This is a genomic window from Mesorhizobium mediterraneum (assembly GCF_002284565.1).
Lineage (GTDB): Bacteria > Pseudomonadota > Alphaproteobacteria > Rhizobiales > Rhizobiaceae > Mesorhizobium > Mesorhizobium mediterraneum.
In genome coordinates, this window is sequence record NZ_NPKI01000012.1 from 115,344 (window position 1) to 172,155 (window position 56,812).

Here is a 56,812-nt window from a genome sequence, read left to right on the forward strand (position 1 = left end):
GCCGGCTGCGTGAGCGTTTCGCGCCCGGCGGCTTCCTGCATTACGGTCAGGGCAAGTGGTATCCGGGCGAAAGTCTGCCGCGCTGGACATTCTCGCTCTACTGGCGCACCGACGGCGAGCCGGTGTGGAGCGACCCGTCGCTGATCGCACGGGAAAACAGCGAAGCAGATGTCGGACCGAAGCAGGCTGAAAGCCTGCTGACGACGATTGCCGATGAACTCGGCATCGACAAGACCATGGTCAGCGAAGCCTATGAGGACCCGGCCGAGTGGCTGCTCAAGGAAGGCAAGCTGCCCGACAATGTCGACCCGTCCAATTCGAAGCTGGAAGACCCGGAAGAGCGCAGCCGCCTGGCAAAAGTGTTCGAACGCGGCCTGACCAAGCCGTCGGGCTACGTGCTGCCGGTCCAGCGCTGGAACAGCCAGGCGTCGGGGCCGCGTTGGCGTTCGGAGAAATGGAAGACACGGCGCGGCAAGCTGTTCCTGGTGCCGGGCGATTCGCCGGTCGGCTACCGCCTGCCGCTCGGCACGCTGCCCCATGTACCGCCGGCGCAGTTCCCCTACATCGTGCCGGTCGATCCTTCGCTGCCGCGTGGACCACTGCCGGCGCGCCAGGCTATTTTGCCTGAGGCCGCTCCGTTGCCGGACGCTGCCCCGGCCGAATTGGAAGGCGCCGACGAAATGGCGCGCCGCCAGCATGCGGCGTCCTTCACCGCCGCGACCGGCCAGCAGGACCGTGTCGAACAGGAGATCACCGAGATCGGCGGCGCGGTGCGCACCGCGCTGTCGGTCGAGCCGCGCGACGGACGGCTTTGTGTGTTCATGCCGCCGGTCGAGGCGCTGGAAGATTATCTCGAACTGGTCGCGGCGGCCGAGAACGCGGCAAAGGCTATCGGCCTGCCGGTGCATATCGAGGGCTACGGCCCGCCGCACGATCCGCGCCTCAACGTCATCCGTGTGGCTCCGGATCCCGGTGTCATCGAGGTGAATATCCATCCGGCTGCGAACTGGCAGGACTGCGTGGCGACGACCACAGCGATCTACGAGGAGGCGCGGCAGACACGGCTTGGCGCCGACAAGTTCATGATCGACGGGCGCCACACCGGCACAGGCGGCGGCAACCATGTCGTCGTCGGCGGCGCGACGCCCAACGACAGCCCGTTCCTGCGCCGTCCGGATCTGCTGAAAAGCCTTGTCCTGCAATGGCAGCGCCGCCCGTCGCTGTCCTATCTGTTTTCGGGCCTGTTCATCGGCCCGACCAGCCAGGCGCCGCGCTTCGACGAGGCGCGCCACGATTCGCTCTACGAGCTCGAGATCGCGATGGCGCAGGTGCCGCATCCAGACAAGGGCAATGCGCCATTGCCGTGGTTGGTCGACCGGCTGTTCCGAAATCTTCTGACCGATGTGACGGGGAACACCCACCGTTCGGAAATTTGCATCGACAAGCTGTTTTCGCCCGACGGCCCGACCGGCCGGCTGGGGCTGGTCGAATTCCGCGGCTTCGAGATGCCGCCCAATGCGCGCATGAGCCTCGCGCAGCAATTGCTGGTGCGCGCCATCATCGCCCGCGCCTGGAAAAACCCGCTCGACGGCCGCTTCGTGCGCTGGGGCACGTCGCTGCATGACCGTTTCATGCTGCCGCACTATGTCTGGGCTGACTTTCTAGACGTGCTGGACGACCTCAAGCTGAACGGCTTTGAATTCCGCCCCGAATGGTTTGACGCGCAGCTCGAATTCCGCTTTCCGTTCTGCGGCGAGGTCCAGTATGCCGGTGTCAAGCTGGAGCTGCGGCAAGCGCTGGAGCCGTGGCATGTCATGGGCGAGCAGGGCGCCATCGGCGGGACCGTGCGCTTTGTCGATTCTTCGGTCGAGCGGCTGCAGGTGAAGACGGAAGGGCTCAACCCGGAGCGTCATGCCGTCGTCTGCAACGGCCGTATCGTGCCAATGAAGGTGACCGACACCAGAGAGATCGCGGTGGCGGGCGTCCGCTTCAAGGCATGGCAGCCGGCATCGGGCCTGCATCCAGCGCTGCCAGTCAACACGCCGCTGGTCTTCGACATCTACGATCGGTGGTCGGGCCGGGCGGTCGGCGGCTGCGTCTACCATGTCGCGCATCCCGGCGGGCGCAGCTACGACACCTTCCCGGTCAACGGCAACGAAGCGGAGGCGCGGCGGCTCGCCCGCTTCGAGCCGCGCGGCCATACGCCGTCCGGCTACGTGCTGCGCGACGAACAAGCCTCTGAGGATTTCCCGATGACCCTTGACCTGCGGCGGCCTGCAAGACTCTGATCAGCCATGGCAAAGGGGAATCACAGGAAAATACGCGGCAGACCGCATAACCTGCTGGAGCACTACCAGCCGATCGACGGTGTCGTCGACGAGATGGTCGACGCATCAGGCAATCCTCGTCCGGTCTGGAAGGACTTCATCGAGGCACTGGAAGAGCTGGGGCCTGAAAAGCTCGCCCAGCGCTTCGCTCGCGCCGACCAGTATCTGCGCGACGCCGGTGTCTATTACCGCGTCTACGACAAGGCCGGCGCCAATGAGCGCGAATGGCCGTTGGCGCATGTGCCCCTGCTGATCGAGGAGCAGGAATGGGCTGCGATCAGTGCCGGCCTGGTTCAGCGGGCGGAGCTGTTCGAGGAAACGATCGCCGACATCTATGGGCCGAACCGGCTGGTCGAGAAAGGCATTTTGCCGGCGGGGCTGATCGCCGCCAGCCCGGAATATTTGCGGCCGGTCGTCGGCACCAGGCCGGCCAGCGGCCATTTCCTGCACTTCTGCGCCTTCGAGCTCGGCCGTGGACCGGACGGCCGCTGGTGGGTGCTCGGCGACCGCACGCAGGCGCCGTCGGGTGCCGGCTTTGCGCTGGAAAACCGCGTCGCCACCACGCGCGCGCTGTCCGACATCTATGGCGAGATGCATGTGCACCGTCTTGCCGGCTTCTTCCGCCGCTTTCGCGATGCGCTGAACGGCATGGCCAAGGTATCAGGCGGCCGTGTCGCCATCCTGACGCCGGGGCCGCTCAACGAAACCTATTACGAACATGCCTATATCGCCCGCTATCTCGGCATCATGCTGCTCGAAGGCGAGGATCTGACCGTCTCCGGCGGCCGGCTCATGGTACGCACCGTTTCGGGACTGATGCCGGTCAGCGTGCTCTGGCGACGGCTCGACGCCGCCTTCGCCGATCCGCTGGAGTTGCGGCCGGAGTCGCAGATCGGCACGCCAGGGCTGGTCGAGGCGATCCGCCGGGGAGCCGTTTCGGCCGTCAACGCGCTCGGCTCCGGGCTGATGGAAACGCGGGCGATGTCCGCCTTCCTGCCGAAGATTTCGCGCGAATTGCGCAACGAGGAGCTTCTGCTGCCGAGCGTCGCGACATGGTGGTGCGGCCGGGACACGGACCGTGACCATGTGCTGGCTAACCTCGACCACATGGTGATCGGTCCGGCGCTGTCGACGCGGCTTGCCTTCGAGGATGACGATTGCACCAGGCTGGGCTCGGCGCTGGTTGCCGGGGAGCGGGCCGAGCTGATAGCCCAGATCGAACGCGGCGGTGGCGACTTCGTCGGACAGGAAGCGGTAACGCTTTCGACCACGCCGGTCTATGTCGGCGGCTGGCTGGAGCCGCGGCCAGCAAGCCTGCGCGTCTATCTGGCGCGAACGCCCGAAGGCTGGACGGTGATGCCCGGTGGTTTTGCCCGTGTCGGCTTTTCGCTCGACCCGACGGCAATCGCCATGCAGCGCGGCGGCCAGGCGGCGGATGTGTGGGTGGTCAGCGACAGACCGGTTGAGCGCGAGACGCTGCTGCCGCAGGAGCACGACAGCTTCACCCGCACCTTGCCGGGCAGCCTGCCCAGCCGCGCGGCGGAAAACCTGACATGGCTCGGCCGCTACATCGAGCGATCGGAAGACACGGTGCGCATCCTGCGCGCCTATCACGTGCGGCTGGCCGAGGCCTCCGACCCGGACATGCCGCTGCTTGCCGATATCAGAGACTATCTCGAACCGTTCGGCATCGACGTCGCGACGGCGATCCCGCCGGGGCTGATCGGCACGCTGGACAGCGCCGTCTACAGCGCCGGACAGATCCGCGACCGCTTCTCGCCCGATGGCTGGCTGGCGCTGAAGGATCTGTCGAAGACCATTCATCAATTCGCGACAACGGTGGCGCCGGGCGATGACGCGACGCGGGCGATGACGGTCATCCTGCGCAAGCTCGCCGGGTTTTCGGGCCTGCTGCATGAGAATATGTACCGCTTCACCGGCTGGCGCTTCCTGGAGATCGGCCGGCGGTTGGAACGCGGCATCCAGATCGCCCGCACGCTCGCCCGATTGACCAGGGCTGCGGCGCCGGATGGCGCGCTCGACATGATGCTGGAGATCGGCGACAGCGTCATGACCCACCGGCGGCAGTATCCGGTGCAGGCCGGCCGGCGCACGGTGATCGATCTCCTGGTGCTCGATCCGCTCAACCCGCGCTCCATCCTGTTCCAGCTCGAGCGGCTGAAGGCCGAAATCGCGCTGTTGCCTGCTGTCGGTGAGGGGCATATGTCGCCAGCGGCGAAGGAGATCCTGCAACTCAACACGGCAATCGCCATCAAGGAGCCCTCGGACATGACGGCCAAGGCCCTGGACGATCTCGCCACCGAGATCGGCGGCCTCTACAACAGCCTCGCCAAAGCCTATTTCGGGTGAGCATGCTCTACGACATCAGGCTCAATCTGCGTTACGACTATGATGCGGCGGCTGGCGGCGGCCGCCATCAGGTGCGCGTGCTGCCGCCGACGATTTCGGGCGTGCAGCGCGTGATCGCCGCTTCGCTGTCCTTCGCGCCGGCGCCGAGCGAACGCTCCGACTTTTCCGATTTCTTTGGCAACAATGTCACGTCGATCGCCTTTCGCGATGCCCATGATGCGCTCGACATCAGGATGAGCGCGCGCGTCGCCGTCTCGCGGCCGGAGCCTGGGCTTGATGTGTCGCCCGACATTCGCCGGCTGCGCGAGGAACTCGACGCGGTGCGGTCGCTGTCGCCCGGATCGCCGCATCATTTCCTGGCCGCCAGCGATCACGCGGGCATCGACGCTGCGATCACGGCCTACGCGCGCGGCAGTGCCGGCAGCTCGGCTGTCAGCACTGCGGTGGACCTGTGCAACCGCGTTCATCGCGATTTCACCTATGATGGCGAGGCGACCACGGTGCAGACCCGGGCGAGCGATGCCTTCGACCTGAGGCGGGGCGTCTGCCAGGATTTTTCGCACATCATGATCGCCGGCCTACGCGGCCTCGGTATTCCCGCCGGTTATGTCAGCGGGTTCCTGCGCACCATTCCGCCGCGTGGCAAACCGCGGCTCGAAGGGGCCGACGCCATGCATGCCTGGGTCAAGGTGTGGTGTGGGCGCGACACCGGATGGCAGGAATTCGATCCGACCAACGGCATGCGGGCAAGCAACGACCATATCACCGTCGGCCATGGCCGCGACTATTCGGATGTAGCGCCGATCGTCGGCGTCCTGAAGACGACGGGAGGGCAGGTCGGCGAGCAAGCAGTCGACGTCATTCCGGTCGTGCTTGAAAAGGCATGACGGCAAGCGAGGCCACACTCGATCTTGAACATCGGCAGAAGGCTGCTTCTCGAACGCGGATGTGGTGAGCCTGGTATCTTTGTGGAAGCCATGGCGGAACCAGCGGCCGATCCGTCGCTTATCTACGGGAAATTCCGTGGAGAGGACATGCTGGACAAATCCGGGTCGTCGCCTGGCCGGTCGGCTAGCAGGAAGGTTGCTCCAGGGGCGCCGACAAATGGGTCGCAAGCCTCTGCCGATCGAGCCTCACTCACCTACATCACTGACGCCGAGCCCGGTATCCGCCGTCTGAGGGTTGGCAAGGGATTTTCATACAAAGGGCCTGACGGGCAGGGCGTCGACGAGGACACTTTGGCCCGCATCAAGGCGCTCGCCATTCCACCGGCGTGGACAGATGTGTGGATTTCGCCCGTTGCTGACGGTCACATACAGGCGACCGGCCGGGACCAGCGCGGACGCAAGCAATATCGCTACCATGCGCTATGGGCGGAGGAGCGTGACGGCGTCAAATATTCGAGCCTGGTTGCCTTTGCAGAAATCCTGCCCGAGCTGCGACGCCAGATCGATGCCGATCTGCGCCGTCACGGCCTGCCGCTGGAGCGGGTTGTCGCCGCTGTGGTCTGGCTGCTCGACAATACGATGATCCGCGTCGGCAATTCCGCCTACGCTCGCGACAACAACAGCTTTGGGCTGACCACGCTGCGCGACCGTCATGTCGACATCAATGGCTCGAGCCTGCGTTTCGCTTTCAAAGGCAAGTCCGGCAAGGAATGGAAGCTAAAGCTCGCCGATCGCCGGATCGCCAGGATCGTGCGCGGGGCCCAGGATCTGCCGGGCCAGAAGCTGTTCCAGTATCTCGACGAGGACGGAAGCAGGCGACCGATCCGCTCCGACGACGTCAACCGCTACATCAGGGAGATGGCAGGGGCCGATTTCAGCTCCAAGCATTTCCGAACCTGGGGCGGCACCATCCATGCTGCGTCGCTGTTTGCGCAAACCGAACGACCCGAAAGCCAGGCACAACAGAAGCGGGTGATGAACGGCCTCATCGACAAGGTCGCCGAGCGGCTGGGCAACACGCGCGCCATCTGCCGCAGATGCTATATCCACCCGCAAGTTTTCGATGCCTGGTCCGAAGGACGGCTGCTCACCGAAATAGCGGATGCGAACAAGCGGAAACGATCGATACCCGGTCTCGATGACGAAGAGGCTCTCGTACTGAGATGGCTGAAGGCGCAGGAAAGCTGAACCGGACAGAGCAGCCGCAGTTTCGTGATCCGTGCAGGGCGTAATTTTTTGTCGACGTCATGTCGGGATAGGTCCTAGTGTTTCGTCCTTTGACAGAGAAAAGGACCACCCATGCTCTACGCGATCCTCTGCTATGCCTCCGAAGACGTCGTCTGCTCCTGGAGCAAGGAACAAGATGACGCTGTCATGGAAAAACTCCTGGGCGTGCAGGAAAAATACGCTCAGGCGGGCCGGCTTGGCCCGGTGGCGCGGCTGCTGCCGACGACCGCTGCGACAACGCTGCGGAAGGTCAAGGGCGAAGCGGTCGTCATCGACGGCCCGTTTGCCGAAACCAAGGAACAATTCCTCGGCTTCTACACGCTCGAATGCGCCGATCTCGACGAGGCCGTCGACTTTGCGCGCGAGCTTTCCGAGGTCAACCCGAGCGGCGGCTCTTACGAGATACGGCCGGTTTCGCTCTTCAATCCCGCCAAGGTTTCCGCATGACCGACCTTACCTGGATCAGCACGGCGATCAGCACCGCCCGCCCACAGGCGATGGGCGCGCTGCTGCGCTACTTCCGCGATCTCGATGCGGCGGAGGAAGCTTTCCAGGACGCTTGCCTGCGAGCTCTGAAGAACTGGCCGACAAACGGCCCGCCGCGCGATCCGGCAGCCTGGCTGATCTTTGTCGGGCGCAACAGCGGCATCGACGCGGTGCGCAAGCGCGCCAAGCAGGCGCCGCTGCCAGAGGAAGACCAGATCTCCGATCTGGAGGATGCCGAGACCGACATCGCCGAACGGCTCGACGGCGCGCACTACCGCGACGACATCTTGCGGTTGCTGTTCATCTGCTGTCATCCCGACCTGCCGGCGACGCAGCAGATCGCTGTGGCATTGCGCATCGTCTCCGGCCTGAGCGTCAAGCAGATCGCCCGCGCCTTCCTCGTCGGCGAAAGCGCCATGGAGCAGCGCATCACCCGCGCCAAGGCGCGTATTGCGGATGCCGGCGTGCCATTCGAGACGCCCGGTGCGGTCGAGCGCTCGGAACGGCTCGCCGCCGTCGCCGCCATGGTCTATCTGATCTTCAACGAAGGCTATTCGACCAACAGCGGTGAGGCTCCCGCCCGCGCCCCGCTTTGCGAAGAGGCGATCCGGCTGGCCAGGCTGCTGCTGCGGCTGTTCCAGACCGAGCCGGAGATCATGGGCCTGACGGCGCTGCTGCTGCTCCAGCATGCGCGTGCGCCGGCGCGCTTCGACGAGAGCGGCGAGATCGTGCTGCTCGAGGACCAGGACCGCAGCCTGTGGAGCCGCAAGATGATCGACGAGGGGCTAGCGCTGGTCGACAAGGCATTGCGCCACCAGAAGCCCGGTCCCTACCAGGTGCAGGCGGCGATCGCTGCCCTGCATGCGCGGGCGGCAAGGCCAGAGGATACGGACTGGAACGAGATCGACCTGCTCTATAGCCTGCTTGAACAGATGCAGCCGTCGCCGGTGGTGACGCTCAATCGCGCCGTCGCGGTCGCCAAGGTGCGCGGGCCGGAAGCGGCACTTGCCATGATCGAGCCGCTGGAACAGAGGCTTTCCGGCTATTTCCATTTCTTCGGCCTCAAGGGCGGCCTGTTGATGCAGCTTGGTCGTGGCGAGGAGGCGCGCATCGCCTTCGACCGTGCCATCGCGCTTGCCAACACGGCAGCCGAGGCCGCGCATATCCGCATGCATATCGACCGGTTGATGAAGGAAGGCGCCGCGCGGGGAACCGCGCAGACAGCGCGCTGAACGACTCGCTGGTTCAACGGTCCGACCTTGGCTTAGACCATGCCGGGGTGGAGATTTTTCCCTGAAACGAGTAATGCCACGCCTTGACAGCGCCTGATGTGCCGATCGGCACAGGGACGGCATGGCACAAGGCTTTAACCGACGCCACATGAGCGACGGCATCTGGAAAGGGACAGAGAATGACGATTGCGAAGGAAACAGCCGGGCTACTGGCGAAACTGGGTGTTGCCGAGGCCGCGCTTTCGGGCGGTGATCTAATCGTGCGCAGCCCGGTCACGGGCGAGCAGATTGCCGCGCTGAAGACGATCTCGCCGGCCGATGCGGCAAAGACCATCGACAAGGCCCATATGGCCTTCCAGGCGTGGCGTCTGGTGCCAGGGCCGAAACGCGGCGAACTGGTGCGGCTGCTCGGCGAGGAACTGCGCGCACACAAGGCCGAGCTTGGCCGGCTGGTGTCGATCGAGGTCGGCAAGATCCCGTCCGAAGGGCTCGGCGAAGTGCAGGAGATGATCGACATCTGCGATTTCGCCGTCGGCCTCTCCCGGCAATTGTACGGCTTGACCATCGCCACCGAGCGTCCGGGTCATCGCATGATGGAGACCTGGCATCCGCTGGGCGTCGTCGGCGTCATCTCCGCTTTCAATTTCCCGGTCGCGGTGTGGTCGTGGAACGCAGCGCTGGCGCTGGTTTGCGGCGACGCGGTGGTGTGGAAGCCGTCGGAAAAGACGCCGCTGACGGCGCTCGCCTGCGAGGCGATCTTCAAGCGTGCGGCAGAACGTTTCGGCGATGCTCCGGAAGGCCTGACGTCGGTGCTGATCGGCGACCGCGCTGTCGGCGAAATCCTGGTCGATCATCCCAAGGTGCCGCTGGTTTCGGCCACCGGCTCGACCCGCATGGGCAGGGATGTCGGTCCGCGGCTGGCGAAGCGCTTTGCCCGCGCCGTGCTGGAGCTCGGCGGCAACAATGCCGGCATCGTCTGCCCGACGGCCGATCTCGACATGGCCTTGCGCGCCATCGCCTTCGGCGCCATGGGCACGGCCGGCCAGCGCTGCACGACGCTGCGGCGCCTGTTCGTGCATGAAAGCATCTATGATGCCTTGGTTCCGCGCCTGAAGAAGGCCTATGAAAGCGTCTCGGTCGGCAATCCGCTGGAGACATCAGCGCTGGTCGGACCGTTGATCGACAAGGCAGCATATGATGCCATGCAGAAGGCATTGCAGGAGGCGGCTTCGCAAGGCGGCAAGGTGACCGGCGGCACACGGGTGGAGAACGGCCATCCCGACGCCTATTACGTGCATCCGGCGCTGGTCGAGATGCCCAAGCAGGTCTCACCGGTTACCGAAGAAACCTTCGCGCCGATCCTCTATGTGATGAAGTACTCGGATTTCGACGCCGTGCTCGACGAGCACAATGCGGTCGGCGCGGGGCTGTCGTCGTCGATCTTCACCCGCGACTTGCAGGAATCCGAGCGCTTCCTCGGCGTCGACGGGTCCGACTGCGGTATCGCCAACGTCAACATAGGCACATCGGGGGCTGAGATCGGTGGTGCCTTCGGTGGCGAGAAGGAGACCGGCGGCGGCCGCGAGAGCGGCTCAGATGCTTGGAAGGCTTACATGCGGCGCGCCACCAACACGGTGAACTATTCGAAAGCGCTGCCGCTGGCCCAAGGCGTATCCTTCGACATCGACTGAGAACTCCGATCGTGGCGGTCGCAATGGCCGCCACGATCGCCATGTTGCTCTCTATTCCGGGGTTCCTGGATTGTGAAAGCAATTCTGGAAGGCCGCATCGATGATCGCGAGCTTCACGGCCTGGGCGGTCATGTATTCCTGATAGAAATGGTTCGACACCCACATGACCGAATGGCCCCGCTGACCCAGCCAGCCGATGCTGCCGAGGTTTTCGGCGTCGCGCAATTTGCGTGAAAGATGGGTGCGGGAAAGCTTGAGCCAGTTTGCGAAGTCTCCGATCGAGACAATGCCGGTCGGAATTCGGTCGAGGCCGGCATGGTCGGGATCGACGCCGGACATCAGCCAATCCATGACGACGCCGCCGTTGTTAAGCCAGGTGAACAGGGAAAAGGTCTGTTTCGGCTCGCGCACGGCGTGGGACGAAAGCAGGCCATCCGCCACCAGCGGCTGCAATCTGGCAAGCGCGTCCGGTCTCGCGGCGAATGTGGTCAGTCGACTTCCGCCGTCGAGACTATCCAGCGTTCTCAGATGGGCAAAGACCCATCCGGCGAGCGTTTCCAGAGTGGTCGCAGCCGGCTGCAGGGGGCGGACCCTTCTGTCTCTATTCGTCGACAGATCACGAATGAAATTGTAGTGCAGCATCTCCTTTATGAAAGCGTCGGCGGTGTTGCGGCTGGCCACCGAACAGCGGTGTATCATGTCGATAAAACGTGTGGTCGTCAGTCCGGTGCGATCGTCATGTGGTTGCCGTCTGAAGTGCAAGGCAAGACCGATGTGAGCCATCAGCCAGCGCTGCTGCGTAGCGAACACGGAAGCGAGCCGCGGGTTGGCTTCGTAGGCCTGGAGCAGCATCTGCGACTGAGCCCGAACTGACCGACGAAATGCCGGACGGCAGGCAATATCTTCCAAGTTTAGCGCCATCCTCGCCGAGCCCAATCAAGCCTTCCAATGGCGAACACCGATCACGGCTTCAGCCTTCACGGCTATGTCCAGAGGCTGGCGGATAACTGCCATATAGCGCAAAAAGTTGCCAACCGTTATGGCTGTCACGCTAAAACTGATACGCGGGCCGTGAGCACTTTTAATCGGCGCTGGTGGCTCTATGCAGCGGCTGACGTGGCCCACAGTATGTCGTTGAAACGTCACCTGTGCCGACCCATATACCGATTGCGTCGGATGTTTTCCTCCCATTGCGTCCGGCGCGTTCCCCTCTGGAGGTTTTAAACCTTCATGCTTGGCCGGACTTTTACAGTCCGGCCTTTTTTCTATTGGTCCTGTGAAGCCAGCGCGCACGGGCGCCCAATCAGCATAATGAGCTCGAAGAGCGAGAAAATGGCCGGGCCATTTTCGTCACACTCGACAGCGACGTAGGTGCGGCAACGGAAGCTGCCATTTTGTCAGGAAATCCACTAGGCTCGGCTGGTTTGCGAGACGGCGAGAGATGCCCGACCTGAAACAAATGCCCGATATGAAACAGATGAGATTGCTCGGCATCGTATCTGCGACGGCGATCGGTCTGTATGTCTGCTATCTCTTGGCGTTGCCTTTTTTGCCCGCATTGACCTGGGCGCTGGTGTTGGCAATCATCCTGTATCCGGCTCATCGGCGGGTCGGGGAAAGGCTCAGGAATCAAAACCTGGCTGCACTGGTATCGGTGAGCGTCGCGGCGATTGCCGTCGGCCTGCCGCTCATCTTCGTGGCACAGCAGCTTGTTCGCGAGGCGGTAAACGGCGCTACCTATCTGGAGGAGGTCATCCGGGGTTGGAACGCAGACGGCTTCATGTCGAACTATCCCAGGCTTTCGGCCGTTGCCCAGTGGATCGAGAACCAAGTCGATCCGGCCGGTACGGTCGCCGCATTGGTACAATGGCTGACGGGACAAAGCACATCGCTTTTGCGCGGCTCGATCAATCAGGCCGTGATGTTCGTGCTGACATTCTATCTGCTGTTCTATTTTCTGCGGGACCGCGAACCCGCTCTGCGCGGGATCGAGGGTCTCTCGCCCCTGCGTGCACCGGAGACGGCATACATACTGTCCCGCCTTGCCGAGACGGTACATGCGATCCTGATAGGCACCGTGTTTGTCGCCGCTGTGCAGGGAACGCTGGGCGGCCTGATGTTCTGGTGGCTGGGCCTGCCAACTCCGGTCTTCTGGGGTCTGGTAATGGGACTTCTTGCCATCGTGCCAGTGCTCGGCGCATTCGTGATCTGGGTGCCGGCAGCGATCTATCTCGCGCTGGAAGGGGCTTGGGCGAGCGCGGCGATACTGACCATCTGGGGCGGCGTCATCGTCGCCGGCATCGACAATCTGCTCTATCCGATGCTTGTCGGGAGCCGGCTGCGGCTCCACACGGTGGTGGCCTTTATCGGCGCGGTCGGTGGCATCGTTCTCTTTGGAGCATCCGGGCTCGTCCTTGGCCCTGCGGTGATCGCGGTCACCATCAGCCTCATTGACATCCTCAAGAAACGATTGAACGACCAACCCGAGGCGGAACCGGGGCCAAGGCGCGACACAAAGCCATCACGTCAGTCCGGAGCCGCGCCCAGCCGTGAGTAGGCACCGCCACGCGCGACCAGTTCATCATGCGGACCTTGTTCGACGATGCCCGTTTCGGCGACCACCACGATGCGATCGGCATTGCGAATCGTCGCCAGCCGATGCGCGATCACCAGTGTCGTTCGGCCCTGCGCAAGCTCTGCCAGCGACTGCTGGATCTCCCGCTCGGTCTGCGTGTCGAGTGCCGACGTCGCCTCGTCCAGGATGAGGATTGTCGGGTTCTTCAGGAACATACGCGCGATCGCCAGGCGCTGCTTCTGACCGCCCGACAGTTTTACGCCACGCTCGCCAATGATCGTATCGAGGCCTTCCGGCAGAGAAGCGATGAGTTCGTTGAGGCGCGCGCGGCGCGCGGCCTCGACGATCTCGCTTTCGATCGCGTCCAGCCGGCCGTAGGCGATGTTCTCGCGGATCGTGCCGCCAAACAGGAACACGTCCTGCTGCACGATGCCGATCTGGCCGCGCAACGAAGCCAGCGTCATGTCGCGGATATCCAAACCGTCGATCGTGATGGCGCCGCTGTCGACCTCGTAAAAACGCGGCAGCAGCGAGCACAGGGTCGTCTTGCCGGCGCCTGACGGCCCGACGAAGGCGATGGTCTGTCCCGCTGTTATGTCAAGATTGATGTTCTTCAAAACCGCCCGTTCGCCGCTATAGCCGAAGGTGACATCCCGGTAGCTGATGTCACCTCGGAGCGTCGGTGCATCAACCGCGCCAGGCCGATCCGCGATGTCGGGCTCGGTGTCGAGGAGAGCCGCATAGCGGCGGAATCCGGCGATGCCTTTCGGATAGGTTTCAATCACCGAATTGATCTTGTCGATCGGCCGGAAGAACACGTTGACCAGGAGCAGGAAACCAACGAAACCGCCACCGGAAAGTTCGCCGCGCAGCACGAGGTAGCTTCCGGCGATCATTACCACCAGCTGGATCAGCCGCATGCTCATGTAGCTCAGCGACGTGCTGGCCGCCATGATGCGATAAGCATCGAGCTTGGTCTTGCGGTAGCTGGCATTGTCACGCGCGAAAAGATTGCGCTCGTGGTCTTCATTGGCGAAAGCCTGCACCACCCGCATGCCGCCGACGTTCTCCTCGATGCGAACATTGAAATCGCCGACCCGCCCGTAAAGCGCCTGCCAGTTGCGCGTCATGCGCGCGCCGTAGCGGCTCGTCACCCAGGCGACCAGCGGAACAATTGCCGCCGTGATCAGTGCAAGCTGCGGATTGACCACGAACATCAGCGCGAAGGCGCCGAGGAAAGTCATGATCGCGATGAACAGGTCTTCCGGGCCATGATGGGCGACCTCGCCGATTTCCTCCAGATCCTTGGTGACGCGGGCGATGAGGTGGCCGGTCTTGTGGTTGTCATAGAAGCGGAACGAGAGCTTCTGCAGGTGATCGAAGCTCTTCCGGCGCATCTCGGTCTCGATGTTGATACCGAGCATATGACCCCAGTAAACCACGACCGCCATCAGCCCGGTGTTCAGCACATAGATGGCAAGCAGGCCGGCCGACGCAGCAAGGATCAGCAGCCATTGCTGGCTCGGCAGCAGTTCGTCCACGAACACCTTGACCGCCATCGGGAACCCGAGCTCCAGCATGCCAGACAGAACCGCACAGCAGAAATCCAGGATGAACAGACCCTTCCAGGGGCGGTAGTAGGAGAAAAATCTAAGAAGCATTGGAACCGCTTTTTCTGGCTCGAAGGTCTGGATTGCCAGGAGCATGCCTATGCGAGGGTGTCAATTCCGGCATTCTCGAAAGGGCGGGACATAACGGTGGAAGCGGCCGACACCGGCGCATCGACCGAGCCGGATGGCGCAGAGCATGATGTGACGATGGACGGTGATGACCTGTTCGCGCAGGCGAAAGTAGCGCCTGATGGCTTACGGCGCTCTCATCGGACGAACGGGATTGGGTTCTAGACCTAAAGACTTGGAAGACCGTATCGCTCGCGAAGGGTGCGGCTACCCCCAGCGTCGAAACCTTCCGAACGCTCCAGCAAAGGCATCACATCATCCATAAAGCTTTGCAGGTCGGCGGGCATGACGGGCGCCATGACATTGAAGCCGTCGGCCGCTCTGCCCTCGAACCATTGCTGCATCGTGTCGGCGATGTCGCGGCCATTTCCGACGGCAAGCAGATGACCGCGGCCAGCTGCGAGGCGCATGAGCAACTGGCCTAGTGTCAGCCTGTCCCGCCTTGCGATTCCGACCAGCACGCCGACCCGGCTCTGGCTGGACTGGTTCGGCCGTGCGCTCGACAGGGGCGGTAGCGGCGCGTCGAGCTCGGCATTGGCTAGATCCTCGCCGAGGAATTCGCCGAGTTTGGCAAGGACATGGTCGGTTACGGTAAAGCCATTCAGCGCGGCCAGCCGCTCTTCTGCTGCTTGCCTGGTATGAGCGACGATCGGCACGATCCCCGGAAAGACCAGGATCGTGTTCGGATCGCGCCCGACGGCGGCGGCTCGTGATTTGACGTCGCGATAGAAGTCCTGCGCTTCCGTCAGCGTCGCCTGTACGGTGAACACGATGTCGGCGTAACGAGCGGCGAAGGCGCGGCCAGCTTCCGACGAGCCGGCCTGCGCCAGGAGCGGCCGACCTTGGGGCGATCGCGGCACGTTGAGCGGGCCCGCGGTGCGCACGAACGGACCGGCGTGATCGACGGGCCGGACCTTGTCAGGATCGAAGTATCGCCCGGCGGCCTTGTCCGGCGTCCGCGCATCGGGAGCCCAACTTTGCCAGAGCGCTATGGCTGCGTCGACCACGTCGGCTGCGCGGGCATAGCGCTCGTCATGCTCCGGCATGGCGTCCAGTCCGAAGTTACGGGCCTCGAGCACGTTGGACGAGGTGACGATGTTCCAGCCCGCACGGCCTTTGCTGATGTGGTCGAGAGAGGCGAAGCGCCGAGCAAGGTGGAAAGGGTGATCGAAGCTGGTCGATGCAGTTCCGATCAGTCCGATCCGGCTGGTGACGGCGGCGAGCGCCGACAGAATGACCAGGGGATCCATGGCGTCGGAAAGATGCCGATCAGCGCCGCTCTGCAAGGCCAGCACGTCGCCGAGGAACAGGGCGTCGAAATCGGCAGCCTCCGCGCGGCGGGCAATATCGACCCAATAGTCGAGGCTGGTCGAGGCAAGCGGGTCGCTTTCGGGCAGGCGCCAACCGGCCTCGTGACTACCGAGGCCAAAAATCACGGCATTGAGATGCATGCGCCGCGGCGGGCTCATTTTTCGTCGGCCAGGTAGGCGTTGCTGTAATAGGCTGCGAAATCGGGTTGTTCGCCGACCGGGTTTCCATCGCCGTCGCGCAGGATTCCCGCCTTGAACAGGTAGTCGCCAATAGCCTCCATCTTTGCGGGATCGATCGTCCCGATCGCGCCGGTGGGGCTTTGCAAATAGTGGCCGTCGACCAGCGCCTTCAGTGACGCTTCGATCAGCGAACGGTCGGTCAGCACGTCGCTGTTTGCTGCGATCAGCATATCAGCCGCTTCTTGCGGATGTTCGACGGCGAAGGCATAGCCGCGCCTGGTCGCGGCGATGAACGCGGATGCCGTGTCCTTGTTCTTCTCGAGGTAGGCTCGGCTCGAGCCAATGAAATTGGTGTGTTGGTCGGGCACGCCGAAATCCGCGTAGCGGAAGGCGCGCTGTGCCTTGCCCTCAAGTTCCGCTTTGATCCCCTCCCAAGTATAGACTTCGAGGGTAAAATCGACTGCGCCATTGGCCAGGGCCTCATAGGCGGAGGTGCCCAGCGTCACTGTCTCGAATTTGCCGTCGCCGCCGTCATGGCGGATGATGGTGCCGATCAGCGCATTCTCCCAGGCGCTGCCGAAACCGCCATAGGTCAGGCCGTCCAGGTCCCTGGGGGATTGTATATCGGCGCGGTCCGCATTGAAGGCCAGCCTGCCGGTTTCCGTCTGCATGATGGCGTAGGTGGCGACGAGGTCGGCGCCGGCCGTGCGTTGGGTGAACAATCCTATGGATCCCAGTATACCGAAATCGGCCACGCGGTTGGCGATCAGCGTACCGGCCGCAGTGTCGGTATAGGGCAGGATCTGCACGTCGAGCCCGGCCTCAGCGTAGAAGCCTTTCTCCCGGGCGACATAGAGTCCGACATGGTTTGTGTTCGGCGTCCAGTCGAGAGCGACGGTGACAGTCTGCTGGGCACAGACGGATGTGACGGGTCCGAGCCCGGTGATCAATGCGGCAGCGATGAAGAGGCGTCTTGAAAGCATGGTCATGTCCTTTGGGCGGGCTGTGGATCGAGAAGCGTATGAAGGATGTCGGCTTCGATGGCGGTGGCTTCCGGAGAGGCAAGATCTTTGCGCGGGCGCGGAAGAGGTATGGCGACTTCGCGCAGCACGCGGGCAGGGCGGCCGCTCAGCACATAGATGCGGTCGGACAGGAAGACCGCCTCGCGGACATCGTGGGTGATCAGCAGGACGGTCCAGCGGTGTCGGTCCCACATCGTCTGAAGCCAGCGCTGCATGCCGGTGCGCGTGAGGGCGTCGAGTGCGCCGAACGGTTCGTCGAGCAACAGCATGGCGCGGTCCTGCACGACGGTACGCAACAGCGCGGCGCGCTGGCGCATTCCGCCCGAGAGCTGCGCCGGATACTTATGCTCGAAGCCCGCAAGGCCGAATTCGCCGAAGAGCGGCGCCACCTCGTCGCGCGCCGCCTTGCGGGACATGCCTTGCACTTCCAGGCCGAGCGCGGTGTTGTCGATAACCGTGCGCCAGGGCATCAGGGCATCGTGCTGCGGCATGAAGGCAAACGGTCGGCGCGCGTCGGCTAATGGCTGCCCGTCGAAGTCGACACCGCCGCCGTGACCTTCGAGACCGCCCGTCAGCAATCTGAAGATCGTGGATTTGCCGGCTCCGGAGGGGCCGAGGATTGAAACGAATTCGCCCGGCTCGACATGCAGGGTGATGCCGGCAAGCACGTCGATATCGCCAAAACTCTTGCTGACTTGGCGCAGTTCCAGCCGCCTGCTCATGATTTTCGTGCGGCATCGAGCCGCTCCCATGGCATGGCGGCGCGCTGGATCAGCACCGTAGCGGCAAACAGGGCCAGCGTGAGCAGGGCGCTGACCAGCACAGCCGCGAGCACGAGATCGGGCCGGAAATTGTTCTTGGCGTTGAGCATGTAGATGCCGAGCCCTTTGGCCGCGCCGGCATATTCCGCGAAGATGGCGCCGACCACAGCATAGGTGATCGAGATGCGCAGCCCGGCGAAGAAATAGGGCAGCGAGGAGGGCAGGCGGGCCAGCAGGAAAATGCGCATGCGGGAAGCGCCCATCGAACTCAGAAGCGCCGAGATGTCCCGATCCGTCGATTCATAACCCTGCACCAGCGCGACCAGCATGGGAAAGAAGGTCACGAGCGCGACCAGCATGATCTTCGGCGTCAGCCCGAAGCCGAACCAAAGAACGACCAGGGGGGCGATCGCCACCAGCGGCAGGGTCTGGCTGATGACGAACACCGGGAACAGAGCGAGGCGCAGCGGCTTGAAGAAGTCGATCAGCACCGAAAGGATGAAGGCAACGGCCAGCGAGCACGCGAAACCCGCCAATGTGGCGCTGATCGTCGGCACGGTGTTGTCGAACAGCGCCTGGCGCTGCAGGATGGCCTGGAAGAGGACTCGTGACGGCGCGGGCAACGTCGTGGGCGAGATGCCCGAGATGCGCGCATAGAGCTCCCAAGCCAAAACCAGCGTGCCGACCGACAACAAGGCCGGTCCGACCTTGGCGAACAAGGCTGCGATTCGCGGCGCGGCGGAGAAAGGCTGGGACATGCGTGACCTCTGGCGCGAAAGATCAGCGCGGGGTCGGGCCGTTGGCCGAGACCTTGAGGTTATGGCCATCGAGCGGGCCGACGAAATCGCCGGACATCGGAAAAAGAAAGATCTGTGCGCCAGAAAACATCGCCCGCCTCGCTCCGCTGGTATTATCCAGATCAGCTCTAGGGTTTACGGGCTTGCAGCCCATCTCTCAGCCCCGACGATACGGAGCACCCCTGTGGATGGCGGCAATTAAACAGATAAAGGGTGGAGCTGCAAGCCTGCGTCCGGCCAGTGAAACCTCACGTCAGAGGAGGTTGCGGTTCCAGCAGGGACATTTGAGCAAAACAGAAACCGGCATCCTGTCGGGATTGGGAAAGGCGTCGGTCGAGCGGATCGTTTTCCGTTCGTCGTCACCATTATCGATGCCACGCGTTTGATGAATTGTGGAAGCGTGAAGATATAATTGCATACGTTGTAGGCAGCGGGTTTCTCTATCGCCAATTGTGACCCCGCGCCTTATCGGAGAGTCAAATGCAAGAATTCATTCTTTTTGCGATTGTGGGGTTTGTAGCCCAAGCTGTGGACGGGGCTCTCGGCATGGCCTACGGCGTGGTTTCCTCGACTACACTATTGGGGTTTGGCGTGTCTCCTGCGCACGCTTCGGCGTCAGTTCACGCAGCTGAACTGTTTACCACCGCGGCCTCAGGTTCGGCTCACCTCTATCACCGCAACATTGACTGGAAGCTTTTCTGGCGGCTGATGCCATTTGGCGTGCTCGGCGGCGTTCTCGGCGCTTTTGTTCTCACCTCGTTCGAGGGAGCCATCATGAAACCATATGTGACCACATACCTTGCGCTTGTCGGAGCTTGGCTCCTGTTCCGTTCATTCCGGCGGATCCCAAGCAATCCGGTCCCTGCAGGCGTGGTACCTCCCCTTGGGCTTGGTGGCGGATTTCTCGATGCCGCAGGGGGCGGCGGATGGGGACCCATCGTAACGACGGGCCTTCTCGGTTTTGGCGGCACGCCCCGCTACGTTATTGGTACGGTCAATGCCAGCGAGTTCCTCATCACGTTGTCGGTGTCTCTGACCTTCTTGTTTGCGCTACTAACGGGCCATTGGGAGGAGGCAGGAGAGCTAACGGAAAATCTACTCTCCGTTGCCGGCTTGATCGTTGGCGGCGTAGTCGCAGCGCCGATGGCCGGATTGGTAGTGAAGTCAATCGCAGAAAAGACGCTTCTCAGACTCGTTGGCGTTGTCATCATGCTGCTGGCAGGTTGGCAAACCGCGGAACTCTTCGAATTGGTGTAATCACGTCGTGAAACTTCACTCCATGACACGGAGACTATCGAGTTCCACGCATCACCCCCGCTTCTCTGGCGGCCGCGCCGGAGACAAACTCCATTCCCAATGGAACGAAGAGGCCCCGTTGTTGTTTGGGGTCCTTGGACAACCGGAGGCTGAGTGGATGAAAAAATTGCTTGCAACAACAGGATTGGCGCTGGCGGTCGCGATGCCTGCAGCGGCTCAGGACACCGCGACCGCGAAAGCCGAATTCGTCAACATGGCTGGCGAGAAGAACGGAACGGCCACGCTGACCGAGACGGCGCAGGGTGTGCTGATAGCGTTGGACGTAACAGGACTGCCGGCGGGTGAATGGGTCGCGTTCCATGTTCATGAAACCGGAAAGTGCGACCATCAGACCGGCCATGACTCGGCAGGTGGGCACTTCAATCCGACGAATGCCGAACATGGATATCTCACTGGAAAAGGCCCGCACGCGGGCGACATGCCAAATCAGCGGGTCGGCGCCGACGGCGTTTTGCGTGCCCAGGCTTTCAACAGCATGGTCAAACTGGACGGTGGAGAAACGGCAATACGAGGCAAGGCATTGATGGTCCACGGCGGACAGGACGACTATAAAAGCCAGCCTGCCGGTGATGCCGGAAATCGTCAGGCCTGCGCCGTGATCGAATGAGAAACCCAGCGATGAGTAGAGATCCGTCCGACATATGATCTGACCGGCCCTTCAGCCTCGGCGGCCAAGTAGTGGTACATGGTCGGAGCCTCTGGCATGAGGACAAACCAGACGATAAGCTCGTGCGCCTGCCGAGGAATTGACGACAGCCATCGCGCCGAAATTGGCCTTTATTTTCGCGACTGCTGGATGATTGCATGAACGAAACCTCTCCTATGGGCTTGTCCTCCACGGGTCTTGCCCAGTCAGCCATTTCCGCCCGCGGCCTTGTCAAAACGTTCGGCAAGCTCGCGCCGTCGATGGTGTCGATCTGGATGTGCCGCGCGGCATGATTTTCGCCATCCTGGGCCCGAACGGCGCCGATCACCGCACCGGTTTTCGTGGCACCGGGTAAGATAATCGCGGCGCTGAACATCGCTGCCCCGGAAAACCGGGTGCCGGAAGAGCGCATAGGCGAACTGGGCGACATGGTGGCGCGGGCCGCCCATCGGATTTCCGCCGCCCTTGGCTTTCGCTCGCCGGCTGCCAATGAGATAGCGAGTTGAACTGGTGCCAAACATCACGCGACCTCCTCGGCAGATTGCGACGAGGGGTGTATCTCCGGAACGGTGAAAACCGGCACCTCGCCCTTGAAGCCTTGGAGTTCGAACGCACCCGCCTGCACAACCGGCATTGATGCTCCCTGCGCAAATCCGGGACCAAGCACCAGAGGAATCCTCAGCTTTTTGGTCGTTGACTCGAGCCGTGCCGCGCGGTTCACCGGCGAGCCGATCGCGGTGTAGTCGAAGCGCCGTTCGGAGCCGAAATTCCCTACGGAGCAGACGCCAGTCTCGATGGCGACGCCGATTTCGATAGGGGGGTGCCCGCGCGCGGTGAACGTGGCGTTTTCGCGCTCCACCCGTTCGATCAGGGCAAGCCCCGCCTCGAGCGCGCGCTCGCGATGATCTGGCTGATCAAGCGGCGCGTTCCAGAAAGCTAGCACGGCATCGCCCATGAACTTATCGATGGTCCCGTCGCGCTTGAGTATCTCATCGGTCGCAAGGCCGAGAAAGTGATTGACCACCTTTCCGATTTCTTGGGCACCGAGTTGTTCGCTCATCGTCGTGAAGCCGCGTATGTCACTCAGCAGGATTGTGATCTCGCGCTTCTCTCCGGACAGGATCGCTTCGGTATCCGAATTTGCGAGGCGCTGCACCACGGAGGGCGACAGATATTGGGAGAACTGCCGTGCCAGGGTGGACCGACGCTGCTCGCTGCGCCTGTAGAGGACATATCCTTCGAAGCCAGCTACAAGCATCGTCGCAAGCGCCGGCTGCAGTGGGTCATAGAGCGCACCCTGCAGGCTGTATTCGAGAGCGCCGAACGCGAAGGGCGTGGCAGCCAGGAGCGCCAGAGCGAGGGCGCCAAGCAAGACACGCTGGGCGAGAACTCCCGAAAGTCCGATGAAAACGATGCCACTGAGCACCAACCACAGCCGCTCCAGCGTACGCGCTTGCGTTGGCTCTACAAGATAGCGCCCGGCAAGCATCTGGCCGATTGCATCAGCGTGGATGTCCACGCCTGGTCGCGCCGGACGCGTCGGGGTGGGCAGATACTGGGTCAGTCCCACGGCCGACAGATCAACAATAGCGATGGCGTTCCGCAGCAGCGGGTCGCCGCGGCCCGAAAGGATATCACTGGCAGATATGCGCGGCGTATTGGTGTCGCTTTCCCAGAGGCGGATGCTGCCCTGCGGCTCGAGTGGCACAATGGTGCCGGCTATCCTGAGTGCGTCAAACCCGGCGGCATTCATCCTGGCCACGTAGCCGTTCTCTCCGGCGTAGAGGCGCAGGAGTTCGAGCGCGAAGGACGGCCAGAGCTGCACACCTTGAGCCGTATTTCGGAGCCAGAGCAGCGGCACATGGCGTAATACGCCGTCGGGATCGGGCAAAGTGCGAATTACGCCGAGGCCTGCAGCGGCGCTCGAGAAATCCGCAAGCGAGCCTGTCAGACCGGTGAAGCCAGGAAGCGTCTCGGGTACTTGCCCGACGATCGACCAGCCGGCTTTGGGCTCTGTTTCTGAAACCGTCGCCTCATTGCCCAGACTGACGGCGAGCGCCGTTCGATGTTTCGCCAGTGCGCTCGCGAGGCGCTTGTCTCCGGCGATGCCATCAGGAGAGATGTCAGCCTCGGGCAGCACCAGCGCAAGCCCGATCACCGCGGCACCAGACTCGGCGACACCATCGACCAGATCGGCCAAAAGGCCACGGTTCCAGGGCCATCGCCCATATGCCTTGAGGCTGGCATCGTCTATCGAGACGATCACGACGGGATTGCTAGTTGCCTGGCGCGGGGCGAGGAACTGGTAGAAGTCGTACGTACGCTCGCGGAGGCGCGACAGCGGCCCGTCGAAAGCCAAATGGCAAGCGACCAGCAAGAGCACGACCGCAAGGCCGGATATTTTGCGCCTGGCAGCTTGCCGCCAATCGAACAAGGGGCTCATGCCGGTCGGACGGGTCTACCTACAGTCTGGATAGCAGCAACCCTCACCCTCACACCCACCGTTATCCACGCCGCCGCCCACAGGTGGCGTTAGGCTGTCGGGGAACTCCATGACCACTCCTGGCAATGCCCCGTCGGTGGAGTCGCAGATTTTGAGCGAGCCGCCGAGTGCCGACGCACAAATCGCGCTTACGTCCAATCCCGGACCCGGTGCCCCTGGCAGGCCCGTGCCGGCTATCTGGTCGATGCTGTCCAATATCGGGAAGGTGTCGATTCCCCCGTAGCCGGTCAGCAGCTTGCCATTTTCTGACGTGCAGGCGAAGCCCGGGTTTGTGATGACCAGCCGTTTGCCATTCATCGTGCAGGTCATGCGGCCGGCGCGCAGTATGCCGACGGTCTGGCCAGCTGCCACCAGCACTTCGATGATGCCGCCTCTGGCCCCGAGCACCATGTGCGGCGTCGCAACCTGCATGACGCCGCCTTTCGAAACCTGGCCGCCATAAAAACGAGCGAGGCCGCTGTTCATCCCGATGTCGATCTTTCCAGATCCCGAGCCCGGATTGTATACGAATTCATCGATCGTCAGGCTAGTGTTCGGACCAATCTTGGCGCTCGACTCGTCCCGGAACACCAGCATTCCAAGACCAGTGGGATTGCTGCGCAGTTGGTCGCCGAGTTCGACGCCGGCGCCGACGTTCATTGTCCCGCCGTTGTTGCGGACGATGTTGGTCTGGTAGGCCGTCATCGACCCCACCGTTTCAGCAGCGGACGGTGCCGCGAAGGCAAGGCAGGCGACAAAAATGGCGATCTGACGATTCAGGGTCCTCATCGCGGCCTCTTTCAATTGAGCGTCAACGTGTAGCTCATCAGCATTTCGAACGATTTTCGGTCGCGGCTGGCGAGATCGAAGTTGGTTTCGCGATAGGCGAGATCGACGCTGATCTTCTGCGACTCCGTCAGCTGAAAATCGCTTTCCGAGGCAATGCGCCAGAAGTCGCTCTTGATATTTGTGCCAATGCCGATGGACAGATCGGGAGTGTCGCTATGGCCGGCCGAGAAGGCGACCTGGTGCGACCATGCGAAAAGATCCGGTACGTTCATCAACAGGCCGCCATAGCGGACCTCGCCCATGTAGCTGCGGCCGATTTCGCCGGATCCGGAGGCAAAGTCATTCGAGCCGACAAAGCGCAGTCCGAGCGCCTGGCCGTTGCGGAAGCGGTAGCTGCCGCCTGCCTCATAAAAACCCCTGCTATCGGCGAAAATGCCTTGCGAGGCGCTTAGATCGATGTAGCCGCCGCCGGCGAAAAGGGTCGTCTCGACCGTCGGGCGCACCAGGAAGCGTCCGCTGAGGCCGATGCCGGTTTCGTGGACATCGCTGTCGAAGCGATCCGTAACGGTGAACGCGGAAAGCAGCAGGCGCAGCGAATCGATCCCACTGTTGGGCAACCCCTTGTCCCAGGTGATCGCGGCGTTGCCGTGGATGAAAGTCTCCTTGCTACCCGGAACCGACAGGTCTGGCGTGAAAAAACGCTCTGTCGCCGTCAGCGCCCCCGAAAGGACGAGAGCGTCGGCACTTGGCGTGCCGAGGTCCCACCGGACAAAGCCTTCCGCCCGTCCGTAGGGCGAGACAAAGCTATTGTCGTCCTGAGCCCCGCCGGGCTCAAAATCGGTGAATGCGCTGAACGCGCCGCCGGTCAGAGCGAGTTCCCAGGTGATGCCACGCAACGCGCGCTCGATGCGGGCGAGCAGGCGAACGGCTTCCTGCTGCTCAGCTGTCGACAGGTCGCCGACTTCGATGCCGTACTGCACCTGCCGCCGGGCCAATTCGTAGGAGCCGACATGATAGTACAACCGGCTGGCCGCCAGCCGGGCGCGCGCATCGCGGGGATATTTGATGAGATACTGCTCGATCGACGAGATCGCCTGATCGTACTGCCCTGCGTTGACGGCAACTGTGACGAATTGAGCTAGCGTTCCGTTGTCGGTCGGATTGGCGATGCGGGCCGAAAACGCATCGTCATAGGCCGGATAGAGACCTTGGGCGCCGGCCGGCGATATGCCGGCACAGAGCAGTGCCGCGGCGAAGCCGAAGATCATTGAAAACGAGGAATGCATGCCGAGAACCCCACCCAACCCGACTAGTGCAGCGGATCTAGCACGCCTACACAAAAAAAACGACAGAACTGTCACGAGATCTCCGAGTCTTCAGCAGCTGTTGCAGCGGCGCAACAAACTATCGGGTTCATTCGCATTTCTCCTACGCTGGTTGACCAAACATCTTCTCGGCGTTGCTGGACTTCGAGCAAGTATTCGCTACAAACGGCAACTAAGCCAAATCATAGTGAGCCGTGGATTGCGCAGCCGACAAGATCAATATTGTTTGCGCGATTCTGCAAGTATCTGGTCGCGGCTTGACGCATCAGGGTCACATGCACCTCATCCGAAGGTCTTCCGCCGCGTTGCGCAAGCGCTCGGAGTGCTGGCGGGCGATGCTTCTCAGGACGGCCTGCGCAAATGTGGGCCACTACAGCACGAGCGTAGTGGCAAGCCCCAGCATCAGGCCCATGCCTACAATATCGGTAACCGTGGTAAGGAAGATCGCGGAAGCCACGGCCGGATCGGCGCCGACCCGCCGCAGGCCCAACGGGATCAGCACGCCGGAGATCCCGGACATGAGGCACGATCCGGACATTGCGAGCAGGATCACAAGCGCCAGCATGGGCGCCTGGGCTGCCGACTCCGGTTGCCGCGACGCGTAGAACCACATGGCCGCGGCCGCCACGAGACCGACGAGCACGCCGTTGGCGATCCCGAGCACCCCCTCCCTCAGCACCAGGTGCAGCTTTGGTCGTTTGTCCACATCCCCTAAGGCGAGACCACGCAACGTCATGGCCAGTGCCTGGCAGCCGGTGTTTCCGCTTTGCCCGGCCAGCACCGGGAGGAACGCCGCCAAAGCGACGATCTTCTCGATCGTGCCTGTGAACGACCCGACCACGAAAGCGGCTATGAAGGCCGTCAGCAGGTTGAGCTGCAGCCACGGATGACGTTTCAAGAAGGCTGAAACCAGGGGCGTGAAAGAACGCTCCTCCTTCTGGACACCCACCATCTGGCCAGGCTGGGCAGAAATCTCGATGATTTGCTGCTCGAACAGCCGCCAGCCGCGAACCTGCCCGAGCAGCCGGTTCTCCACGTTCACCACGGGATAGACGGGGTAGTGACGGCGTACCGCCGCCGTGCAGGCTTCACCCAAAGGCATATCGACGTGAAGGGCGAACGGTTTCGGCAGCATGATCTGATCGACCGTGGCGGCCGGTTCGCTCAGCATCAGATCGCGCAGGACCACCAGGCCAACGAGTTTGTCGCCCGCGTCCGTGATGTAGAGGTAAGTCAACTCGGTCGGCACCTGCGCGCGCCTGACGGCCTCGACCGCGGCGGCTACCGTCGTTCCGACAGGAACGCTGGCGGGGATCGGGTCCATCAGCTCGATGACAGACCCGGGGAACGCGATATCCTTGCCGTCGCCATAAGGCGTGACAGGCCTCATATGCGATGGCAAATGCTCCGCCACCTTCCGGGCGTGCCTATCCGGCAACAACTTCAATAGGTCCCGGATGAACTCGGGAGACTCTCGGGCAAGCAATTCGGCCGCGTCGTCAGGTGCTCGAGCACGCAGCGTGCGCACCCACTTCTCAACGTCGTTCTCTTGCCTCATCTGTGCCCCCAACCTCTAATGTTCCGCCTCTGAACGTGTAGACGGGAGCGGTTCGCCCGCTCTGCCGTGGCGCGCAGTGCCCCAGCGCCTCGATCCGGAAATCTTCGCCTTCTCAGGGCGCAGAGTAGACCGGACCCAAACAATCTGAGCCATTGCGTGGGTGCATACAAGCGGGCTGTAACGTCAGCGTGTCGCCAAGAGAATTTTCGGTTGCCGAACTCGCCCGTCGCTTCGTGGGCTCTGCGAGCAGGTTGCAACCCATCAACGAAGTAAGGTCGGCAATGGGCCGTGGTGGCCCTGCTCATTGGGGTGCGCTCAGCCCGACAATTCGCCGTGTGAACGGCCGTGATTCAACCTGGGAAGATTGTGAAACCGCCATCGACGCGGATGACCTGCCCGTTGATGAAGCGCGCGCGCGGACCGGCGAGGAAGGCCACCGCTTCGGCGATCTCTTCGGGCTCCGCATATCGGTTTAGCGATTTCTTGCTCGAATCCATGCGTTCCGGATCGACCACGCGGCTCGCTTGGAACCGTGCCGTCTTGGTGGCGCCGGGGCTCACCGCATTGATGCGCACGCCATCGTCGATCAATTCCTTGGCGAGGCAGCGCGTATAATGGACGACGGCCGCCTTAAGCGTGGAGTAGACCACCTCCGGCGAGCATCCGATATGCGCTGCCGCCGAGGCTATGTTGATCACCGAGCCAGAGCCGCGCTTGACCATAGGCGGAATGAACGCCTGGCAGACCAGCATCGTGCCGATGAGATTGTTCTCGGTCAGCACCTTGATGTCGTCATAGTCGATGTCGAGCGCGTTGTTGGGACTGGGCTTTACTCCCTTGGCGCCGATGTCGCCGCCGGCGCAGTTGACCAGAACGTGCACATCGCCGAGGTCCGCCTCGATCTTCCGCTTCATTTCGGCGACGGCTTGCTTGTCGCCGATGTTGCCCGTGACCGCGGTCACCCGTGTCCCATGCTTTTCCAAACCCCTTGCGGATTCGCCGAGGTCTGCGAATTCGCCATATTGGGATGGCCGTGTCCAATCGAGATCGTGGATCGCGACGTTTGCGCCAAGCTCGGCCAGGCGTTCGGCCATCACGCGGCCTAGGCCGCGTCCTGAGCCGGTCACGAAGGCAGTCAGGCCGCTGAGTTCTCGGGCAGTCATGCTGATTTCTCCATTGCAATGAAATCGAGCTTCTTCATGTTGGCGGCGCTGCGCCGGATCATGTCGAGCTCATACGAAACGAGCGCGCCGTCATCGCCGCGCTCCCATGGCGTCCGGTAGTCGGCATCGTCCGCAAGGCGGTTCACGTGCGCAGCACTCAGGCAGGCCGCGAACTCGCGCGCAGTCTTCGGCGGATATCCGTTCCACCAGTCGTCGGTAAGACAGCGAACGTGGCGGGCCTCCAGCGCGCCCGGCTCGAGCACGGCCGTCAGCGTGTCGTGGTGCTCGGCGAGGATGGCTGCCAGTTCGGCGAATGGCACGGCGCCGTCGCCGATCGCGCAGCGGACCAGACGGTAGCCCTCATCCGTGAACTGCACGCGATAGTCCTTGAGGTGGACATGGCGGACATGCGGCGCGATCCGCCGCGTGAAGGCAAGCGGTGCCTCGCCGACTGGGAACGTGTTGCCTGTATCGTAGGTGATGCCGACACCGGGCCCGCCGAGCTCGCAGAACGCGACCAGTTCATCGCTGCCGAAGTCCTGATGGTTCTCGATGCCGAGCACCCGGCCCTCAGCCGCCGCACGCGGCCCCCATTCCGTCAAGGCAGCGCGGATCGTCGCATTGAACTCGCTCCACTTCTGGCCGCATGCGTTGCGGTCGCCACACAGGACGGGGGTCAGCGCGATACGGATCGTTGTCGCCTCGAGCAGGCGCGCCGCCCGAAACGCATTATCCAGGGGACCGGCCACGATAAGACCGCCGCTCACCACCGGGACGATGTCACGCGCGGCCAGACGCCTGCGCAGATCGACGACCTCGGCGTCCGGCAAGTCGGTCAACCACGGTTCATAGATCTCGAGCGTGCGTGCGCCCAGTTCCTGCGCGAGCGCCATGAAGCCTTCCAGCCCCGCCCCATCCGGATTGTGCCGCGGCGTGCCGCGACCCTGTAGGCCGAGATAGTAGGTCAGTCCGTAAGGATTGAGGCCGAGACGAAGCATCAGCGTGACAGTCCCGTTGAAAGATGTGGAAGCGATCGCATCAGCGCAGACCCGCATCGACGGCGATGGACTGCTTGGTGATCATGCGGCTGTCATCCGCCGCAAGGAAGAGCACGGTCCGTGCAATCTCCTCGCCCAGGAGGACGCGGCGGATCAATTGTCGCTGCACGGTCTGGTCGATTGCGTCCTGCGTCTTGAACCACAGCTCACGCTGCCGCTCGGTGATGACAGCGCCCGGTTCGACTGCGTTGACGCGGATGTTGTCAGGTCCGAACGACCGCGCCAGTGCGCGGGTCAGGGCCACCACAGCGCCCTTGGCGGTGGCATAGGCCACCATCTGGTCCGCGCCGAAACGCCAAGCGATGGAAGAGAAGTTTATGATCGAGCCGAAGCCGAGTTCCTCCATATGCGGATGCACCGCTTGTGCGGCGAAGAAGTGATGCCGGAGATTGACGTCGAAGCTGCGGTCCCAATATTCTGACGTCACCGCATCAACGGGATGGCGCTGATCATCGGCAGCATTGTTCACCAGGACGGCGACCGGACCAAGCCGCGCGCGCACGCTTTCAACCGACGCCTGCAGCGCAGTGACGTCGGTCACATCGCAATGAAGGTACAACGGGGCCTGCCTGGCGGTACCACCAAGCTCACGCACCAACGCCTCCGCGGGTCCATCCTGCACATCGAGAAAGCCCACACGCGCGCCATTCGAGACGAAGGCGCGGACCATATCGGCCCCGATCCCGGAGGCGCCGCCGGAGATCAGCACGACGCGATCGGTCAAGCTCGGGTAAGTCGCGAATTGCATGGACATCAGATCACAGAAGCGCCTTGGTTGTTGGATCGAACAGACAGGCGCGCGACATGTCGATGCCAAGCGTTATCGTCTCGCCCATGACGGGAGCCTCATCCGGCTCGAAACGGCCAGTGATCTCCAGATCACCCAGCCTGAGGACGGCAAGCGTCTCGGCCCCGGTCGGCTCGACCAATTCGACCGGCGCCTGCATGGACTCCACAGCCGGTTTCCGCGCCTTCAGGTCCGTCGTGAAACGGTAGATGTGTTCGGGCCGAACACCGAGCACCACGTCTTTTGGCGCACCTGCAGGCAGCGGAGCGGCAAGGGTGAGAGTAGCGCCGCTGCCGTCAGCGGCGCGCACCGAGATGCTGGTCGAGCCCGTAAGCCGGGCGGGGACGAAATTCATCGCCGGCGATCCCATGAAACCGGCCACGAACATGTTGGTCGGCCGATCATAGATCCGCTTCGGCGTATCGAACTGCTGCACCGAGCCCTGGTTCATCACCGCAATGCGGGACGCCAGCGTCATCGCCTCGACCTGATCGTGGGTGACGTACACCGTCGTCTTGCCGACGCGGTGGTGAAGCTTCTTGATTTCGGTGCGCATGTCGACGCGCAGCTTGGCGTCGAGATTGGACAGGGGCTCATCGAACAGAAACAGCTTCGGGTCGCGGACTAGGGCGCGCCCCATCGCAACGCGCTGCCGCTGGCCGCCTGAAAGCTGGCCGGGCTTGCGTTTGAGCAACTGCTCGATCTGCAGGAGTGCGGCAACCCGCTTTACCGCTTCCTCTTGCGCCGCTTTGGGCACGCCCCGGCTTTCCATGCCGAAGGTGATGTTCTCGCGCACCGTCATCGTGGGATAGAGGGCGTATGACTGGAACACCATCGCTATGTCGCGGTCCTTGGGCTGCACGGAGTTCACCAGCCGGTCGCCGATCCAGATCTCGCCCGACGTGACGGTTTCCAAGCCGGCGATCATGGCGAGCAAGGTTGACTTGCCGCAGCCGGAGGGGCCGACGAGCGCGACGAATTCCCCGGTCTGCGCCTCGAGATTGATGCCGGCCAGAATCTCGAGCCCGCCATAGCTCTTGTGAAGGTTGCGGATGGTCAGTGTGGACACGGGCGACGCCTCATTTGAGGGCGCCCTGTGTCAGGCCGCGCACGAAGTATTTTCCACCGAACAGGTAGATCAGCAACGGTGGCAGCGCGCCGATCAGCACGGCTGCGCTCATCACGTCGTAAGCGCGGGCGGTCGTGCCGCCGGCAGTGAGCGCGACCAATGCCGCCGTGATCGGCTGCTGCTGGCCGGAGGTGAAGACAACGCCGAACAGATACTCGTTCCAGATACCGGTGAATTGCCAGATGACGGTGACAATCAAAATCGGCGGCGACAGCGGCAGGATGATCTTGCGGAAAATCCGCCAGAAGCCGGCGCCGTCGATGCGTGCCGCCTTGATAAGATCGTCCGGTATGCTGACGTAGAAGTTGCGGCAGAACAGGGTCGTGAACGAGATGCCCTGGACGACATGAATCAAGACCAGCCCGTATGTCGAATTGGTTAGGCCGAGTTTGCCGAGCAGGAACGCCCAGGGCATTAGCGAGATCTGGCCGGGCATGAAGACGCCGAGCAGCATCAGATTGAACAGAATTTCCGAGCCTTTGAAGCGCCATTTCGACAGCACATAGCCGTTCATGGCGCCGAGGAGCGTGGAGATGACCGTCGCGGGGATAGCCATCCAGAGCGAGTTGAAGAAATTGCGCTTCATGCCTTCGCAGGTGCCGCTGACGCAATACGTGCCCCAGGCCTCCGCCCACGCGTCGAGGCGGAAGCTGCGCGGCAGGGAGATGAGGCCGTTGCGGGCGATCTCGGACTGCTCCCGCAACGAGTTGAAGACCACGACCAGCAGCGGTGCAAGGTAGATGGCAGCGAAAAGCGTCAGCACCGCATAGATAAGAAAGCGGTTCCAGAAATATTGCCGCGTAGCTGCGGCCGCTTCGGGATCATGCCCTGCGTTGAGGGAAATTTCAGCCATTGCGGCCCTCCGCCCGCCTGCGCCAAACGATCCACAAGGAATAGGGCACCAGCACAACCGCAAGGGCCGCGAGCATCATCATCGCCGCAGCGGCACCCTCGCCGATTTGTCCGCGCTGGAACATCAGGTCGTAGACGTAGATCGCCGGGAAGGTGGTGGACACACCTGGCCCACCCCGCGTCAATGCCGCCACCAGATCGAACGTCTTGATGGCGAACTGGATCTGAATGACCGCCACCGCCAGAAAAATCGGCGCGATCGTCGGCAGGATGACCCTCCGATAGATCCGGGAAACCGACGCACCGTCGATCTGCGCCGCTTTGACGAGATCCGGATCGACGGAACGCAGACCAGCCAGGAAAAGGGCCATGGCGAAGCCGGACGACTGCCAGATACCGGTTATGATCACCGCATAGATCGCAGTGTTGCGGTTGGCTGTCAGGGCGAAGCTGAAGTCGGTCCAACCGAGCCCCCGCACGAAGGCTTGGATGCCGTCGACGGGATTATAGAGCCAGCTCCACACCGTGCCTGTGACGATGAAGGACACTGCCAGCGGGTAGAGGAAGATCGTGCGCCAAACCGCCTCGCCGCGAACGCGCTGGTCGATCAGGATCGCGAGAAGCAGTCCGATGGCCATCGAGCCGACAATATAGAAGCCGCTGAACAGGAAGAGGTTGGTATAGGCGATGTTCCAGCGCCGGTTCGCCCAGAGCGAAGCATAATTGTCCAGACCGACGAACCCATAGGTCGGCATCAGCGACGAATTGGAAAGCGAGAGATACAGCGTCCAGAGTGTGAACACGAAAACGTAGATGAAACTCGCCGCGAGCGACGGCGCCAGCACCAGAATGGGCACCATCGTGTCCAGGCGCTCCCGCCACGGGGTTGCGGGAGCCGCAACCGGTACAGTCAGGTCATGCGTGGACATCGGCTGCTCCGGCGAAGGTCAGGCCGGGCGACGCGCGCCAGGCCATCATCGGCAGCTTCTTCACATCTGCGCTTCGGCCGCATCAGCCATGGCACTAGCTGCGTCCTGCGCGGTCATGTCCGGCGTCGCTACGAATTCGGTGACGGTATCCATGATCGCGCCGCGCACCTTCTGCGGGATCGTCATGTTGTGCGCCATCGAACGGACAAGCGTGCCGGCATCGATCGACGCCTGCAGATCCTTCTGGGAGAGCTGCTGGCAGGGATTGAAGCCGCTCGAAAGATCGACGTCGAGACGGGCCGGGATCGAGCCCTTGGTCTGATTGAAAATCGTCTGGAACTCGGGCGACAGGATCGTGCTGGCGAGCAGTTTCTGCCCCTCGACGTAGTCCGGATCCTTCTGCTGGAAGAACACGACCGAGTCGGAATTCAGGATGAAGCCCGGCTTGCCCCAGTCAGTCGGCGCCTGGGCGCAGACATAGTCGGTGCCCTCCTTAAAGCCGCCGGCTGTGAGCAGGCCGAGCGTCCAGTCGCCCATGATGTGGAAGGCGGCCTCGCCGCGGCCGACCAGATGCGACATGGTATCCCAGTCGCGCCCGTTCATGCCGGGGTCCATGTACTTCGTCGTCATGGTGCGGAATTGCTCGAAAGCCTTGACCATGCCGTCGCTGCGCATTGCCTCGACGTCACCCTCGACGAAGGCCTTCTTGAAGAGATCGAGATCCATTCCGTAGACCACGACATCGAAGACCGTCGAATCGGTCCAGTCGGCAGTCGAGTGCGAGATGCAGATTTTGCCTGACGCCACGATCTTGTCGCAGGCGGCGTTGAAGTCTGCCCATGTCTTCGGCACCTCGGCGACGCCCGCGTCCTTCATGACCTTCGGCGATGCCCACAGCCAATTGATGCGGTGGATGTTCATCGGCGCCGCCACCCAGCTGCCGGTCGGCTTCATCACCGGCAGCAATTCGGGAGCGACGACCTTCTCCCAATTTTCCGCTGTCGCCAGTTCGTCGAGATTGGCTGTCATGCCGGTCTCGTTCCATTCGGCGATCTCGGGCCCCTTGAGCTGCACCGCGGGAGGTGCGTTGCCGGCGATCACGTCGGCGCGCAGTTTCGCCAGCGTGTTGGCCGTGTGGCCTGCGATGGAGGTTTGCTGCCAGGTGCCACCTTTCGCGGTAAACATCTCGCCGAGCTTGGCAATAGCCTGGGCGTCCGATCCGGTCGCCCATTGATGCAATAGATTGGTCTTGGGCTCTGCGAATGCGGCTCCCGCAACAAGGGTGTACGCCGTAGCGGCCGCAAGGGCCGTCCTCAGATATTGCATCGTTTCACTCCCATATGTGATGCACGGTTCGTATCGACCGCTTATGGCTGCGATTTGAGGTCGTGGCCGGTGAGATGCAGGTATCTCTGTTCTTTCCAAGATGACATATTTGAGCTATCAGTCAACGTCCTTTGTGCTCATCATGAACAAACCTTCGCTTAGAAATTGGCTGATCGACAAGCCCTCCGCATCGCCGGAGAGCCTGATCGTGCGATGCCTGCGTGAGCGCGGCGTGCTTTCCGCGTCGCAAATCGCGCATATCACCAGTTTGGCGCGGTCGACAGTTTCAACCGCGCTCAATGGCTTGAGAAAGTCCGGAATGGTGATCGAATCCTCGGCCCATCATGACGGGGTCAGGGGTATCGGCAGGCCTGCCGCGACCTTGACGCTCAATCCCGCTGCGGGCACCTGCGTTGGAATCCACCTGGCCCTAGACGAGATACGGTGCGTCGTCGCCGACGTGTCGCATTCTGTCATTTCCGAACAAACTATCCCTATGGGTCTGGACTACCAGCCGCAACAGGCGGCCCAGCTCGCCAAGTCAGCAATTGCCCAATGCTACGAAGAGAACGGTCTGCCGATGGCGGGGCTCCTGGGGGTTGGGGTTTCCGTCTCGGGCCCTGTCAGCCGCGAAGGAGTGGTGCTGCGTGCGAGTATTGTTCCGACCTGGGCCGGGGTCAACATCCGCGATGTGTTCGGGCCGGTTCTCGAACAGCCGATTTTCGCCGATAACGAGAGCAACTGCTCGGCCATCGCGGAGTTGATGTGGGGCGCGGCGGTCGGCCAAGACGATTTCGTGCTGTTCAAGATCGATCTGGGTGTCGGCGGGGCCATTGTCCAGCATGGCCGGCTGGTGACGGGTATCGCCGGCAGCGCTGGCGAATTCGGGCATATCAGCATCGATCCCGGCGGCGATCTTTGCCGGTGCGGCAATCGCGGATGCCTGGAGCTCTATGCGAGTTTTGCCCGGCCGCTCGAGCAGATTTCGCGCATCGTGCGGCGGCCGGTCACGATGGACGACGTGATCATGATGGCGGAACAGGGCGACGTCGGGGCGTTGCGGATGATCGAAGACACCGCCGAGTTCGCCGGCCGTGGTCTTGGCTTGATCGGCTCGGTGATCAATCCGCCGCTCATCATCATCGGGGGCCGCATGGCTTTGGCAGGCGACATTCTCCTGGCACCGCTGATCGCGTCATATGAACGCCACACGCTCATCAAGTCCCGCGATATCGCGCCCGCCCTGCGCACGCGGATAATTGTTGGTAAGCACACAGAGAACGACGCATTGCTCGGCGCGGTCGGCCTCGTGCTGCGATACAACAGCCGACTGCAATGATCTGCCCTTGCTCCCGATTTATCTGGAGTAGCGGGAGAGCGCCATATCAAGCATTATCGCAAGGAAATCGACTGATCGTGCTGATGTAACCGAGTACGCGGTCAGCAAGTCCCTATGCGACATGCACTGTGCGCTGCCTGGGCTTGATCGCGGTGGCGAGCAGCAGGCCGGCGACGATGAAGGCAGCGCCGGCGAGATCGTAGTCGTGCAAGCTTTCCCCGAGGAAAAGATAAGCGAGCACGGCGACGAAGACAGTCTGCAGATAGAGCAGCATGCTGGCGCGCCCGGCGCCAAGCGTCTCGACGCTGCGGTTGTAGAGGTAATACATCAGAGCGCCGCCCGGGCCAGCGACATAGGCGAGCGCCAGAAGGCCGTTCGCATGCAGCGCCGAGCGCTCCCCGGAAAACAGTTCCCAGAGATAGAGGGGCAGGGCGGCCAGCGCGCCGGCTGCTAGCAGCAGGACCACCATCGGCAGAAGCTCGATAGCGAATTTGGAGCGACGCAGCAGCACGGTGTAGAGGCCCCAGCAAAACGCGCTGCCGACGATCCACAATTCGCCGGGATTGAACTGGAGCCGCATCAGCGCGGTAAGGTCGCCGCGCGCCACGATCACCACCATCCCGACCAGAGCGAGCAGCGCGCCAAGCGCCTTCCAGACGCCGAGGGGCTCGCCGAGCACGAAGCGGGCAAGCACCATAGTCATGATCGGCGACAGGGCCATGATAATGCCGGCGGTCGTCGCGTCGGTGTAACTGAGGCCCGTGTAGATCATGCCCTGACAGAGGGTCAGCCCGATGGCGCCGATGGCCAGCACCTCGATCGCCCGGGATTGGATCAGCGCGAGCATCGCCCCATGATGGCGATGGACGATAGGCAGCAGGATCGCGCAGGCGAGTGCCAGCCGCCAGAAGCAGAGCGCCCAGGGCGGCATCTCGGGGGCAACCCATTTGGCTGCGATGTAGACGCCGGCGGACAAAAGCCAGCAGAGCGTCGCGGTGGAATAGGCGAGCGGAAGCGATGCGCCGGCTGTCGCCTTCGCTACGCCTGGATGTACTATCGGCAGCGATTGCATGTCCGTTTCCTCCCACCGCCGACTTTAGCAAGATTGCTGCGTCTTGCCGAGCAGCAACGCCACCTATTTCACCAATCCTTGTGCGACGTTTTTTTTGTTTTCCGTGTGGAACACAGGCCGGCGACGAAAGTTCGGCTTCTGCAGCATTCTTCCCGTAGGCAAATGCTGCGAGATCGGATCCTCCCGCCGATCAGAGCCCGCGTCCTTCTCCCTCGGGGCGCGGGCTTTCATCCACTTGACCGATGCGCTGATCATGGAAGGTATCCACATTACAGCTGGATCAGTCCCTCTGATCCCAACAGACCTTTGCCCGCGACCTCTCCCGGAGGCGCGGGCTTTTTCAATTCACAGGCTGCGGCCGTTGATGCTCCGCTGCGCATGATGAAGCACCTGGCCAGCTTCACGTTGCCGTCGTCGGCATCCACTGGACCGGACGGGACCAGGGCTGGCATGCGACGCCTGCCGATGACTCTGATCCAGCGCGGATCGGGCTCGTCTGAACGCCGCCGATAAAGACGCCTTTATAGGCGACGGCATCATCCAGATAGATGTCAGAGAAGCGTCCCGCTGCCTGTATGATGATGGCAGTATGGAGGGAAGCAACTTGCAACGATCGGGCGCCTGTCCAATCTGCCGGACCAATGCCGGTCCGGTGGCGTTGCGCGAAGGGGAGTATAGCGGCCGGCAGTGTGTGTGCGGGGTCATCTATATCGATCCGTTGCCGGCCCATCCGGTGGACGCGCCGATCGATCATCACCACCGCGTCTATTATTCCGCGCCGGCGCGCGCGCGGGTCGGCTGGGTGAAGGCATTCACGCAGCGTGGACGGCTGCTCGAGATCGGCTGCGGTGACGGCGAGTTCACCGCGGCGGCGATCCGGGCCGGTTTCACGGTCGAGGCGGTCGAGCCGTCCGACGAACGCGCCACGCGCGTCGAACGCACGCTGGGCATCACGGTGGAACGCGCTCTGATCGAGGACAGCCGTCTGCCCGAAGGGCGCTACGACACCAGCTTCCATGTCGATCTGCTGAGTCACTTCCCCGATCCGGTGGCGGCGCTAAGGGCGATCGCGGCGAAGGTGGCGCCTAGCGGCACGATCTGCTTCGAGGTCGGGCTGTTTTCCAACCTGTCGCCTTTCTGGCAACGGCTTGTCGGGCGGCCGAATATGCCGACGCATATGTGGTTCTTCGATGCGCTGGCGATCGAACGGTTGCTGGACGCAGCCGGGCTCAAGATGATCGCGATGCGGCGCTATCCGGTCGGGCTGTCGACCGCGCTCAGCACGGTGCTGGGCAGCCGGCGCGTCGCAGCGGCACCGGACAGCCACGCCCCTCTCGCGCAGGGCTGGGCGGCCGCGCCTTATTACCGGCTGCACATGTTCCTGCGCTACGGGATAGGCCGGTGGCTCCCGATGGGCGGCCCGCAGACCGCGTTCGTCGCCGCACGGCATAAGACCGACAGCGCGTGATGCGCAAGGGACGCCGCATCATCGTCGTCGTCACCGCGTTGCCGCGCTGGATTTCCGATTTCAACCATGTCAGCACCGCGTTGGCCGAGGCGGGCCACGCCGTGGAAGTGTGGTCGCCGGACGACAACGGGCTCGCCACCGCTGGCTGGGATTCCAGGCCGGCGATCGATGCCGCGCGCGATGCGCTGGCGCCGGACATCGCGACGCGGACGATGCCGTTCTCGCGCAATCGCGGGCGGCCGAGCCCATTGCGGCTGGCGCGCGCCAGCTTGATGGCGGCGCGAGCGGCGCTGTTCAGCCCGGGCAGTGTGTTCATCCTGTGGTCGGCGCTGTCGATCCTGCTGGCCGGACCGTGGGTCAGGCTCAGCAACCGGCATGCGATCTATCTGGTCACTGGACTCGGCGCGTCCTTCTCGGAGTCGCAGCGCGGCAGCCTAACGACCCGGCTGATCTGCATTGTCTATCGCTTCGCCTTCGCTAGCCGGCGGGCGATCGTCATCGTCCACAATCACGAGGACAAGGCCGAACTGATCAGGCGCACCGGCGTCGCAGCGGACCGCGTGATCGTCACCGGCGGCTGCGGCGTCATGCCGGAGGACTTCCCCTACAAGCAAGCGCGCACGGTCGGCGCGCGGCCGACGATACTCGTTCCCGGGCGACTGTTGCGCGACAAGGGCGTGCTGGACGCGGCTGCCGCATCGGGCATCCTGTCCGAACGCGGCGTGGCGCATCGCATGGTGTTCACCTCGAACCCGATGAGCGGCCGCGCCGACGCGCTGACGGAAGCGGAATTGGCGCGGGCACGCTCCTATCCCGATGTTGCGTTCATCGGGTACCAGCCGAGCATCACCGCGCTGTACGCCGGGGCGGACATCGCCTGCATCCCGTCGTGGTATCGCGAGGGATTGCAGACCGCCTTGCTCGAATCCGCGTCCTCGGGGTGCCCGATTGTCGCGTGCGACAATGTCGGGGTGCGCGATTTCCTGCGGCCCGAAATCGACGGACTGGTCGTGCCGCCGCACGCGCCGGCGCGGCTGGCCGATGCGCTGGAGCGGATGATCCGCGAACCCGGCCTCGCCGAGCGGCTGCGGACCGCAGCTTATGCCCGATTCCTGTCCGGCTTCACCCGGCAGCACATGGTGGAGACGACGCTGGCAGCGATGCGCGGCACCGGCATCGAGACGCCGCGATGAGCAGTGGCGCATGGACCGGTCTGATCATGGCCGGCGGGCAGGGCGAGCGCATGGCGCGCTCCGGCGTAGTCGGGCGCAAGCCGCTGGTCGAGGTCGGCGGGGTCAGCCTGCTCGAGCGCAACATCTGGATGATGGCGCGTGGCGGATGCCGGCGCATCTTCATCGCGCTGACCCGTGCCGATGCAGCGCGTGAGGCGGACAGGATCGCCGATTTCGCCGCACGCGCCGCCGGCATCGGCGTGGCATTAGCTCCCTTGATCGAGGAAGTACCGCAGGGCAATTTCGGCGCGGCGACAATGTTGTCGGGCGATCCCGGCGACGTGCTGGTGGTGTATGCCGACAATCTCACCACGCTCGATCTGGCGGCGCTGGCCGCTGCGCATCGTGCGTCCGGCGCGGCGATGACGCTGGCGGCGCATGACGAGCCATTCCGCATGCCCTACGGCGCGCTCGAAGTGGACGCGGGTGATCCTGATCTGCTCACCGCCTATCGCGAGAAGCCGGTCTATCCGATCCTGGTCGGCAGCGGGCTGGCGGTGGTGACCGCTGCCGCATTGAGCAGCCTGCCGCAGGGCACGCCGCTCGGCCTGGTCGATGCCGCCAATCTGTTGATAGCTGGTGGCGCGGTGGTGCGACTTTATCGCCACCAGGCTTCATGGATCGACGTCAATGACGCCGCCAAGCTGGCTGCCGCCGAAGCCTTGCTCTTGGGCGATGCCGTCTTCGAAGCATGGTGGCCGGGGGAGGTCGCGCGCGAGATCCGGGTCGCGGGCGGCAATGTAGACTATGTCTGCGACGCGATGACGGAAGCCGGCGTGCTGCGGGTCCATGTCGGCGCCGCGAGTACGCTCAGTAGCGACGAGCTGCCGGAGCCGGTGCGCCGTCGCCTCGCCGCACGGGGGTACGGGGCGTGATCGGCATCACCGGTGCGAACGGCTTTATCGGCCGGGCGGTGCTGCGCCGGATCGGCGAGGATGCATGCGTGGCGCATGTCGGCCCGATCGACGGGGAAGCGGGAGCGATCGACATTTGCGACCAGCCGGCGCTAGAGGCATTGTTCGCCGGGATCGACACCATCGTTCATCTTGCCGGGCCTAGTTCCGTTGCGGCTTCGTTCGACGCGCCGGCGGCATTCGCCCGCGCACATGTGCTGGGCACGGCGACGTTGCTCGCCGCCGCCGAGCGGATTGGCGTGCGCCGCTTCGTCCATGTGTCGTCGGCCGAGGTCTATGGTCGCCCGGACACCGCGTGCGTATCGGAGAGCGCGCCGCTCCTGCCACTCTCGCCTTATGGCGCGGCAAAGGCGGCGGCGGAGCAACTCGTCTCGGGTGCGGTGCGGCGAGGGACGCTGGGGTCGGCAATCATTGTTCGGCCCTTCTCGGTCTACGGCCCGGGGATGCGGGCGAACGGGCTGGTCGGCCGTCTGGCGGCACAGGCGCGCCTGCGACAGCCGATGCGCGTCTTCTCGGCCGATACGACGCGCGATTACCTGCATGTCGACGATCTGGCGCGGGGATTGCTGATGGCCGCCGCGCGCGACAAACCGGGCCTCTTGACGCTCAATATGGCCTCCGGCGCCGGGACCGACGTCGCCGCGCTCGCCGCAACCTTCGCGAGGATCGGCGGCGGTCCGGACGCGCTGATCGTCGAGGGGCAGGGCGACCGATCGCGCGTATTCGACATCGAGCATCTCGTCGCCGACGTCTCGCTGGCGCGCGAGACGCTAGGCTGGCGGGCGGAGATCGCGCTGGCCGACGGCGTGCGCGATTGCCTGGGTGATATGACGTGACGCGGACGATACTGGTCACCGGCGCACAAGGGTTCATCGGCCGCTATCTGGTGCGCGCTTTGTGCGATCGCGGCGATTGCCGGGTAATCGGCGCCGGCCGTTCGCCGGGCAATGCGACACGCTTCACGCACCACATCCATCCCGGCGGTGCCGAGCACGCTGCGCCGCTGCCAAATGCTCTGGTGCCCGACGGGCCGAATTATGCCTATGTCGCTACCGACCTGTCGCACGCGGCGGCAGCGGCGCGGCTGATCGCGGAAACCGCGCCTGATATCGTCTTCCATCTTGCCGGATCGTTGCGCGACGAACCATTCGATCGGCTGGTGACCAACAACATCGTCGTCACGCGCCATCTCTGCGATGCGCTGGCCGGGCGGGGCGCGGTGCTGGTGCTGGGATCCTCGGGCTCGATCTATGGCGAACTCGGCGGTGGGGGTTTGCCGCTGGTCGAAACCGGCGCGACAGAGCCGATTGACCTATACGCCGCGACCAAGCGCACCAGCGAGGACATCGTGCGGATCGCAACGCGCGCGGGAAGGATCGACGGCCGCGTGGCGCGCATCTTCAACGTCGTCGGGCCGGGCCAGGAGGAGCGCCATGTCGCCGGCCGCATCGCCAGCCAACTCACTGAGCTAAGGGTGGGGCGACGTGATGGCATCGCCCTCGGTCCGCTGACCGCGTGGCGCGACTTCATAGACGTGCGCGACGTGGCCAGTGCGCTGGTCGCGATCGGCTTCGCCGGCGCCGGCGATATTTTCTATAACGTCGCCTCAGGATGCGAGACGCAGATCGCCACAGTCTACGATCTGCTCGTCACCGCGGCTGGGATTGCCGATCCGGCGCTGGCGCAGTTGCCGGGACGGGCGGTGGATATCGGGCGGCAGGTGGTCGATGTCAGCCGGTTGCGCGCGCTCGGCTGGCAGCCCCGTGTCGATCTTCCGCAGAGCCTCGGCGACGTGATGCATTATTATCTCGAACTGGAGACCAAAGCGTGACCGTGGACACGGGTCCACGGATATCGGGCCTACCGCGAATGCGCCGTGTTGTGTGCCTTGAACGCCACGCGAAGGCTTAGTGCCTCTGGGCTGGTACTGCCCAGCTTGGTGTCCCCGTTCTGCGATCCCCACGCGTACGCAAAGTCAAACGCGGGATTGGGAGCGTAGGTTGCCCAGCGCGCGAATATCTGGTTCGCCTGGTCCGGTGTCGGCAGCTTATAAACGTCTCTGACCCCGCCGGTATAGGTCCTCCAATTGCCGCCGCCAAAGGCTTGGAACACAGGCACGATCTTGTTGAGCGGGATGCCCGCGGCGACGGCTGCCTCGACCGTCCTGTCGATGAAGTCCAAATCGAAAACCTTGCCGCGTACCGGATACGGATCGAGGCCGAAGAAATCGATCCCGGTGTTGGCGGGATTGAAGGTGTTCATGAAGTGGGGGGCTTCAAAAGACCCCATGTCCATCAGCGTGACGAACGTCACGGCCCCGGGCACATTGGCCTTGATCCAGTCAGCCTCGGCTTTGAGGGCTGCCGGGCTGACTGCCGGGGAGTGGTACTTGCCGGTGATGTCAGGCTCGTCACAGAGGCGAAAGCCGAACAGCTTCGGGTTGCCGATGAACGGCTTGACCTTGGCGATGAAACGCGGCGTGACGCCGCTGCTCTCGTCAAGCCAGATCAGCCCCTTCATCCCGGGAGGAAGCGCATTGAGTTGCTCGACATATTGCACGTCAGCGAGGTTGAAGCCCGCGGCCGCGATTGCAGCAGCCGAACCGCCAGAGGTGTAATGCAGGGTTATGCCATTCTCCTCTGCTGACAGTTTGGCTTGGCCATAAATCAATAGAATGAGCAGGGCTGAGACGCACAGGATGCCCATGCGAGCAATCATCGAGCCGCCGAAAAAAATCAGCCTGTAGGCGTTCGCAATGGCAGGTTTCATTATACAGCCACCCATCTATCGATACATTGAAGCAGAGACGTGCCGTCGCTCATCTGGGCAGTCCAGGCAGTTCGACAACATCGACCTTCTGATGAGTGTCTTCAGGCGAGCGAGGTCGCGACTGATGCGAGGTCCAGGATCGTCGCTGTAGTCGCCTTCGAGTGTGAAGGATGTAGGCGTCGGCTGGTGCGCGAATGCAATGAACGTAAGCTCTAGTTCGGCTACACCGTCGCCCAGCGGCACATCCCCCTCGACCGACAAAGCATCCTTAAGGTGGACGTCCGGCGAGGCGACGTCAGCAAGTCGCGCCCAATTGGAGGCCGCAGAATGCCCGTAGATAGCGGGATTTCCCGTGTCGAACTGTACGCAGATGCCCGGCTGGCCAACAGCTTGAAGAATCTGGAGGGTTCTTTCGGAGTCAAGCCCGCTTTCGTATGCCAAAGTAATCCCTGCGGCTTGGGCGGGACCAAGCGCGAAACGCAGCACTTCAGCCGTTCTAGCCATGTCCCGCGACGTCCGAACGAGGCTCTGGCGAAAACCCGGAATGATGATCCTGGGCACCCGCAGACGGTCCGCCACTCTAATTGCATGCAAGATACTTCGCCGGACTTCCAATGCTTCCTGGCTGCCCTTTGGCGCGGTCAGGCCGAGATCGTTGAGCCGATTGACTGCAAGGGCGGTGATCGGAAGCGCGAAACGGCGTGACGTTGTGTCGAACGCCGCCAGTATTCCGATATCTGTGAGATCGGGACCGCGGTTCGGGCCACCCAAGTCGACGTGAACGTGATCGAGATGCGCAGCGGCGGCGGTTTCAAAGCCGGTCAGGCCCCGATCGCCCACCTTCCACAGCGCAACCCCGATCTGTGGTCGATAGCTACTCTGTGAGACAGTCAAAGGCGCGTTACTCGTCAACGGACGTTCCCCTCAAGTTCGCCACCTCCGAAAGTCGATCCCAAGCTTGGTCCAGGATCTAACCGGCGGATAGCCGACAGCGTCGCGTAATGTATGGATAGCTTCCTCCGGGTTTGTCACGATCGTAAGAAGCGGCCGATAGGTATTGGGGCGGGCGCTGAGTTCGAGCATTGCCCGTGTCAGCATCGCGTTGGAAGAACCGCGGTGCCCCGTGATCGCCACCCGCTTGTGGCCGATAGTTGTCTGGCATTGCTCGGCAAGCGGCCAACCGACACGTCCGCCGGTATTTCGCGCGCGGATCTCGCTGAGATTGACCCCGGGCAGACGCGGGTCCCGACCCTCAGAGGGGAGACCTCCGAAGAGATGGAGGATGCCGCCGTCGCACAAGGAGTCTAGCCCGATACTGAGGGCGGCCGCTACATCCTGGCGCGAGGAACATAGGATCACAGTGTCGAATGCTCCGTTCTCAACACCGGCCGTCTCTTTCGTCCCTATGACGACTACGTCCCGAACCGACGCGCAGGCAGTTTTGAGCGCAATACGAAGCAGTTGGCCGATCGTACCTCGTCCCACCACCAATACACGGATCGGCTCCGCGACCCGCTTGAGAATGCCTCCGCAAGTTAGGACGGATGCGAGCGGCTCAGCGAGAATAGCGAGATCGGCAGCCAGTTCCGCGGGCGACGAAACGACCAAGGACCGCAACCGAGCAGGCACGAGGAAGCGCTGCTGCATCATCCCGTCGAGAGTATGGCCAAGTTCAGCAGTGCCCCAGTCAGGCGTTGGATTCACCGCAATCGTCGCACCTAGCCAGCGTTGATCCGCTTTCGCGGCCACTTCCTCGACAACCGCTACGCCCTCATGGCCAAGGATCCGGGCTGGATCGTCGCGCACGCCGCGTAGAATCTGGAGGTCGGTCCCGCAGACGCCGGCAATGAGGGTCCGGCAGACAAAATCGCCCGGTAGCGCCACGGGTGTCCGGACCTGCTCCAGTCTTGGGGCACCCATGCCCGACGGCCGCACAAGAGCGAGGTGCGACTTCGATCCGGTCAAGCTGATCCGATCACCGGAAAACATGGATGCTTCGCCCCTCATCCGCCATTTCGGCGAGATGGCCAGCACCGATAAGTCCAGACAGGTCCCCCGGCGCGACGACACGGAGCCGGCGGGCGAAATAGGACGAATCGCATTCAGTGATCTGGAACAATCCATGGTCGCGGAATTGCCGATCAAGGCTGGCCGAATAGGCCGGTTCGAGTGCATCCACGACACCCCCGGTGAGAACAATTGAATCGAGTAGCGGATCGTGCGTCAGGAGTGCCGAGAAAATAGTTGCCAGCGGTCGCGTGATCGTAGCGAGGACGTCTAAGGCGAGGGCATCAGCGGCCGCCACCCCACGCGAGAACTCCGCGAGCATGGCATCATCGTCCTCGTCGCGTGCCGCGGCCATCGTCGAGGCTGCCAGCGCGTCGGGGGAACAAGCTGACAACTCGCGCAGCAGTTTCAACACGCCGCGTCCGGACGAATAGGCGTTCAGATGGTCGCATCCACCGCAATCGCAGGTAAACTTAAGACGCGTGCCGCGGAAGAAAGCCTCTACTTTGATATGGCCAATTTCGCCCTGTATCCCGTGCACGGGATCGACCGGCACGCCGCCTCGCGCGAAATCGTAGAGCCTCGCCCCGATCCCGGTGCTCACCGTGACGAACAAGATACGCGAATGGCTCCCCGGATCGCAGGTCTGTATGTAGGATGCCAGTCCAGCGGTCACGTCATTCGCGATCGTCCAGCGGGTGTCCAGCCGACGGCGTGTCAACGCCGCCTGGAGCTCGAAGGGTCCTGATCTCGGGCCCCAGAGTGGGCCAGATTGCAGCACACGACCGCTGCGAGCATTCAAGGGTGCTCCAAGTGAGATGCCGGCATGATCTATCGCGGTTCCGCTCTCCAGTTGCAGACGCTCAGTCTCGGCCACCAGATAGTCGGCCAACGCTTCCTGGAGTTCGACGGGGCTGTGGTGGGCCGTGTTAAGGTAGTTGATCGCAGGTCGTCGCTTTACTGGACCCAGCCTTCCATTTGTCCACAGCGCCGAACGAAAATGCGTGCCGCCGATATCAAAGACAGCAATGTCCTTATTGGTCATTGCTGGCCTCGCACGGTTGGCGGATTGCTGGCAGCATCGCGCCAGGTCCGGAAAATTCGCGCAGCTGCAGTCTGAACTTTGTCGGAAGGCGTGATCCGATCGGCCTCAAGCGCTGCGCCGATCGTATACGGCGTAGGATCGGCGAGCGCCGCCAGGCTCAATCGTTCGTGATGTTCGAACGCCGCGAGCCAGTCGCGGAATGGACCGTTGGCTGGTTCGGATTCAAGAATATCGATGCGATCACCGAGGACGCGGACTCGTCGCTCGTGAACGAGAGGTCCATCCACTGCGACGTTTATGGTGGCATCGTAGCCCTGCGCTCCGACGCGTGCGGCGACGAGCGGCACGACAGCTTGCGCATACCAAGGCATATCACGCTTTGCTATTTGCGCCGGGCACTGTGTAGGATCTGCGATAAGATCCTTGGCAATCGCATCTCGCAGAGATATCAGCGCGACCGCCCGACCCTTGTTGTGCGAAGCCCCGCCGTCGAAAAGAGCGAAGTATTTCGTGGATATTGCGCCAAGGCGAAGAATATCGTCCCGGTACTTCTGCGTTGCGCTATCTGGGGCCAACCGGAGGACGCGCTGCAGGAGATCCTCCCCGTCACGGGTCCTGGCGATGGGGATAAAGCCTCTGTGATTGAGGCCCTCGTAACTCCAGCAAAGTTCGGTCGGATCGATGCGCAGCGCCCGCGCGAAAGCCTGGAGCGTGGCAAGGGGAAGCTCGCAGATGCCGACCGCAGCCAAGCCGCGGCGGAGCATCATGGCCGTCGTCAGGCTCAGCGGGTTGATCATGTTCACGACGAAGGCACCGGGACATATTGCCTTCATGCGGATCGCGAGATCGTCTACCGGCCGTATTTGACGGAAGGCAGAGAGCAGGCCGCAGGGTCCCAACGTTTCGTCAGCTATGCATCCCAGCTCGCTTGCGAAGAGTTCGTCATCGGCCCTCGCCTCAAGCCCGCCGAAGCGCGTCTGGACAACGACGATCTCCGCATCGGCCAGGGCCGCATCGAGGTCCGTCGTGGATATGACCGAGGTTCCGAATGCTCCCAGCCGGTGCCGGGCATAATGTGCAACCGCATCAACGTTTTGCACGTTGCGCCCTTGGAGGACTAATACCCACTCGCCCAGCCGGTGGCTTAACGCCTTGCTTCCCTCAATCGCATCGACGAGCGCTACCGTGAAGGGCGAGCTCCCGCCAAGGACGCAGACCCGCGTCATCAGTACGTCCGGGACGAGCCGACGATCGCGGTAACGTAGGCGATCTCCCCGTCGGGCATGCACGGCCGAATCGGCAGCGCCAGCAGTTCGCCGGCAAGCGCCTCAGCATGAACTGAAATTCGGTCCGGACTTGGCCTTGAAAGGAAAGGCCCTACGCTCATTGCAGGCCAATCCTGGCAGGATTTCCCCCAACAGGAAGTTCCACCCCATATTGAGCCGAACCGCTATTGGAAACAGCTTCCTGCCAGCTCCGAGCGCGCAAATAGCTGAGAACCTCGGGTATCAATCCCGGCGGACACTGATCTTCCCGCTTGAGGAAGCGATAGCGGCCAAGGTCGGTCGGCACCACCATATTTATATTGCCACCTCGATGCTTGGCGGCGGCCCGGAACGACCTCGAAACCAAGTCTTCGTTCAGATGCTCGTGCCAGATCGGCAAGCCAACTGCCACCAACAGATCCACTATGCGCAGGGCCGTTTGCTCCCTGAGCCAACCGAGGTGCCAACCGAGAACACTGGAAAAAGCGAGGTCGATCGCGACGGCAAAGCCGTGGTGGAGCTCGTAATGGGTCGAAGCTTCAAGCGGATGGGCGATCGTGTGACCCAGATCTACCGCCCTCTCGTAGGATGTAATCTCGAAGGGGTTCTTCGAAAGCTCTCCCAGCATGGCGGCGATGGCGCGCTGGATGGGCTCGTGAGCCAACGAGTCGCCGTTTCGGACCCAGGACTGCAGCCCACCTCCGCGAATCTCTTCGATCATCCGGAAGAGATCTGTGTCGGAGGTGCAGGCGACCTTGATCATCTCGGCCACCCCCTGCCTGACCGTATCGACGCCCAGGGTCTTGAGTAATGACGGGATCACCGCGACAGCTTCCGGTGGGTGGAAACAACCAAGGTAGTTCTTGCCTTCTCCGAAATTGACGCCACCCTTCAGTCCGATTCCGGCATCCACCTGCCCAATCAAGGTGGTGGGGATGCGAAGGTGAGACAAACTCCGGCGTAGCATCGAAGCCGCCAGCGTAACGATATCTGAGCAGACGCCACCCCCGATCGCCACCAACGCACCCCGGCGATCGATCTCGGCGTCTGAGGCTGCGCGACAAACGGTCAACACGGATTTCATGGTCTTCGTCCGCTCGGTGCAGTTCAACACGAGCCAGGACGGCTTCAAACCGACGCTTGCGAAGGCTGCACGGATTGCGTTTCCATAGAGCCTTTCGACAGTAGGAGTGGTGACCGCCAGCACAGTCCGATTGCGGGCATGGGCCTCGATCCACCCGCAAAAATCCGACGAGTGGAGACCCTCAAACAGAGTGACATTGAAGGTGTGGTCACTGGAAGACCGGAGGGAAAGCTGCTCTTGGCTGGGTGTCCACATGATCGAGCCCGATGTTCGGGCAGAACAGCTCACCGGCATGCTTAAGAGCAACCCGGCAAAAGTCGTTCCGCATCCTCCACCCGTATACTGTGTAAGAATTTATTAGGCTTCATCCGTTCGACTGATGCGTCAGGTCGTTGGGAAGTGAACTTACACCTAGCAAGCACAGCCGTGAGCCTGAGAGCCTGCGCTTTTTAATGAAAGACCGATAAAACCTTTGTCGCGTGTAAGACTACATATCGTCACAGCAAGGACTGCTTTTCTGGTCACGCTGGCTGGCATTCTCCTGCTCACCCTTTCGCCTGGGTGGTTTTTGCAGATGTTTGGCATCGCCATCACCCTTGGTTATGACAAACTCAATCACGCCGCTGCGTTTGCCGTGCTGGCGAGCATCGGATATTTTGCTTGGCCGAATCACCGGGCAAAGCTGACCGTGCTCCTCATCTGACCGCCGCCGCGATCGAAATTCTTCAAGGCTTGCAAACGATCGGGCGCTATCGGGATGCTTGGGACTGGGCTGCCGGCTGTGTCGGCATGGCATGTGGGCTGCAAATCGCGAGCAACGACAGCAGCTTCCAGACGGGCGCGAGGTGTTCGTGAACGGCGGATTTGCACAGCTTTGAGCCTGCGGGCGCGAGGCGTCGCTGGGACAAAGTGGAGAGGCCACGCGCCAGATCTGCACAGGCAAGACCTCAACGCCTACTCGGTTGAGCATGATCCGCGTGGACGTCGAGCCTGCGGCGTTGCGGGGAGGACTTACTGGCGTGCCTCCCGCCAGTGGGGATAGGTGACATAGGCGGTGAGCGCGCCTTGCTCGTGCGAGCGGATCGTCACCTTCTGCCCTTTGGGCATATGGACGATCTCGCCCGGCCCTGCGGTGACGCTGCCTGACTTTCCGGACACCGAAAGCCGCCCCTCGAGGACGACCATCACATCATCGACGGCCATTGTCTCCTCAAGTGTCTGGTCCGGTCCATAGCGCCCGTACCCGATGGTGATCGGGGAGGCATGGCGCTGGTCGACCAGATTGCCCACAAACACGTCTCCGTCCTGTCCCGGGGAACGCTCCAGCACTGCGTCGGTGATGGTGAACTTGCGAACCTTCATGGGAATTGCTCCTCTAGCGGTGTGGTTGAGTGGCTAACTTGAACTCCTGCGTGTCAACGCGACGTCCTCAGCGCGGCCTTGGGATTGTCACGCCGCCATCCACCAGGATCGACTGTGACCCGTGATGTCAGGCCACTAGGCGTGACATAGAAGGTCGCATTCCAGGAATAGTTGAGCCACGGGTATGAGTCAGCCGATACTTGCCGGCGATCTGCAAGTATAGATGCAGGCAGAACACGTCTCGCGCCAACTGAGGCAGTCGAGGAGGGGCCACTTGTTGCTCATTTTCCCTGTCTCCATCCAGCATTCAGCCGGCACGCGACGTCGTTCGTGTCTTCTGCGATCGCCCCGGTCGCATATGGGCGATCGACTTGTCCGCACACCGGTCAGTCCGGAAGTGGAGTGTGCTCATCCCGGTCATTGGCGGGAAGATCGAAACGTCCCTTGCCCCAGTCCTCAGCGCGCCATTCGGCCTTGGCCTCTTCGATGCGCTCCCTGGATGAGGCGACGAAATTCCACCAGATGTAGCGGGGACCCGAAAGGGTCGAGCCGCCGAGGATCATCAGCCGCGCGCCTCTGTCGCCGGCCGCGACCGTGATCCTGTCGCCGGGGCGGAAGACCATCATCTGAGATGCCTCGTATTCCTGCCCGGCGATGGAGATCGAGCCTTCGACGATATAGATGCCCCGGTCCTCGTGATCGTGCGGCATCGGCAATCGGCTTCCTGCTTCGAGCGCCACGTCGGCATAGAACGTCTCCGAGTACATTGTCGCGGGGGCCTTCTCACCATAGGCCTCCCCGAGGATCAGCCGGACCGAGACGCCGCGATCCTCGATCACCGGGAGCGCCTCCTGGCCATAATGCTCGAACATGGGCGCCATGTCCTCGTGGCGGTCGGGCAGCGCAACCCAGGTCTGTATTCCGAACAGGCTGTTCGGACCGCTCCGGGCGGCCGAGGAAGTGCGCTCCGAATGGGTCACGCCGCGCCCGGCGACCATCCAGTTCAATTCGCCGGGACGGATGATCTGGTCTGCCCCGGTGCTGTCCCGGTGATGGAAGTCGCCGCGAAAGAGGTACGTAACGGTGCCGAGACCGGTATGCGGGTGCGGTCGGACATCTACGCCTTGCCCGGTCAGCAGCTCGGCCGGGCCGGCCTGATCGAAGAAGATGAACGGTCCGACCATCTGCCGCTTGGGTGCGGGCAGGGCGCGCCGAACCTCGAAGCCGCCCAGGTCTCGAGCGCGCGGGACGATGAGCGTTTCGATCGCGTCGAGGCCAACCTCATCGGGACAGCCCGGTTCGATTGCCGGGTTCCAACTCATGCGCCTCATCCTCTCTTGGGGTTTCCGGGGGGCCTCGCCCTTGCCGATGCGAATGCCCGATTTCGATTAATCCGGACCGCGCGAGCGGGAACAGCGCTTTCGGCCCGACGAATGCCTAAACTGGCGAGCGATCGTCTGCCCAACTAGTCCTGTGATACGTCAAGCTGTGTCGCAGTAAGTGGAACGTGCGGGCAATGTCGTCGAGCTCAGCGGCTCGCAGTAGAGCGACCGTCGAACGCGATTCTTTAATAAGGCTTCGCCCCGTTCGTGTTTTAACGGTCGAGACCCCAAACGTCCGAATTTCGTGCGAAGTACTCGATCAGCATCTCGGTGAGGACCCGGACTTTCCGTGTGGGGTGCTTACCCGGCGGTCGGACGACATACGCGCCTGCCGAAGGTGGGGGATAGCGTGTCATAATCGGAACGAGCGCTCCGGAGGTCACATGGTCATACGTGATGCAATCAGGGAGCCAAGCGATGCCGAGCCCTGCCGCCGCGGCGGCGGCGAGCGCCGTGGCGTTGTCGGCTTTGAACCTGCCCTGCGGCTGAACCGTGACGATCTTGTCGCCGTCCATGAACTGCCAGGCTTCCGTTCCTTGCATGAGGGCCTGGTGGTTGACGAGCTGCTCTACCGTCTCAGGTGAACCGTGCGCTTTGATGTAATCCGGGCTTGCGACAAGCTTTCCATAGATCGGCCCGACACGTCTGGCGATCAGGTTGGAGTCCTGAAGGTAACCAACCCGGATCGCGCAATCGAAACCTTCGGCGATCAGATCGACGAAGCGATCGCTGTAGGAGGTATGGATGTGGAGCTGCGGGTGGTATTGCGCCATTTCCGCAAGCACGGGGGCGAAGTGGGTCGGTCCAAAAGAAAGCGGCATGGCAACCCTCAGGCGGCCGCGCAGCTCACCGCTGGGGAGGATCGTTTCCCTGGCCGTATCGATCTCGGCGCTGGCTCGGGCCGCATGGTCTCTGAACGTGATTCCCGCTTCCGTGAGCGCGGCGCCGCGGGTCGTTCGTGCAAGAAGCTGGACGCCAAGCTCCGCTTCAACCCGAAAGAGCCGCCGACTGACGATTGACTTGGAGACGCCGAGCCGGCGCGCGGCGGCCGACACGCCCCCTGCATCGGCCACTGCGACGAACGTCTGTAGATCTTCGATGTCCAATTCGGCGTTCCTCGTTTCGCGACACAGCTTGCCTGACTATGGCACTACCGCATCACCAAAGGGAACAGCAAATTGCGTCCAGGCAACGTCGCCCGCTGGCGCATGTCTCCCGTAAACCCATCGCCGTCCATAGCGGCAGAGAAAGGAAGTCTTGATGACCCCTCGTAACGGCCTTGATTCGCTTCTTCGTCCTGAAGATTCGGTGCTCGTTCTGATCGATCACCAACCTTATCAGCTCGCAAACCTAAACAGCCACGATCCGCACATGGTGGTCAACAACACGACCGCGCTGGCGAAGCTAGCAAAAGCCTTCAATGTTCCGACCATTCTCACCAGCGTGATCGCGGCGCGCGGTGGACTTCTCTTTAAGCAGATCACCGACGTATTTCCGGACCAGGAAGTCATCGATCGCACCTGGGTGAACACCTGGCAGGACGAGAATGTGGTGAACGTCGTCAAGGCGACCGGCCGCAAGCAGCTGATCATCGCCGGCCTGTGGACCGAGGTCTGCGTCGCAATGCCTGTGATCCAGGCCGCCGGCGAAGGCTGGGACGTGACCGTGATCACCGACGCGTCGGGCGGGATTTCGAAGGAGTCTCACGAAGTTGCCATCCAGCGAATGATCGCGGCCGGCGCGAACGTGATGACCGTGATGGCGCTCGCTGGCGAATGGCAACGCGATTGGGCGCGCACCGAGCATGTCGAGGAGCTGACCGAGATTCTCATCCAGCACTTCGGCGGCAGCGGCATCGCGTATCTTTGGGAGCAGCAGCTTCTCAACACGCCGGTGCCGAGCAAAGGCTGATCCGGGCCGGGATGGCGAGCATTTCGGCGAGGGTCGGAATCGATCCGTTTGCCGGCCTCGCCATCCTCGCCCTTCTGGCTTCACCCTTCGTGGTCGTGAAGCTCGTGGTTCTCGGCGGCTATGCGCTCGGAGCCTGGCACGTCGTCCGACTGCTCCGCAAGCCACCAGAGCTTGCGAGGCGCGGACGGATACTGACGGCCGGCAAGTGGTCGATGGTAGCGGCTGTCTGCATAACCGATTGATCTTATTGATCAAGTGGTAGCGGGAGACCGCTACATCGCGAGACCCACTGTCGAAGAGGCGTTCTTCTACTATCGGCGGCACGCAGCTTAGTCGAAATTTTCAATTTTGGTGACAGAGATTAGAGCATTGGAACAGCCTCAATTTGCGACGGTTTGCGACTGGCTGACGTATGCGTTTACCCGACACAGTGGCCAGCATGACGTGTCAGACTGTGCGTCCTTCGTTGTCGAAGAAATGCAGGTGCTCGGGTGCAGTCTTCAGTCCGACCTCGGCGCCAATTTCGGGCGCTATCCCTTGGTTATGGATGGCGAGGCAAGTCTGGCCTCCGTCCAGTTCGACGTGAATGAGCGTGACAGCGCCAGTGTATTCAGCCAGCCTTACCTTACCACGTAGCGCGGTGTTTGAGGGCGCGACAAGCGACAGGTGCTCAGGTCGAACGCCGACCGATGCAGCCGTGGCAGGCACGGATGAGTTGTGGGTGATTGGCTGGCCGCCGAATAACGGCAAGATGTTCATTTTCGGACTGCCGATGAACTGGGCGACGAAGATGGTTCCGGGCTCGTTGTAGAGTTCGTGGGGCGAACCGACCTGCTCAATCTTCCCTTCGCGCAATACGACGATCTTGTCGGCGAGGGTCATGGCCTCGATCTGGTCGTGCGTCACATAAATCATCGTTGTTGACAGGCGCTGGTGCAGCGCCGCGATCTCCGAGCGCATGTGGACACGCAGTTCGGCATCGAGGTTCGAAAGCGGCTCGTCGAAGAGAAAAACTTCGGGATTGCCGACGATGGCGCGGCCGATGGCCACGCGCTGGCGCTGTCCGCCCGACAACTGACGCGGGAAGCGGTCAAGCAATGGCTCGAGCTTCAGCGTTGCGGCGGCTTCCGAGACGCGTCGGGCGCGCTCCTTGGCCGGCACTTTGCGAATCTTGAGGCCAAAGCCCATGTTGTCGCGTACCGTGAGGTGGGGATAGAGCGCGTAGGACTGGAACACCATTGCCACGCCGCGCTTGGCCGCCGGAACCTCGTTGACCAGGCGGTCGCCGATGTGGAGTTCGCCGTCGCTGATGTGCTCCAAGCCGGAAATCAGCCGCAGCAGCGTGGACTTCCCGCATCCCGACGGACCGACGAAGACCACGAACTCGCCATCCTCGATCTGAAGATCGACACCACGGATGACTTCGACCGTCCCGAACCGCTTGCGGATGTCCTTGAGAAGAACTTTTGTCATGGCGGGCTTCCCTTATCCCTTGACGCCGGAGAGGGCGAAGCTCTCGACGATCTGGCGCTGGGCGATCAGATAGATGATGAGGATGGGAACCACGGCCAGGCTTGTCGCCGCCAATTGCAGGTTCCACAAAGGCAGGCCGTAGCTGTCGTTGAAGTTGGACAGCGCCAGCGGCAGCGTGAATTTCTCAATCGAGCTGAGGAAGATCAATGGCTCGAGGAACAGGTTCCACGAATGCAGAAACGTGATCACCGCAACCGCGGCAAGTGCCGGCCGCGACATGGGTAGGGCGATTGCCCACCAGATGCCGAACCTCGACAACCCATCCATCTTGCCGGCCTCTTCGAGTTCTCGGGGCAACGCCAGGAAGAACTGGCGCATCAAGAACGTCGCCATCACGCCCTGCGGGCCGAAGACAGGCAGAAGGATGAGCGGCCAATGTGTGTCGATCAGTCCCATCGCTCGGATCAGGAAGAAGTTCGGGATGATGGTGACCTCTTCAGGCACCATCAGTGCTATCACCAGAAACAGCATCAAAAGGCCAGCGCCGGCAAAGCGGATGCGCGCCAGCGCATACCCGGTGAGCGATGCAATGAACAAGGTCAGTACCGTTACCGTCACGGCGATGTAAAGCGAATTGAAATACTGCCGCGCGAAGGGCTGGTAGGTGAACACTTCGGCGAAGTTCTCGATACGCCAGACTCGGGGGATCAAGGTCGGCGCGCCGAAGATTTCGGTGGTGCTCTTGAAGCCGCCGGAGATCATCCACAGGAAGGGAAACACGAAAGGCACCGCCAGCAGCAGCAGGGCTATGGTCCAGCAGATGCGATAGAGGATCTCGGTCTGACGTGGGGTCACTCCATCTCCCTCCGCCGCAACATCACCTGCACAAGGGTGAGCGCCATTACGATGGCGAACATGATCAGAGCCAGCGCCGCTGCATAGCCGACGTTGAAGAACTTGAAGCCCTGTTGGTAGATGTAGAACGCCAGCACCAGGGTCCCGTTTTCAGGGCCGCCGCCAGTCATCTGGTAAATATGGTCGAACACCTTGAACGAACCGATCGTCGTCAGAACCATGATGACGAGCGTCGTTGGCGCAAGCAGCGGCCAGGTGATCATGCGGAAGATCTGCAGGCGCGAAGCGCCCTCCAATTTCGCCGCTTCCTCGTAGTCGCGCGGTATCGACTGAAGCGCGGCGATGTAGAGGATCATGTTGAGCCCGACCATCTTGATGACGCGGGTGACGATGACTGCCGCCATCGCCCAGTTGGGCTCGCGCAGCCAATTCGGACCATCGATGCCGACCCAGGCGAGCATCTGGTTCACTGCGCCACCTTCACCCTGCAGCATGAATTTCCAGACGATCGCCCAGGCAATCGCGGAAGTGATCACAGGTGCGAAGAAAATCGTCCGAAAGAACACGACGCCGAAGAACGGCCGCGAAAGCGCCAGTGCAAGCGATAGGGCCAGCGCCATGTTCAGGGGAACAAGCCCCAGCGCAAAGATCACGGAATTTCGGACGACATGCCAGAAGTCGGGGTTCTCCAGCAGGGCATTCTGGAAATTGTGAAGCCCAACGAATGTCGCCTGCTGGCTGAGCAGGTTCCACTCGGTCGTCGAATAGTAGAAGATGGCGACCAGCGGCCCAAGGAAGAAAATCAGGAACCCGATGAAAGTGGGGCTGACGAACAGCCACGCTTCCAGCATTTCCCTGGTTTTCAAGGTCAACCGCGGCGCGCTTACCGAGCGCGCCATATTGTCCCGCGATGCCGAGTCGGCCACCGAACAGAGCCCGGTCAGAGCAAAGGCTGAATGGCGGCGCAGACGCCTTTCACGGCTTCTTCGACATTGGCGTCGGCCCGCCACAGCGCGTCGACCCGCGGCGACATAGCAGCGAATATTTGCGGCACCCGCTCATGCGACGGATGAACGCGGCCGTTAACGATTGCGGCGGCGACACTTTTCATCTGCTCGGGCGGGATCAGTTTGTTGGAATTGACGAAGGCGTCGCTCTCCAGAACGCTTTTGCGGGCCGGCGGGAAGAACTGGGCCATGATCGCCACGTTGTCCTTGCTGGTCATTTCGGCAACCAGTTGAGCGGCGAGGTCCTTGTTCTTGCCCGATTCAAAGACCGTTAGGGCGGCCTGGCCGATGACCGGAGCCTCACCGGCCGGTCCCGAGGGCAGGGGCGCGATGCCCCATTTGAAGCCCGCCTCCGGCATCTTCGACGCTCGCGAGATCTGGTTTATGGTCATCGCGGAATTGCCTGAGAAGTAATCGCCCTGTTCTCCAGGCGGCACAATCGACTTGTCCTTGAACACCATGTCATGAAGTTGCTTGACCGCAGCCACCGCTTCCGGTTTGTCCAGGCCGCACTGGCCGTTCGCCCACAGCTCTCCGCCATAGGCGCGCACGGGCGGCAGCAGGGCGTGCGTCATCCGCGATGCGTAGCCTTCGCCGTCCTT

The 56,812-nt window shown here is 62.5% G+C and carries 53 protein-coding genes and 1 riboswitch (2 of these 54 only partly in view); of the genes, 21 read left to right on the forward strand and 32 right to left on the reverse strand.

All coding sequences use genetic code 11. The annotated features are described in order from the left end of the window. The 7 genes from CIT25_RS08465 to amaB all read left to right on the forward strand — a co-directional run. Positions 1 to 2,288: the 3' portion of a transglutaminase family protein gene (locus CIT25_RS08465; RefSeq protein WP_095484108.1), read on the forward strand. The gene continues 1,090 nt to the left of window position 1, outside the view; the window shows 2,288 of its 3,378 coding nt (coding positions 1,091-3,378); its start codon lies beyond the left edge, outside the window; it ends in the stop codon at positions 2,286 to 2,288. 6 nt (positions 2,289 to 2,294) lie between these two features. After that, positions 2,295 to 4,697, forward strand: coding sequence for a circularly permuted type 2 ATP-grasp protein (locus tag CIT25_RS08470; RefSeq protein ID WP_095484109.1), 2,403 nt, complete (start codon positions 2,295 to 2,297; stop codon positions 4,695 to 4,697). Between the two features lie 2 nt (positions 4,698 to 4,699). Beyond that, positions 4,700 to 5,584 (forward strand): transglutaminase family protein, encoded by an 885-nt coding sequence (locus CIT25_RS08475; RefSeq protein WP_095484110.1) that lies wholly within the window; start codon positions 4,700 to 4,702, stop codon positions 5,582 to 5,584. Positions 5,585 to 5,731: 147 nt separating this feature from the next. Continuing rightward, entirely contained in the window at positions 5,732 to 6,832 is a 1,101-nt protein-coding gene (locus CIT25_RS08480; RefSeq protein ID WP_095484244.1) for a DNA topoisomerase IB, read from the forward strand. Between the two features lie 111 nt (positions 6,833 to 6,943). After that, complete coding sequence (locus CIT25_RS08485) at positions 6,944 to 7,318, forward strand: YciI family protein (RefSeq protein ID WP_095484111.1); 375 nt, start codon at positions 6,944 to 6,946, stop codon at positions 7,316 to 7,318. Then, the gene (locus CIT25_RS08490) at positions 7,315 to 8,589 is read left to right on the forward strand and encodes an RNA polymerase sigma factor (RefSeq protein WP_095484112.1); all 1,275 of its coding nucleotides are present in this window, start codon (positions 7,315 to 7,317) and stop codon (positions 8,587 to 8,589) included. Before CIT25_RS08485 ends, CIT25_RS08490 begins: the two co-directional genes overlap by 4 nt. A 179-nt stretch (positions 8,590 to 8,768) precedes the next feature. Beyond that, positions 8,769 to 10,280 (forward strand): L-piperidine-6-carboxylate dehydrogenase, encoded by a 1,512-nt coding sequence (amaB, locus tag CIT25_RS08495; RefSeq protein ID WP_095484113.1) that lies wholly within the window; start codon positions 8,769 to 8,771, stop codon positions 10,278 to 10,280. Positions 10,281 to 10,331: 51 nt separating this feature from the next. On the opposite strand, the gene CIT25_RS08500 is transcribed toward amaB, so the two are convergent. Continuing rightward, complete coding sequence (locus CIT25_RS08500; protein WP_095484114.1) at positions 10,332 to 11,201, reverse strand: hypothetical protein; 870 nt, start codon at positions 11,199 to 11,201, stop codon at positions 10,332 to 10,334. Between the two features lie 520 nt (positions 11,202 to 11,721). Here CIT25_RS08500 and CIT25_RS08505 point away from each other — a divergent pair. After that, on the forward strand, positions 11,722 to 12,837 hold the full coding sequence (locus tag CIT25_RS08505) for an AI-2E family transporter (protein WP_095484115.1): 1,116 nt from the start codon (positions 11,722 to 11,724) through the stop codon (positions 12,835 to 12,837). Here the strand turns inward: CIT25_RS08505 and CIT25_RS08510 are convergent. From CIT25_RS08510 to CIT25_RS08530, 5 genes are all read right to left on the reverse strand, one after another. Beyond that, positions 12,807 to 14,516 (reverse strand): ABC transporter ATP-binding protein, encoded by a 1,710-nt coding sequence (locus CIT25_RS08510; RefSeq protein ID WP_095484245.1) that lies wholly within the window; start codon positions 14,514 to 14,516, stop codon positions 12,807 to 12,809. The two genes, CIT25_RS08505 and CIT25_RS08510, sit on opposite strands and share 31 nt — an antisense overlap. A gap of 245 nt (positions 14,517 to 14,761) precedes the next feature. Further along, positions 14,762 to 16,063 carry an LLM class flavin-dependent oxidoreductase gene (locus CIT25_RS08515; protein ID WP_095484116.1) on the reverse strand — a complete coding sequence of 434 codons (1,302 nt, stop codon included), beginning with the start codon at positions 16,061 to 16,063 and terminating at the stop codon, positions 14,762 to 14,764. Then, positions 16,060 to 17,073 (reverse strand): ABC transporter substrate-binding protein, encoded by a 1,014-nt coding sequence (locus CIT25_RS08520; RefSeq protein WP_095484117.1) that lies wholly within the window; start codon positions 17,071 to 17,073, stop codon positions 16,060 to 16,062. Before CIT25_RS08520 ends, CIT25_RS08515 begins: the two co-directional genes overlap by 4 nt. Further along, a complete protein-coding gene (locus CIT25_RS08525; RefSeq protein ID WP_095484118.1) occupies positions 17,070 to 17,828 on the reverse strand; it encodes an ABC transporter ATP-binding protein in 759 nt (252 codons plus the stop codon). The genes CIT25_RS08520 and CIT25_RS08525 overlap by 4 nt, the downstream gene beginning before the upstream one ends. Continuing rightward, positions 17,825 to 18,625, reverse strand: coding sequence for an ABC transporter permease (locus CIT25_RS08530; RefSeq protein ID WP_167391041.1), 801 nt, complete (start codon positions 18,623 to 18,625; stop codon positions 17,825 to 17,827). The genes CIT25_RS08525 and CIT25_RS08530 overlap by 4 nt, the downstream gene beginning before the upstream one ends. 120 nt (positions 18,626 to 18,745) lie before the next feature. Then, positions 18,746 to 18,858: riboswitch (TPP riboswitch) on the reverse strand. Between the two features lie 286 nt (positions 18,859 to 19,144). On the opposite strand from CIT25_RS08530, the gene CIT25_RS08535 reads away from it, so the two are divergent. The 4 genes from CIT25_RS08535 (at position 19,145) to CIT25_RS38430 (ending at position 21,133) form a co-directional block, all read left to right on the forward strand. Next, positions 19,145 to 19,921 carry a sulfite exporter TauE/SafE family protein gene (locus CIT25_RS08535; RefSeq protein ID WP_095484119.1) on the forward strand — a complete coding sequence of 259 codons (777 nt, stop codon included), beginning with the start codon at positions 19,145 to 19,147 and terminating at the stop codon, positions 19,919 to 19,921. Between the two features lie 157 nt (positions 19,922 to 20,078). Beyond that, positions 20,079 to 20,588, forward strand: coding sequence for a superoxide dismutase family protein (locus CIT25_RS08540; protein WP_095484120.1), 510 nt, complete (start codon positions 20,079 to 20,081; stop codon positions 20,586 to 20,588). Between the two features lie 197 nt (positions 20,589 to 20,785). Then, a complete protein-coding gene (locus CIT25_RS08545; RefSeq protein ID WP_342587092.1) occupies positions 20,786 to 20,920 on the forward strand; it encodes a hypothetical protein in 135 nt (44 codons plus the stop codon). Positions 20,921 to 20,968: 48 nt separating this feature from the next. Further along, complete coding sequence (locus CIT25_RS38430) at positions 20,969 to 21,133, forward strand: hypothetical protein (RefSeq protein WP_158302525.1); 165 nt, start codon at positions 20,969 to 20,971, stop codon at positions 21,131 to 21,133. 14 nt (positions 21,134 to 21,147) lie between these two features. On the opposite strand, the gene CIT25_RS08555 is transcribed toward CIT25_RS38430, so the two are convergent. The 11 genes from CIT25_RS08555 to CIT25_RS08605 form a co-directional block, all read right to left on the reverse strand. Beyond that, positions 21,148 to 23,061, reverse strand: a complete 1,914-nt coding sequence (locus tag CIT25_RS08555; protein ID WP_158302526.1) for a CHASE2 domain-containing protein — start codon at positions 23,059 to 23,061, stop codon at positions 21,148 to 21,150. Positions 23,062 to 23,085: 24 nt separating this feature from the next. After that, positions 23,086 to 23,913 carry a FecR family protein gene (locus tag CIT25_RS08560; RefSeq protein ID WP_095484123.1) on the reverse strand — a complete coding sequence of 276 codons (828 nt, stop codon included), beginning with the start codon at positions 23,911 to 23,913 and terminating at the stop codon, positions 23,086 to 23,088. After that, positions 23,910 to 25,184: a tetratricopeptide repeat protein gene (locus CIT25_RS08565; RefSeq protein ID WP_158302527.1), complete on the reverse strand. Its 1,275-nt coding sequence runs from the start codon at positions 25,182 to 25,184 to the stop codon at positions 23,910 to 23,912. The genes CIT25_RS08560 and CIT25_RS08565 overlap by 4 nt, the downstream gene beginning before the upstream one ends. A gap of 409 nt (positions 25,185 to 25,593) precedes the next feature. After that, on the reverse strand, positions 25,594 to 26,781 hold the full coding sequence (locus tag CIT25_RS08570; RefSeq protein ID WP_095484125.1) for a magnesium transporter: 1,188 nt from the start codon (positions 26,779 to 26,781) through the stop codon (positions 25,594 to 25,596). 350 nt (positions 26,782 to 27,131) lie between these two features. Then, positions 27,132 to 27,944 carry an SDR family NAD(P)-dependent oxidoreductase gene (locus CIT25_RS08575; RefSeq protein ID WP_095484126.1) on the reverse strand — a complete coding sequence of 271 codons (813 nt, stop codon included), beginning with the start codon at positions 27,942 to 27,944 and terminating at the stop codon, positions 27,132 to 27,134. Further along, positions 27,941 to 28,942: a sugar phosphate isomerase/epimerase family protein gene (locus CIT25_RS08580; RefSeq protein ID WP_095484247.1), complete on the reverse strand. Its 1,002-nt coding sequence runs from the start codon at positions 28,940 to 28,942 to the stop codon at positions 27,941 to 27,943. Before CIT25_RS08580 ends, CIT25_RS08575 begins: the two co-directional genes overlap by 4 nt. A 40-nt stretch (positions 28,943 to 28,982) precedes the next feature. Beyond that, positions 28,983 to 29,711 (reverse strand): SDR family NAD(P)-dependent oxidoreductase, encoded by a 729-nt coding sequence (locus CIT25_RS08585; protein WP_342587093.1) that lies wholly within the window; start codon positions 29,709 to 29,711, stop codon positions 28,983 to 28,985. Between the two features lie 49 nt (positions 29,712 to 29,760). After that, positions 29,761 to 30,858, reverse strand: a complete 1,098-nt coding sequence (locus tag CIT25_RS08590) for an ABC transporter ATP-binding protein (RefSeq protein ID WP_095484127.1) — start codon at positions 30,856 to 30,858, stop codon at positions 29,761 to 29,763. 10 nt (positions 30,859 to 30,868) lie between these two features. After that, entirely contained in the window at positions 30,869 to 31,771 is a 903-nt protein-coding gene (locus tag CIT25_RS08595) for a carbohydrate ABC transporter permease (protein WP_095484128.1), read from the reverse strand. Continuing rightward, positions 31,764 to 32,699, reverse strand: coding sequence for a carbohydrate ABC transporter permease (locus tag CIT25_RS08600; RefSeq protein WP_095484129.1), 936 nt, complete (start codon positions 32,697 to 32,699; stop codon positions 31,764 to 31,766). Before CIT25_RS08600 ends, CIT25_RS08595 begins: the two co-directional genes overlap by 8 nt. 60 nt (positions 32,700 to 32,759) lie before the next feature. Then, positions 32,760 to 34,025 (reverse strand): ABC transporter substrate-binding protein, encoded by a 1,266-nt coding sequence (locus CIT25_RS08605; protein ID WP_095484130.1) that lies wholly within the window; start codon positions 34,023 to 34,025, stop codon positions 32,760 to 32,762. 142 nt (positions 34,026 to 34,167) lie between these two features. Between CIT25_RS08605 and CIT25_RS08610 the strand changes: the two genes are divergently transcribed. Next, positions 34,168 to 35,364, forward strand: a complete 1,197-nt coding sequence (locus tag CIT25_RS08610; protein ID WP_245329802.1) for an ROK family transcriptional regulator — start codon at positions 34,168 to 34,170, stop codon at positions 35,362 to 35,364. Positions 35,365 to 35,476: 112 nt separating this feature from the next. On the opposite strand, the gene CIT25_RS08615 is transcribed toward CIT25_RS08610, so the two are convergent. Next, the gene (locus tag CIT25_RS08615) at positions 35,477 to 36,436 is read right to left on the reverse strand and encodes a DMT family transporter (RefSeq protein WP_095484132.1); all 960 of its coding nucleotides are present in this window, start codon (positions 36,434 to 36,436) and stop codon (positions 35,477 to 35,479) included. 63 nt (positions 36,437 to 36,499) lie between these two features. Further along, positions 36,500 to 36,691: a hypothetical protein gene (locus CIT25_RS08620; protein ID WP_158302529.1), complete on the reverse strand. Its 192-nt coding sequence runs from the start codon at positions 36,689 to 36,691 to the stop codon at positions 36,500 to 36,502. Between the two features lie 349 nt (positions 36,692 to 37,040). Here CIT25_RS08620 and CIT25_RS08630 point away from each other — a divergent pair, with 349 nt between their 5' ends. The 5 genes from CIT25_RS08630 to CIT25_RS08650 are packed head-to-tail and all read left to right on the forward strand — an operon-like array spanning position 37,041 to position 41,881. After that, on the forward strand, positions 37,041 to 37,904 hold the full coding sequence (locus tag CIT25_RS08630) for a class I SAM-dependent methyltransferase (protein WP_245329791.1): 864 nt from the start codon (positions 37,041 to 37,043) through the stop codon (positions 37,902 to 37,904). Further along, entirely contained in the window at positions 37,904 to 39,097 is a 1,194-nt protein-coding gene (locus tag CIT25_RS08635) for a glycosyltransferase (protein WP_095484136.1), read from the forward strand. Before CIT25_RS08630 ends, CIT25_RS08635 begins: the two co-directional genes overlap by 1 nt. Next, positions 39,094 to 40,011 carry a sugar phosphate nucleotidyltransferase gene (locus tag CIT25_RS08640; protein WP_095484137.1) on the forward strand — a complete coding sequence of 306 codons (918 nt, stop codon included), beginning with the start codon at positions 39,094 to 39,096 and terminating at the stop codon, positions 40,009 to 40,011. Before CIT25_RS08635 ends, CIT25_RS08640 begins: the two co-directional genes overlap by 4 nt. After that, positions 40,008 to 40,886, forward strand: coding sequence for an NAD-dependent epimerase/dehydratase family protein (locus CIT25_RS08645; RefSeq protein WP_095484138.1), 879 nt, complete (start codon positions 40,008 to 40,010; stop codon positions 40,884 to 40,886). Before CIT25_RS08640 ends, CIT25_RS08645 begins: the two co-directional genes overlap by 4 nt. Further along, positions 40,883 to 41,881, forward strand: a complete 999-nt coding sequence (locus CIT25_RS08650) for an NAD-dependent epimerase/dehydratase family protein (RefSeq protein ID WP_095484139.1) — start codon at positions 40,883 to 40,885, stop codon at positions 41,879 to 41,881. The genes CIT25_RS08645 and CIT25_RS08650 overlap by 4 nt, the downstream gene beginning before the upstream one ends. A gap of 29 nt (positions 41,882 to 41,910) precedes the next feature. Here CIT25_RS08650 and CIT25_RS08655 read toward each other — a convergent pair whose 3' ends face one another. From CIT25_RS08655 to CIT25_RS08680, 6 genes are all read right to left on the reverse strand, one after another. Then, on the reverse strand, positions 41,911 to 42,819 hold the full coding sequence (locus CIT25_RS08655; RefSeq protein ID WP_245329792.1) for a hypothetical protein: 909 nt from the start codon (positions 42,817 to 42,819) through the stop codon (positions 41,911 to 41,913). 15 nt (positions 42,820 to 42,834) lie between these two features. Then, positions 42,835 to 43,731: a sugar phosphate isomerase/epimerase family protein gene (locus CIT25_RS08660; RefSeq protein ID WP_095484141.1), complete on the reverse strand. Its 897-nt coding sequence runs from the start codon at positions 43,729 to 43,731 to the stop codon at positions 42,835 to 42,837. 12 nt (positions 43,732 to 43,743) lie between these two features. Further along, positions 43,744 to 44,853 (reverse strand): alcohol dehydrogenase catalytic domain-containing protein, encoded by a 1,110-nt coding sequence (locus tag CIT25_RS08665; protein WP_245329793.1) that lies wholly within the window; start codon positions 44,851 to 44,853, stop codon positions 43,744 to 43,746. Further along, a complete protein-coding gene (locus CIT25_RS08670) occupies positions 44,795 to 45,871 on the reverse strand; it encodes an ROK family protein (protein WP_095484143.1) in 1,077 nt (358 codons plus the stop codon). Before CIT25_RS08670 ends, CIT25_RS08665 begins: the two co-directional genes overlap by 59 nt. Further along, the gene (locus CIT25_RS08675) at positions 45,868 to 47,097 is read right to left on the reverse strand and encodes a family 4 glycosyl hydrolase (RefSeq protein ID WP_095484144.1); all 1,230 of its coding nucleotides are present in this window, start codon (positions 47,095 to 47,097) and stop codon (positions 45,868 to 45,870) included. The genes CIT25_RS08670 and CIT25_RS08675 overlap by 4 nt, the downstream gene beginning before the upstream one ends. 157 nt (positions 47,098 to 47,254) lie before the next feature. Further along, positions 47,255 to 48,475 carry a sedoheptulose 7-phosphate cyclase gene (locus tag CIT25_RS08680; protein ID WP_095484145.1) on the reverse strand — a complete coding sequence of 407 codons (1,221 nt, stop codon included), beginning with the start codon at positions 48,473 to 48,475 and terminating at the stop codon, positions 47,255 to 47,257. 217 nt (positions 48,476 to 48,692) lie between these two features. Between CIT25_RS08680 and CIT25_RS37400 the strand changes: the two genes are divergently transcribed. Beyond that, positions 48,693 to 48,923 (forward strand): hypothetical protein, encoded by a 231-nt coding sequence (locus CIT25_RS37400; RefSeq protein ID WP_245329794.1) that lies wholly within the window; start codon positions 48,693 to 48,695, stop codon positions 48,921 to 48,923. Between the two features lie 308 nt (positions 48,924 to 49,231). On the opposite strand, the gene CIT25_RS08690 is transcribed toward CIT25_RS37400, so the two are convergent. The 3 genes from CIT25_RS08690 to CIT25_RS08705 form a co-directional block, all read right to left on the reverse strand. Then, on the reverse strand, positions 49,232 to 49,582 hold the full coding sequence (locus CIT25_RS08690; RefSeq protein WP_095484146.1) for an ethanolamine utilization protein: 351 nt from the start codon (positions 49,580 to 49,582) through the stop codon (positions 49,232 to 49,234). A gap of 386 nt (positions 49,583 to 49,968) precedes the next feature. Further along, positions 49,969 to 50,904, reverse strand: a complete 936-nt coding sequence (locus CIT25_RS08700) for a pirin family protein (RefSeq protein ID WP_095484147.1) — start codon at positions 50,902 to 50,904, stop codon at positions 49,969 to 49,971. A 272-nt stretch (positions 50,905 to 51,176) separates the two neighbouring features. Then, positions 51,177 to 52,070 (reverse strand): LysR family transcriptional regulator, encoded by an 894-nt coding sequence (locus tag CIT25_RS08705; RefSeq protein WP_095484148.1) that lies wholly within the window; start codon positions 52,068 to 52,070, stop codon positions 51,177 to 51,179. A gap of 154 nt (positions 52,071 to 52,224) precedes the next feature. Here CIT25_RS08705 and CIT25_RS08710 point away from each other — a divergent pair, with 154 nt between their 5' ends. After that, positions 52,225 to 52,875 carry a hydrolase gene (locus tag CIT25_RS08710; protein ID WP_095484149.1) on the forward strand — a complete coding sequence of 217 codons (651 nt, stop codon included), beginning with the start codon at positions 52,225 to 52,227 and terminating at the stop codon, positions 52,873 to 52,875. 11 nt (positions 52,876 to 52,886) lie between these two features. Beyond that, positions 52,887 to 53,117, forward strand: a complete 231-nt coding sequence (locus CIT25_RS08715) for a hypothetical protein (protein WP_206072930.1) — start codon at positions 52,887 to 52,889, stop codon at positions 53,115 to 53,117. Positions 53,118 to 53,322: 205 nt separating this feature from the next. Here CIT25_RS08715 and CIT25_RS08720 read toward each other — a convergent pair whose 3' ends face one another. The 4 genes in view from CIT25_RS08720 to CIT25_RS08735 are tightly spaced (at most 41 nt apart) and all read right to left on the reverse strand, a layout consistent with a single transcriptional unit that may run on beyond the window. After that, positions 53,323 to 54,348, reverse strand: coding sequence for an ABC transporter ATP-binding protein (locus CIT25_RS08720; RefSeq protein WP_095484150.1), 1,026 nt, complete (start codon positions 54,346 to 54,348; stop codon positions 53,323 to 53,325). Positions 54,349 to 54,360: 12 nt separating this feature from the next. Beyond that, the gene (locus CIT25_RS08725) at positions 54,361 to 55,203 is read right to left on the reverse strand and encodes a carbohydrate ABC transporter permease (RefSeq protein ID WP_095484151.1); all 843 of its coding nucleotides are present in this window, start codon (positions 55,201 to 55,203) and stop codon (positions 54,361 to 54,363) included. Further along, complete coding sequence (locus CIT25_RS08730) at positions 55,200 to 56,102, reverse strand: carbohydrate ABC transporter permease (protein ID WP_095484249.1); 903 nt, start codon at positions 56,100 to 56,102, stop codon at positions 55,200 to 55,202. Before CIT25_RS08730 ends, CIT25_RS08725 begins: the two co-directional genes overlap by 4 nt. Positions 56,103 to 56,143: 41 nt before the next feature. Next, positions 56,144 to 56,812: the 3' portion of an ABC transporter substrate-binding protein gene (locus CIT25_RS08735; RefSeq protein WP_095484250.1), read on the reverse strand. Its footprint extends 576 nt past the window's final position; the window shows 669 of its 1,245 coding nt (coding positions 577-1,245); its start codon lies off the right edge, out of view — the gene reads right to left on this strand; it ends in the stop codon at positions 56,144 to 56,146.

Bases quoted from the DNA above. Each gene is read 5' to 3' on its own strand.
- CIT25_RS08470 (WP_095484109.1), top strand. From the start codon at position 2,295: ATGGCAAAGGGGAATCACAGGAAAATACGCGGCAGACCGCATAACCTG.
- CIT25_RS08475 (WP_095484110.1), top strand. From the start codon at position 4,700: ATGCTCTACGACATCAGGCTCAATCTGCGTTACGACTATGATGCGGCG.
- CIT25_RS08480 (WP_095484244.1), top strand. From the start codon at position 5,732: ATGCTGGACAAATCCGGGTCGTCGCCTGGCCGGTCGGCTAGCAGGAAG.
- CIT25_RS08485 (WP_095484111.1), top strand. From the start codon at position 6,944: ATGCTCTACGCGATCCTCTGCTATGCCTCCGAAGACGTCGTCTGCTCC.
- CIT25_RS08490 (WP_095484112.1), top strand. From the start codon at position 7,315: ATGACCGACCTTACCTGGATCAGCACGGCGATCAGCACCGCCCGCCCA.
- amaB (WP_095484113.1), top strand. From the start codon at position 8,769: ATGACGATTGCGAAGGAAACAGCCGGGCTACTGGCGAAACTGGGTGTT.
- CIT25_RS08500 (WP_095484114.1), bottom strand. From the start codon at position 11,201: ATGGCGCTAAACTTGGAAGATATTGCCTGCCGTCCGGCATTTCGTCGG.
- CIT25_RS08505 (WP_095484115.1), top strand. From the start codon at position 11,722: ATGCCCGACCTGAAACAAATGCCCGATATGAAACAGATGAGATTGCTC.
- CIT25_RS08510 (WP_095484245.1), bottom strand. From the start codon at position 14,516: ATGCTTCTTAGATTTTTCTCCTACTACCGCCCCTGGAAGGGTCTGTTC.
- CIT25_RS08515 (WP_095484116.1), bottom strand. From the start codon at position 16,063: ATGAGCCCGCCGCGGCGCATGCATCTCAATGCCGTGATTTTTGGCCTC.
- CIT25_RS08520 (WP_095484117.1), bottom strand. From the start codon at position 17,073: ATGACCATGCTTTCAAGACGCCTCTTCATCGCTGCCGCATTGATCACC.
- CIT25_RS08525 (WP_095484118.1), bottom strand. From the start codon at position 17,828: ATGAGCAGGCGGCTGGAACTGCGCCAAGTCAGCAAGAGTTTTGGCGAT.
- CIT25_RS08530 (WP_167391041.1), bottom strand. From the start codon at position 18,625: ATGTCCCAGCCTTTCTCCGCCGCGCCGCGAATCGCAGCCTTGTTCGCC.
- CIT25_RS08535 (WP_095484119.1), top strand. From the start codon at position 19,145: ATGCAAGAATTCATTCTTTTTGCGATTGTGGGGTTTGTAGCCCAAGCT.
- CIT25_RS08540 (WP_095484120.1), top strand. From the start codon at position 20,079: ATGAAAAAATTGCTTGCAACAACAGGATTGGCGCTGGCGGTCGCGATG.
- CIT25_RS08545 (WP_342587092.1), top strand. From the start codon at position 20,786: ATGAACGAAACCTCTCCTATGGGCTTGTCCTCCACGGGTCTTGCCCAG.
- CIT25_RS08565 (WP_158302527.1), bottom strand. From the start codon at position 25,184: ATGCATTCCTCGTTTTCAATGATCTTCGGCTTCGCCGCGGCACTGCTC.
- CIT25_RS08570 (WP_095484125.1), bottom strand. From the start codon at position 26,781: ATGAGGCAAGAGAACGACGTTGAGAAGTGGGTGCGCACGCTGCGTGCT.
- CIT25_RS08575 (WP_095484126.1), bottom strand. From the start codon at position 27,944: ATGACTGCCCGAGAACTCAGCGGCCTGACTGCCTTCGTGACCGGCTCA.
- CIT25_RS08580 (WP_095484247.1), bottom strand. From the start codon at position 28,942: ATGCTTCGTCTCGGCCTCAATCCTTACGGACTGACCTACTATCTCGGC.
- CIT25_RS08595 (WP_095484128.1), bottom strand. From the start codon at position 31,771: ATGGCTGAAATTTCCCTCAACGCAGGGCATGATCCCGAAGCGGCCGCA.
- CIT25_RS08600 (WP_095484129.1), bottom strand. From the start codon at position 32,699: ATGTCCACGCATGACCTGACTGTACCGGTTGCGGCTCCCGCAACCCCG.
- CIT25_RS08605 (WP_095484130.1), bottom strand. From the start codon at position 34,025: ATGCAATATCTGAGGACGGCCCTTGCGGCCGCTACGGCGTACACCCTT.
- CIT25_RS08610 (WP_245329802.1), top strand. From the start codon at position 34,168: ATGAACAAACCTTCGCTTAGAAATTGGCTGATCGACAAGCCCTCCGCA.
- CIT25_RS08615 (WP_095484132.1), bottom strand. From the start codon at position 36,436: ATGCAATCGCTGCCGATAGTACATCCAGGCGTAGCGAAGGCGACAGCC.
- CIT25_RS08620 (WP_158302529.1), bottom strand. From the start codon at position 36,691: ATGATCAGCGCATCGGTCAAGTGGATGAAAGCCCGCGCCCCGAGGGAG.
- CIT25_RS08635 (WP_095484136.1), top strand. From the start codon at position 37,904: ATGCGCAAGGGACGCCGCATCATCGTCGTCGTCACCGCGTTGCCGCGC.
- CIT25_RS08640 (WP_095484137.1), top strand. From the start codon at position 39,094: ATGAGCAGTGGCGCATGGACCGGTCTGATCATGGCCGGCGGGCAGGGC.
- CIT25_RS08655 (WP_245329792.1), bottom strand. From the start codon at position 42,819: ATGAAACCTGCCATTGCGAACGCCTACAGGCTGATTTTTTTCGGCGGC.
- CIT25_RS08670 (WP_095484143.1), bottom strand. From the start codon at position 45,871: ATGACCAATAAGGACATTGCTGTCTTTGATATCGGCGGCACGCATTTT.
- CIT25_RS08675 (WP_095484144.1), bottom strand. From the start codon at position 47,097: ATGACGCGGGTCTGCGTCCTTGGCGGGAGCTCGCCCTTCACGGTAGCG.
- CIT25_RS08680 (WP_095484145.1), bottom strand. From the start codon at position 48,475: ATGTGGACACCCAGCCAAGAGCAGCTTTCCCTCCGGTCTTCCAGTGAC.
- CIT25_RS08690 (WP_095484146.1), bottom strand. From the start codon at position 49,582: ATGAAGGTTCGCAAGTTCACCATCACCGACGCAGTGCTGGAGCGTTCC.
- CIT25_RS08700 (WP_095484147.1), bottom strand. From the start codon at position 50,904: ATGAGTTGGAACCCGGCAATCGAACCGGGCTGTCCCGATGAGGTTGGC.
- CIT25_RS08710 (WP_095484149.1), top strand. From the start codon at position 52,225: ATGACCCCTCGTAACGGCCTTGATTCGCTTCTTCGTCCTGAAGATTCG.
- CIT25_RS08715 (WP_206072930.1), top strand. From the start codon at position 52,887: ATGGCGAGCATTTCGGCGAGGGTCGGAATCGATCCGTTTGCCGGCCTC.
- CIT25_RS08720 (WP_095484150.1), bottom strand. From the start codon at position 54,348: ATGACAAAAGTTCTTCTCAAGGACATCCGCAAGCGGTTCGGGACGGTC.
- CIT25_RS08730 (WP_095484249.1), bottom strand. From the start codon at position 56,102: ATGGCGCGCTCGGTAAGCGCGCCGCGGTTGACCTTGAAAACCAGGGAA.